Source organism: Streptomyces sp. NBC_01515 (genome assembly GCF_045040345.1).
In the GTDB taxonomy this organism is placed as follows: domain Bacteria; phylum Actinomycetota; class Actinomycetes; order Streptomycetales; family Streptomycetaceae; genus Streptomyces.
Map to the genome: position 1 here is coordinate 4,682,863 of NZ_CP109416.1, position 54,990 is coordinate 4,737,852.

62 protein-coding genes and 1 tRNA gene (2 of these 63 cut by a window edge) are annotated in these 54,990 nt (G+C 68.4%); 29 read left to right on the forward strand and 34 right to left on the reverse strand.

Annotated features, from left to right (window positions below; genetic code table 11):
• Positions 1-100: the 5' portion of an RDD family protein gene (locus OG407_RS20805; protein WP_405860093.1), read on the reverse strand. It extends 1,970 nt beyond the left edge of the window; the window shows 100 of its 2,070 coding nt (coding positions 1-100); it begins with the start codon at positions 98-100; its stop codon lies beyond the left edge, outside the window.
• A 266-nt stretch (positions 101-366) separates the two neighbouring features.
• Between OG407_RS20805 and OG407_RS20810 the strand changes: the two genes are divergently transcribed.
• Positions 367-840: an SsgA family sporulation/cell division regulator gene (locus OG407_RS20810; protein ID WP_328683000.1), complete on the forward strand. Its 474-nt coding sequence runs from the start codon at positions 367-369 to the stop codon at positions 838-840.
• A gap of 70 nt (positions 841-910) precedes the next feature.
• Here the strand turns inward: OG407_RS20810 and OG407_RS20815 are convergent, their stop codons facing one another.
• Positions 911-2,317, reverse strand: coding sequence for an FAD-binding oxidoreductase (locus OG407_RS20815; RefSeq protein ID WP_405860096.1), 1,407 nt, complete (start codon positions 2,315-2,317; stop codon positions 911-913).
• A gap of 92 nt (positions 2,318-2,409) precedes the next feature.
• On the opposite strand from OG407_RS20815, the gene OG407_RS20820 reads away from it, so the two are divergent.
• A complete protein-coding gene (locus tag OG407_RS20820) occupies positions 2,410-3,876 on the forward strand; it encodes a tetratricopeptide repeat protein (RefSeq protein WP_405860098.1) in 1,467 nt (488 codons plus the stop codon).
• 53 nt (positions 3,877-3,929) lie between these two features.
• Here OG407_RS20820 and OG407_RS20825 read toward each other — a convergent pair whose 3' ends face one another.
• Positions 3,930-4,796, reverse strand: coding sequence for a Teichoic acid biosynthesis protein C (Precursor) (locus OG407_RS20825; RefSeq protein ID WP_405860100.1), 867 nt, complete (start codon positions 4,794-4,796; stop codon positions 3,930-3,932).
• A gap of 32 nt (positions 4,797-4,828) precedes the next feature.
• Positions 4,829-5,974, reverse strand: a complete 1,146-nt coding sequence (gene hppD / locus OG407_RS20830) for a 4-hydroxyphenylpyruvate dioxygenase (protein ID WP_405860102.1) — start codon at positions 5,972-5,974, stop codon at positions 4,829-4,831.
• Positions 5,975-6,100: 126 nt separating this feature from the next.
• On the opposite strand from hppD, the gene OG407_RS20835 reads away from it, so the two are divergent.
• The 7 genes from OG407_RS20835 to OG407_RS20865 all read left to right on the forward strand — a co-directional run bounded on the left by OG407_RS20835 (position 6,101) and on the right by OG407_RS20865 (position 11,149).
• Positions 6,101-6,592: an Lrp/AsnC family transcriptional regulator gene (locus OG407_RS20835; protein WP_318016612.1), complete on the forward strand. Its 492-nt coding sequence runs from the start codon at positions 6,101-6,103 to the stop codon at positions 6,590-6,592.
• Positions 6,593-6,604: 12 nt separating this feature from the next.
• Positions 6,605-7,252, forward strand: coding sequence for an ABC transporter permease (locus tag OG407_RS20840; protein WP_318016613.1), 648 nt, complete (start codon positions 6,605-6,607; stop codon positions 7,250-7,252).
• The gene (locus OG407_RS20845) at positions 7,245-8,534 is read left to right on the forward strand and encodes a betaine/proline/choline family ABC transporter ATP-binding protein (protein ID WP_405860105.1); all 1,290 of its coding nucleotides are present in this window, start codon (positions 7,245-7,247) and stop codon (positions 8,532-8,534) included. Before OG407_RS20840 ends, OG407_RS20845 begins: the two co-directional genes overlap by 8 nt.
• Positions 8,531-9,334: an ABC transporter permease gene (locus tag OG407_RS20850; protein ID WP_405860107.1), complete on the forward strand. Its 804-nt coding sequence runs from the start codon at positions 8,531-8,533 to the stop codon at positions 9,332-9,334. The genes OG407_RS20845 and OG407_RS20850 overlap by 4 nt, the downstream gene beginning before the upstream one ends.
• Entirely contained in the window at positions 9,331-10,287 is a 957-nt protein-coding gene (locus OG407_RS20855) for a glycine betaine ABC transporter substrate-binding protein (protein WP_405860109.1), read from the forward strand. The genes OG407_RS20850 and OG407_RS20855 overlap by 4 nt, the downstream gene beginning before the upstream one ends.
• Before the next feature lie 81 nt (positions 10,288-10,368).
• The gene (locus OG407_RS20860) at positions 10,369-10,941 is read left to right on the forward strand and encodes an ArsR/SmtB family transcription factor (RefSeq protein WP_405860111.1); all 573 of its coding nucleotides are present in this window, start codon (positions 10,369-10,371) and stop codon (positions 10,939-10,941) included.
• A gap of 16 nt (positions 10,942-10,957) precedes the next feature.
• Positions 10,958-11,149 carry a hypothetical protein gene (locus OG407_RS20865; RefSeq protein ID WP_405860113.1) on the forward strand — a complete coding sequence of 64 codons (192 nt, stop codon included), beginning with the start codon at positions 10,958-10,960 and terminating at the stop codon, positions 11,147-11,149.
• On the opposite strand, the gene OG407_RS20870 is transcribed toward OG407_RS20865, so the two are convergent.
• The 6 genes from OG407_RS20870 to OG407_RS20895 form a co-directional block, all read right to left on the reverse strand.
• The gene (locus tag OG407_RS20870) at positions 11,146-11,940 is read right to left on the reverse strand and encodes a S16 family serine protease (protein ID WP_405860115.1); all 795 of its coding nucleotides are present in this window, start codon (positions 11,938-11,940) and stop codon (positions 11,146-11,148) included. The two genes, OG407_RS20865 and OG407_RS20870, sit on opposite strands and share 4 nt — an antisense overlap.
• Positions 11,941-12,071: 131 nt before the next feature.
• Positions 12,072-12,713, reverse strand: coding sequence for an IclR family transcriptional regulator (locus OG407_RS20875; RefSeq protein ID WP_033286087.1), 642 nt, complete (start codon positions 12,711-12,713; stop codon positions 12,072-12,074).
• A gap of 354 nt (positions 12,714-13,067) precedes the next feature.
• Complete coding sequence (locus OG407_RS20880) at positions 13,068-14,867, reverse strand: DEAD/DEAH box helicase (protein WP_405860117.1); 1,800 nt, start codon at positions 14,865-14,867, stop codon at positions 13,068-13,070.
• Between the two features lie 150 nt (positions 14,868-15,017).
• On the reverse strand, positions 15,018-15,431 hold the full coding sequence (locus OG407_RS20885) for a type II toxin-antitoxin system death-on-curing family toxin (protein ID WP_405860119.1): 414 nt from the start codon (positions 15,429-15,431) through the stop codon (positions 15,018-15,020).
• Complete coding sequence (locus tag OG407_RS20890; RefSeq protein WP_405860121.1) at positions 15,428-15,658, reverse strand: hypothetical protein; 231 nt, start codon at positions 15,656-15,658, stop codon at positions 15,428-15,430. The genes OG407_RS20885 and OG407_RS20890 overlap by 4 nt, the downstream gene beginning before the upstream one ends.
• A 145-nt stretch (positions 15,659-15,803) precedes the next feature.
• Positions 15,804-17,288 (reverse strand): MFS transporter, encoded by a 1,485-nt coding sequence (locus OG407_RS20895; RefSeq protein ID WP_405860123.1) that lies wholly within the window; start codon positions 17,286-17,288, stop codon positions 15,804-15,806.
• Positions 17,289-17,495: 207 nt separating this feature from the next.
• Here OG407_RS20895 and OG407_RS20900 point away from each other — a divergent pair.
• Positions 17,496-17,570: transfer RNA gene (locus OG407_RS20900), tRNA-Cys, on the forward strand.
• Between the two features lie 124 nt (positions 17,571-17,694).
• The gene (locus tag OG407_RS20905) at positions 17,695-18,825 is read left to right on the forward strand and encodes a tyrosine-type recombinase/integrase (RefSeq protein ID WP_405860125.1); all 1,131 of its coding nucleotides are present in this window, start codon (positions 17,695-17,697) and stop codon (positions 18,823-18,825) included.
• Between the two features lie 136 nt (positions 18,826-18,961).
• Here the strand turns inward: OG407_RS20905 and OG407_RS20910 are convergent, their stop codons facing one another.
• Together OG407_RS20910 and OG407_RS20915 are read right to left on the reverse strand one after the other, a co-directional pair.
• Positions 18,962-19,372: a hypothetical protein gene (locus OG407_RS20910; protein WP_405860127.1), complete on the reverse strand. Its 411-nt coding sequence runs from the start codon at positions 19,370-19,372 to the stop codon at positions 18,962-18,964.
• A 69-nt stretch (positions 19,373-19,441) separates the two neighbouring features.
• Complete coding sequence (locus tag OG407_RS20915; protein WP_405860129.1) at positions 19,442-20,668, reverse strand: helix-turn-helix domain-containing protein; 1,227 nt, start codon at positions 20,666-20,668, stop codon at positions 19,442-19,444.
• Positions 20,669-20,746: 78 nt separating this feature from the next.
• Here OG407_RS20915 and OG407_RS20920 point away from each other — a divergent pair, with 78 nt between their 5' ends.
• Positions 20,747-20,944 (forward strand): hypothetical protein, encoded by a 198-nt coding sequence (locus tag OG407_RS20920; RefSeq protein WP_405860131.1) that lies wholly within the window; start codon positions 20,747-20,749, stop codon positions 20,942-20,944.
• A 16-nt stretch (positions 20,945-20,960) separates the two neighbouring features.
• On the opposite strand, the gene OG407_RS20925 is transcribed toward OG407_RS20920, so the two are convergent.
• Positions 20,961-21,191: a GntR family transcriptional regulator gene (locus OG407_RS20925; RefSeq protein WP_405860133.1), complete on the reverse strand. Its 231-nt coding sequence runs from the start codon at positions 21,189-21,191 to the stop codon at positions 20,961-20,963.
• Between the two features lie 317 nt (positions 21,192-21,508).
• On the opposite strand from OG407_RS20925, the gene OG407_RS20930 reads away from it, so the two are divergent.
• The 3 genes from OG407_RS20930 (at position 21,509) to OG407_RS20940 (ending at position 22,553) form a co-directional block, all read left to right on the forward strand.
• A complete protein-coding gene (locus OG407_RS20930) occupies positions 21,509-21,691 on the forward strand; it encodes a hypothetical protein (protein WP_405860135.1) in 183 nt (60 codons plus the stop codon).
• Positions 21,688-21,915, forward strand: coding sequence for a hypothetical protein (locus OG407_RS20935; RefSeq protein ID WP_405860137.1), 228 nt, complete (start codon positions 21,688-21,690; stop codon positions 21,913-21,915). The genes OG407_RS20930 and OG407_RS20935 overlap by 4 nt, the downstream gene beginning before the upstream one ends.
• A 374-nt stretch (positions 21,916-22,289) precedes the next feature.
• Complete coding sequence (locus tag OG407_RS20940; protein ID WP_405860139.1) at positions 22,290-22,553, forward strand: hypothetical protein; 264 nt, start codon at positions 22,290-22,292, stop codon at positions 22,551-22,553.
• 234 nt (positions 22,554-22,787) lie between these two features.
• Here the strand turns inward: OG407_RS20940 and OG407_RS20945 are convergent, their stop codons facing one another.
• On the reverse strand, positions 22,788-23,144 hold the full coding sequence (locus tag OG407_RS20945) for a hypothetical protein (RefSeq protein ID WP_405860141.1): 357 nt from the start codon (positions 23,142-23,144) through the stop codon (positions 22,788-22,790).
• 136 nt (positions 23,145-23,280) lie between these two features.
• Here OG407_RS20945 and OG407_RS20950 point away from each other — a divergent pair, with 136 nt between their 5' ends.
• From OG407_RS20950 to OG407_RS20985, 8 genes are all read left to right on the forward strand, one after another.
• Positions 23,281-23,727: a hypothetical protein gene (locus OG407_RS20950; protein WP_405860142.1), complete on the forward strand. Its 447-nt coding sequence runs from the start codon at positions 23,281-23,283 to the stop codon at positions 23,725-23,727.
• 17 nt (positions 23,728-23,744) lie between these two features.
• Entirely contained in the window at positions 23,745-24,179 is a 435-nt protein-coding gene (locus tag OG407_RS20955; RefSeq protein ID WP_405860144.1) for a hypothetical protein, read from the forward strand.
• Complete coding sequence (locus tag OG407_RS20960; protein ID WP_405860146.1) at positions 24,176-24,670, forward strand: hypothetical protein; 495 nt, start codon at positions 24,176-24,178, stop codon at positions 24,668-24,670. Before OG407_RS20955 ends, OG407_RS20960 begins: the two co-directional genes overlap by 4 nt.
• Before the next feature lie 116 nt (positions 24,671-24,786).
• Entirely contained in the window at positions 24,787-25,020 is a 234-nt protein-coding gene (locus OG407_RS20965) for a hypothetical protein (protein ID WP_405860148.1), read from the forward strand.
• Positions 25,017-25,220, forward strand: a complete 204-nt coding sequence (locus OG407_RS20970; RefSeq protein ID WP_405860150.1) for a hypothetical protein — start codon at positions 25,017-25,019, stop codon at positions 25,218-25,220. Before OG407_RS20965 ends, OG407_RS20970 begins: the two co-directional genes overlap by 4 nt.
• Before the next feature lie 297 nt (positions 25,221-25,517).
• Complete coding sequence (locus OG407_RS20975) at positions 25,518-25,967, forward strand: hypothetical protein (protein WP_405860152.1); 450 nt, start codon at positions 25,518-25,520, stop codon at positions 25,965-25,967.
• Positions 25,968-26,074: 107 nt separating this feature from the next.
• A complete protein-coding gene (locus OG407_RS20980; protein ID WP_405860154.1) occupies positions 26,075-26,494 on the forward strand; it encodes a hypothetical protein in 420 nt (139 codons plus the stop codon).
• Positions 26,491-27,027 (forward strand): hypothetical protein, encoded by a 537-nt coding sequence (locus OG407_RS20985; RefSeq protein WP_405860156.1) that lies wholly within the window; start codon positions 26,491-26,493, stop codon positions 27,025-27,027. Before OG407_RS20980 ends, OG407_RS20985 begins: the two co-directional genes overlap by 4 nt.
• A 182-nt stretch (positions 27,028-27,209) precedes the next feature.
• Here OG407_RS20985 and OG407_RS20990 read toward each other — a convergent pair whose 3' ends face one another.
• Complete coding sequence (locus tag OG407_RS20990) at positions 27,210-27,389, reverse strand: hypothetical protein (RefSeq protein ID WP_405860158.1); 180 nt, start codon at positions 27,387-27,389, stop codon at positions 27,210-27,212.
• Positions 27,390-27,449: 60 nt separating this feature from the next.
• Positions 27,450-28,850: a hypothetical protein gene (locus OG407_RS20995; protein WP_405860160.1), complete on the reverse strand. Its 1,401-nt coding sequence runs from the start codon at positions 28,848-28,850 to the stop codon at positions 27,450-27,452.
• Between the two features lie 443 nt (positions 28,851-29,293).
• Here OG407_RS20995 and OG407_RS21000 point away from each other — a divergent pair, with 443 nt between their 5' ends.
• Positions 29,294-29,662, forward strand: coding sequence for a hypothetical protein (locus OG407_RS21000; protein ID WP_405860162.1), 369 nt, complete (start codon positions 29,294-29,296; stop codon positions 29,660-29,662).
• 598 nt (positions 29,663-30,260) lie between these two features.
• Entirely contained in the window at positions 30,261-30,521 is a 261-nt protein-coding gene (locus OG407_RS21005) for a hypothetical protein (RefSeq protein WP_405860164.1), read from the forward strand.
• A gap of 517 nt (positions 30,522-31,038) precedes the next feature.
• On the opposite strand, the gene OG407_RS21010 is transcribed toward OG407_RS21005, so the two are convergent.
• The 3 genes from OG407_RS21010 to OG407_RS21020 all read right to left on the reverse strand — a co-directional run bounded on the left by OG407_RS21010 (position 31,039) and on the right by OG407_RS21020 (position 33,274).
• Positions 31,039-31,608 (reverse strand): recombinase family protein, encoded by a 570-nt coding sequence (locus OG407_RS21010; protein WP_405860166.1) that lies wholly within the window; start codon positions 31,606-31,608, stop codon positions 31,039-31,041.
• 242 nt (positions 31,609-31,850) lie between these two features.
• Entirely contained in the window at positions 31,851-32,552 is a 702-nt protein-coding gene (locus OG407_RS21015; protein WP_405860168.1) for an NAD-dependent epimerase/dehydratase family protein, read from the reverse strand.
• A 47-nt stretch (positions 32,553-32,599) separates the two neighbouring features.
• Positions 32,600-33,274: a TetR family transcriptional regulator gene (locus OG407_RS21020; protein ID WP_405860170.1), complete on the reverse strand. Its 675-nt coding sequence runs from the start codon at positions 33,272-33,274 to the stop codon at positions 32,600-32,602.
• A gap of 210 nt (positions 33,275-33,484) precedes the next feature.
• Here OG407_RS21020 and OG407_RS21025 point away from each other — a divergent pair, with 210 nt between their 5' ends.
• The 3 genes from OG407_RS21025 to OG407_RS21035 all read left to right on the forward strand — a co-directional run bounded on the left by OG407_RS21025 (position 33,485) and on the right by OG407_RS21035 (position 35,863).
• Positions 33,485-34,348, forward strand: a complete 864-nt coding sequence (locus OG407_RS21025) for an SDR family NAD(P)-dependent oxidoreductase (protein WP_405860172.1) — start codon at positions 33,485-33,487, stop codon at positions 34,346-34,348.
• A 380-nt stretch (positions 34,349-34,728) separates the two neighbouring features.
• Complete coding sequence (locus OG407_RS21030) at positions 34,729-35,145, forward strand: antibiotic biosynthesis monooxygenase family protein (protein WP_405860174.1); 417 nt, start codon at positions 34,729-34,731, stop codon at positions 35,143-35,145.
• A 121-nt stretch (positions 35,146-35,266) separates the two neighbouring features.
• Positions 35,267-35,863, forward strand: a complete 597-nt coding sequence (locus OG407_RS21035; protein WP_405860176.1) for a DUF4328 domain-containing protein — start codon at positions 35,267-35,269, stop codon at positions 35,861-35,863.
• A 69-nt stretch (positions 35,864-35,932) separates the two neighbouring features.
• Here OG407_RS21035 and OG407_RS21040 read toward each other — a convergent pair whose 3' ends face one another.
• From OG407_RS21040 to OG407_RS21095, 12 genes are all read right to left on the reverse strand, one after another.
• Positions 35,933-36,655, reverse strand: a complete 723-nt coding sequence (locus OG407_RS21040; RefSeq protein WP_405860178.1) for a DinB family protein — start codon at positions 36,653-36,655, stop codon at positions 35,933-35,935.
• Positions 36,656-36,764: 109 nt separating this feature from the next.
• Positions 36,765-37,940, reverse strand: a complete 1,176-nt coding sequence (locus OG407_RS21045) for an SUKH-4 family immunity protein (RefSeq protein WP_405860180.1) — start codon at positions 37,938-37,940, stop codon at positions 36,765-36,767.
• A 167-nt stretch (positions 37,941-38,107) separates the two neighbouring features.
• Positions 38,108-38,638, reverse strand: coding sequence for an AAA family ATPase (locus OG407_RS21050; protein ID WP_405860182.1), 531 nt, complete (start codon positions 38,636-38,638; stop codon positions 38,108-38,110).
• Between the two features lie 7 nt (positions 38,639-38,645).
• The gene (locus OG407_RS21055; protein ID WP_405860184.1) at positions 38,646-40,964 is read right to left on the reverse strand and encodes a xanthine dehydrogenase family protein molybdopterin-binding subunit; all 2,319 of its coding nucleotides are present in this window, start codon (positions 40,962-40,964) and stop codon (positions 38,646-38,648) included.
• On the reverse strand, positions 40,961-42,610 hold the full coding sequence (locus tag OG407_RS21060; RefSeq protein ID WP_405860186.1) for a 2Fe-2S iron-sulfur cluster-binding protein: 1,650 nt from the start codon (positions 42,608-42,610) through the stop codon (positions 40,961-40,963). Before OG407_RS21060 ends, OG407_RS21055 begins: the two co-directional genes overlap by 4 nt.
• Complete coding sequence (locus OG407_RS21065) at positions 42,607-43,500, reverse strand: xanthine dehydrogenase family protein subunit M (RefSeq protein ID WP_019056386.1); 894 nt, start codon at positions 43,498-43,500, stop codon at positions 42,607-42,609. The genes OG407_RS21060 and OG407_RS21065 overlap by 4 nt, the downstream gene beginning before the upstream one ends.
• A gap of 234 nt (positions 43,501-43,734) precedes the next feature.
• Positions 43,735-45,390 carry a beta-N-acetylhexosaminidase gene (locus tag OG407_RS21070; RefSeq protein WP_405860188.1) on the reverse strand — a complete coding sequence of 552 codons (1,656 nt, stop codon included), beginning with the start codon at positions 45,388-45,390 and terminating at the stop codon, positions 43,735-43,737.
• Between the two features lies 1 nt (position 45,391).
• A complete protein-coding gene (locus OG407_RS21075) occupies positions 45,392-46,237 on the reverse strand; it encodes a carbohydrate ABC transporter permease (protein WP_043679376.1) in 846 nt (281 codons plus the stop codon).
• Positions 46,234-47,190, reverse strand: a complete 957-nt coding sequence (locus OG407_RS21080) for a carbohydrate ABC transporter permease (protein WP_405860190.1) — start codon at positions 47,188-47,190, stop codon at positions 46,234-46,236. The genes OG407_RS21075 and OG407_RS21080 overlap by 4 nt, the downstream gene beginning before the upstream one ends.
• A 4-nt stretch (positions 47,191-47,194) precedes the next feature.
• Entirely contained in the window at positions 47,195-48,499 is a 1,305-nt protein-coding gene (locus tag OG407_RS21085; protein WP_405860192.1) for an extracellular solute-binding protein, read from the reverse strand.
• A 195-nt stretch (positions 48,500-48,694) separates the two neighbouring features.
• The gene (locus OG407_RS21090; RefSeq protein WP_026178118.1) at positions 48,695-48,982 is read right to left on the reverse strand and encodes a DUF3039 domain-containing protein; all 288 of its coding nucleotides are present in this window, start codon (positions 48,980-48,982) and stop codon (positions 48,695-48,697) included.
• Between the two features lie 61 nt (positions 48,983-49,043).
• Positions 49,044-49,616, reverse strand: a complete 573-nt coding sequence (locus OG407_RS21095; protein ID WP_318016633.1) for a YqgE/AlgH family protein — start codon at positions 49,614-49,616, stop codon at positions 49,044-49,046.
• 251 nt (positions 49,617-49,867) lie between these two features.
• Here OG407_RS21095 and murA point away from each other — a divergent pair, with 251 nt between their 5' ends.
• Positions 49,868-51,214: a UDP-N-acetylglucosamine 1-carboxyvinyltransferase gene (gene murA / locus OG407_RS21100; protein ID WP_033286008.1), complete on the forward strand. Its 1,347-nt coding sequence runs from the start codon at positions 49,868-49,870 to the stop codon at positions 51,212-51,214.
• A 98-nt stretch (positions 51,215-51,312) separates the two neighbouring features.
• Here murA and OG407_RS21105 read toward each other — a convergent pair whose 3' ends face one another.
• From OG407_RS21105 to OG407_RS21115, 3 genes are all read right to left on the reverse strand, one after another.
• Positions 51,313-51,594 (reverse strand): HU family DNA-binding protein, encoded by a 282-nt coding sequence (locus OG407_RS21105; RefSeq protein WP_019056394.1) that lies wholly within the window; start codon positions 51,592-51,594, stop codon positions 51,313-51,315.
• 407 nt (positions 51,595-52,001) lie between these two features.
• Positions 52,002-53,441: an NAD-dependent malic enzyme gene (locus tag OG407_RS21110; protein WP_365308217.1), complete on the reverse strand. Its 1,440-nt coding sequence runs from the start codon at positions 53,439-53,441 to the stop codon at positions 52,002-52,004.
• 334 nt (positions 53,442-53,775) lie between these two features.
• Positions 53,776-54,990, reverse strand: the 3' portion of a protein-coding gene (locus OG407_RS21115; protein ID WP_405860195.1) for a HelD family protein. 1,098 nt of this gene lie beyond the right edge of the window; 1,215 of the gene's 2,313 nt are visible here — the last part of the coding sequence; its start codon lies beyond the right edge, outside the window; its stop codon occupies positions 53,776-53,778.

The window sequence follows — 54,990 nt, forward strand, 5'->3', positions numbered from 1 at the left end:
CCGCGCCGTTCCAGTACCGGACATAGCCAGGAATGGACGGGTCCGGGTAGTACCCCTCGCGGGGCCTGTCGTCACCGGGTGCCGGCGTTGGGGCGCTCATGTCCGTCGTCCCGTATCTGCTCGGAGGTCAAATGGGGGTGTCCACATCTACCAGACCCGTGCGACCACCACTGCCCGTCCCGCCGGACCCACCCCTTTCCGGGCAACCTCGTGCACGGAGTCCACACGCCCCGAAGCCCCGCGAAGCCTTCGTGACGCACCACGGAAAAAAAAGATGCCCGAACTCGCGTAATGCTTCCGCCCGCACGCCCTCTCCACTCGTACGGGCCCACCGCGGGGCCCAGTCAGCGAGAGGAGACACACGTCATGCACACAGTCGTAGAGCGGGAGTTGGAGCTCAAACTCATCCTGTCGCCGGAGCGCAGCATTCCGGTCCCGGCCCGGCTGAGCTACCGCACCGACGACCCGTACGCCGTCCACATCTCCTTCCACATCAACTCCGAGCACCCCGTGCACTGGACGTTCGCCCGCGAACTCCTCGTCGAGGGCGTGTTCCGGCCATGTGGGCACGGGGACGTGCGGGTGTGGCCGACGAAGGTGGAGCGGCGCAGTGTCGTCCTGATGGCGCTGAGTTCACCCGACGGGGACGCCCTGCTGGAGGCCCCGTCGGCGCAGGTGTCGGCGTGGCTGGAGCGCACCCTCCGGGTGGTCCCTCCGGGCTCTGAGGCCGAGCAGCTCGGCATCGACGCCGGCCTGGCCGAGCTGCTCGCACCGACCCCGGCCGACGATCTGTGGCTGCGCGACCCGTGGCCGTCGGACGAGTCGCGGGACGGGGAGTGAGTTCAGGAAATGTGACACTCGACCCCCCAAGTGTCACATTCTGTCGGGAAGGGGTGCCCGGCGCCCGCCGTCAGAACAGCTTGCCGGGGTTGAGGATCCCCAGCGGGTCGAAGGTCGCCTTGACCGCCCGCTGCATCTCGACGCCCACCGGGCCGATCTCGCGGGCCAGCCACTCCTTCTTCAGGACGCCGACGCCGTGTTCGCCGGTGATGGTGCCGCCGAGCTCCAGGCCGAGGGCCATGATCTCGTCGAAGGACTCGCGGGCGCGCCGGGACTCGTCGGCGTCCTGCGCGTCGAAGCAGACGGTGGGGTGCGTGTTGCCGTCACCGGCGTGCGCGCAGACGCCGATCGTCAACCGGTACTTCTCACCGATCCGTTCCACCCCTTCGAGCATCTCGCCGAGCCGGGACCGGGGCACGCACACGTCGTCGATCATCGTCGTGCCCTTGACCGCCTCCAGCGCCGTGAGCGACAACCGCCGCGCCTGGAGCAGCAGTTCGGACTCGGCCGCGTCCTCGGCGGGCACCACCTGCGTGGCTCCGGCCGCCTCGCACAGGGCTCCTACGGCGGCCAGGTCGGCGGCCGGGTCCAGCGTGTCGAAGGCGGCGAGCAGCAGCGCCTCGGTGCTCTCCGGCAGTCCCATGTGGGCCAGGTCGTTGACGGCCTTGACGGTCGTACGGTCCATCAGTTCGAGGAGGGACGGCACGTGCCCGCCCGCCATGATCCGGCACACGGCGTCGCACGCGGCCGCCGCGGACCCGAACTCGGCGGCCAGCACGAGCTGTTGGGGCGGCTGTGGCTTCAGCGCCAGGGTCGCCTTGACGACGATCCCGAGCGAGCCCTCCGAGCCGACGAACAGCCGGGTCAGGTCGTACCCAGCGACGCCCTTGGCCGTACGCCGGCCGGTGCTCATCAGCCGCCCGTCGGCGAGGACGACGTCCAGGCCGAGGACGTACTCGGCCGTCACCCCGTACTTCACGCAGCACAGCCCGCCGGACGCGGTGCCGATGTTGCCGCCGATCGTGCACATCTCCCAACTGGAGGGATCCGGCGGGTAGTAGAGGCCGTGCTCGTTGACCGCGCGGGAGAGGGTCGCGTTGATGACGCCGGGCTCGACGACCGCGATGCGGTCGACCGGGCTGATCTCCAGGATGCGGTCCATCTTGACGAGGGACAGCACGATGCAGCCCTCGGAGGCGTTGGCCGCGCCGGACAGGCCCGTGCGGGCGCCCTGCGGGACGACCGGGAGACGCAGTTCGGTGGCGACGCGCATGACGTGCTGGACCTGTTCGACCATGCGCGGCAGCACGACGACGGCGGGGGTGCCGGACGGGCAGAAGCTCGCCATGTCGTTGGCGTACGAGGCCGTGACGTCCGGGTCGGTCAGGACGGCCTCGGCGGGCAGCCCGGCCAGCAGCCGGTCGACGAGGGTCCCGGTGTCCTGGTCGCGAGGCGCTTCGATACGGCTCATGATCACAGCGTCGCACTCGCGGCCATCGGTGTGAACCCCGTCCGCGCGCGGCTTTGGGTGCCGGGAGGTGGTCGTCGTACTGACGCACAGTGAGCGCCATGGAGAACGAACAGCGGGGCCCCGGTACGTCCCTGGTGGCGGAGGCGCCCAGGCGCCGCTCCCCCGTTCCGCGCCGGCTGCTGATCGCCGCGGTCGCCGGGTGTGCCGTGGTCGGCGGGCTGCTGTGGCTGCTGCCCGAGGAGCCGCGTCCGGCGCCGCCGCCCGCGCCGGGACCCAAGGCGCAGGCGCTGAGCGCGGTCACCGCGGGGGTACCGGCCGCGCTGCCCGACCTGGCCGCGCTGATCGGCGACCGCGAGACGCGGGTACGGGTCCATCCGAGGGACGCTCGATCGTGGGCGGTGCTCGGCTCGGCCTATGTGGAGCAGGGGCGGCGGACCGGGGACACCCTGTACTACCCGAAGGCCGAGGAGGCTCTCCGTACCTCGCTGAAGGTGCGCGCGAAGGGCAACGACGCGAGCGCCGTCGCGATGGACGGCCTGGCCGCCCTCGCCAACGAACGGCGGGACTTCCGCGCGGCGCGCACCTGGGGCGAGGCCGCGGTGAAGGCGGCGCCGAGGCGGTGGACGACGTATCCGCTGCTGATCGACGCGTACACCGGCCTCGGCGACTACAAGGCGACTCAGCGCACCCTCGAAAAGCTGCTGGAGCTGCACACCGGCCCGGCCGTGATGGCGCGGGCCGCCGCCGTCTACCGCGACCGGGGCTGGCGCGAGGACGCCGCCGCCCAGCTCGCCGACGCGGCGGCGAAGGCCACCGCCCCGGCGGAGCAGGCCGCCTGGCTGCAGCGCGCCGGCGAGCTGGCCTGGGAACGCGGGGACCGTGAGGTCGCGCTACGGCACTTCGAGGCGGCCGTACGGCTCGACCCGGACCAGCGGGAGGCGCTCGCGGGTGAGGGGCGCGCGCTGGCGGCGCTGGGCCGCACCTCGGAGGCCCTGAACGCGTACCAGGTCGCCCTCGCCAAGCAGCCGACCCCCCAATACGCCCTGGAACTGGGCGAGTTGTACGAGTCGCTCGGACTCACGCAGGCCGCCCGCGTCCAGTACGACACCCTGCGCGCCCTCGCCGCCAAGGACGCGGCGGCGGGGGTCGACGACGAGCTGGTCCTCGGCGTGTTCGAGGCGGACCACGGCGACGCCCAGGACGCCGTACGGCGGCTGCGGGCCGAGTGGACGCGGCAGCCGGGCATCCCGGTGGCCGACGCGCTGGGGTGGGCGCTGCACCGGGCCGGGCAGGACGAGGAGGCGCTGAAGTTCGCGTCGGCGGCGACGGACAAGGTGCACGGGGGCGGGGTGCGGGACGCGCTGTACGCGTTCCACCGGGGCATGATCGAGAAGGAGTTGGAGAAGTTCGCGTCCGCGCGACGGCATCTCCAGGAGGCGTTGCAGATCAACCCGTACTTCTCACCGCTGCGGGTGCCGCTGGCGCAGGCGGCGCTGGCGACGCTGGGCGAGCCGCCCAACGAGCCCCTGCCGACGGACAAGGAGCCGCAGGAGAAGACGAGTTGAGCGCGTCGCGGATGACCGGTGCGGCCGACTTCGCCACCGGACCCGCCTGGCCGCTACGGCTTGTGGCAGAGGGAGAACTTCCGTGCCCCCGCCTCCCCGGACGCGAAGCCGACGCACAGGCGGGTGCGGGGCTTGGTGCGGACGGCGAGGCCCTCAGGTTCGCGGTAGGTGAGGGTGTAGGCGGCCTCCGTGCGGGACTGCTGGACGAGTTCGCCGGTGCGGATGTCGAGGCAGGAGACGTAGGCGTTGCCGTGTTTCGCGGGCGGGTTGGTGGTGGAGTCGTAGGCGGTTCCGGCGAGTTGGTAGAGGTAGTCGCCGTCGAGGGCGTAGCCCTGGAACGGGATCGCCGGGTTCGGGTGGGCGCCGGTCTGGGCTATGTCGGCCAGCGGAGTGGCGTAGTCGCGGGCTACGAAGGCGTCCAAGTCCCAGACCCTGTAACGGGGTTGGTTGGCGATGCGGTAGCGGATCGCCAGGCGCTTCGACGTCATGCAGACCGTGGGCTGGTTGTTGGTGGAGTTCGCGATCGGCTTGCGGACGGCGACGTCGGCGGAGGTGCGGGTGGCGCCGTCGGCGAAGTGGAAGCGGGTGACGGCCTGGCCGTAGGCACCGCCCGAACCGGTCTTCGCGGCGGCCTCGGTCCAGATCCAGACGTCGCCGTCGGCGGTGTTCTGCACGCCCATGCTGACGCCGTGCCCGAAGCCCTGGAGGTGCATGTGGCCGAGCGCCCTGCCCGTGTAGTCGAGCTGGTTGAGGCAGAGGTTGCCGGTGTCGGCGCCGCCGGTTCTCAACTGGAGGACGTACAGGCGCTGGTGGACCTCGTCGAGGGCGAACGACTGGAGGACCGTGGGCTCGTGCAAGGTGCCCTTCTGCCACAGCCAGCGCAGCGCCGGTGCGGACAGGTCGATCGGCGCGACGGCCACGGTCCTCCCAAGTCCCTTGCGGGACCCGTGCGTTACAGGTTGCCCCGCTTCTCCTGCTCCCGCTCGATCGCCTCGAACAGCGCCTTGAAGTTGCCCTTGCCGAAGCCCATCGAGCCGTGTCGCTCGATGAGTTCGAAGAACACCGTAGGCCGGTCCTGGACCGGCTTGGTGAAGATCTGGAGAAGGTATCCGTCCTCGTCGCGGTCGGCGAGGATCTTCAGCTCGCGCAGGGTGTCGACGGGGACGCGGGTGTCGCCGACCCACTCGCCGAGGGTGTCGTAGTAGGAGTCGGGGGTGTCGAGGAACTTCACTCCGGCCGCGCGCATCGTCCGTACGGTCTGCACGATGTCGTTGGTGTTGAGCGCGATGTGCTGGACGCCCGCGCCGCCGTAGAACTCCAGGTACTCGTCGATCTGCGACTTCTTCTTCGCGACGGCGGGCTCGTTGATCGGGAACTTGACCTTCAGCGTGCCGTCGGCGACGACCTTCGACATCAGCGCGCTGTACTCGGTCGCGATGTCGTCGCCCACGAACTCCTTCATGTTCGTGAAGCCCATGACCTTGTTGTAGAAGCCGACCCACTCGTTCATGTGGCCGAGCTCGACGTTGCCGACGCAGTGGTCGATCGCCTGGAAGGTGCGGTGGGCGGGGGCCGCGACGAGCGGTTCGGCGGGGGCGAAGCCGGGGAGGTACGGGCCGTCGTAGCCCGTGCGCTCGACGAGCGTGTGGCGGGTCTCGCCGTAGGTGGCGATGGCGGCGAGGACGACCGAGCCGTTCTCGTCCTTCAGCTCGTACGGCTCGGCGAGGGAGCGGGCGCCGTGCTCGACGGCGTAGGCGTACGCGGCGCGCGCGTCCGGCACCTCGATGGCGAGGTCGACGACGCCGTCGCCGTGCTCGGCGACGTGCCGGGTGAGGAACTCGCCCCAGGGGGTGGCGGGCTTGATGACGGAGGTGAGGACGAAGCGGGCGGAGCCGTTGGTGAGCACGTACGAGGCGGTCTCGCGGCTGCCGTTCTCCGGCCCGGAGTAGGCGACCAGCGTCATGCCGAAGGCCGTGGAGTAGTAGTGCGCCGCCTGCTTGGCGTTGCCCACGGCGAAGACGACCGCGTCCATTCCCTTCACCGGGAAGGGGTCGGCCTGCCGGGCGGTGTCGGGGGTGTGGTGAGTGGTCTGGGTCATGGGCGAAGGCTCCCGCTCCTCCGCAAGGTGCGCAATAGTTCGCGTATTCGCTGGGCATCTTGTTCAGTGGTACGACCGTTTCGGCGGGCTTTCTGTACAGGATGACCATCCTCGGAGGCGGACACCATGGGCATCGATCGTCTCGACGGCCGGATCATCGTGCTGCTGGCGGAGGAACCGCGGATCGGGGTGCTGGAGATGTCCCGGCGGCTGGGGGTGGCCCGCGGGACGGTGCAGGCGCGGCTGGACCGGCTTCAGTCGAATGGCGTCATCCGGGGATTCGGCCCGCAGGTCGATCCGGCGGCGCTCGGCTACCCGGTCACGGCGTTCGCGACGCTGGAGATCCGGCAGGGGCAAGGCCCGGACGTCCGGGCGCACTTGGCGACCGTCCCCGAGGTACTCGAACTGCACACCACCACCGGCAGCGGGGACATGCTGTGCCGGCTCGTGGCCCGGTCGAACGCCGATCTCCAGCGGGTCATCGACCGGGTTGTCGGTTTTGATGGCATTGTCCGGGCCGCCACCGCCATCGTCATGGAGAACCCCGTTCCGCTGCGGATCATCCCGCTGGTGAAACAGGCGGCGGAAGACCCGGAAGGGACGACCTGGCCGACGTAGGGGTGTGGGCATGTGAGCTTCTGGGAGTACGTGGGCAACCGGCACCAGCAGCTGCTCACCGACGCCTACCAGCACGCCAGCGCGGTCTTCCAGTGCATGGTCGTGGCCACGCTGATCGGTGTGGTGATCGGGGTCGTCACATATCGGAGCGAGTGGGCGGGCAACCTCGCCACCACGGCCACGTCGACCATTTTGACCATTCCGTCGCTCGCCATGATCGGTCTGCTCATTCCGATCGTCGGGCTGGGCGTTCCGCCCACGGTGATCGCTCTGACCCTGTACGGCCTGCTGCCGATCGTCCGGAACTCGATCGTGGGCCTGCGCGGGGTCGACCCGTCCCTCGTGGACGCGGCGAAGGGCATCGGGATGTCCCGGCTCGCGCGGCTCCTGCGGGTCGAACTGCCGTTGGCCTGGCCGCCGATCCTGACCGGAATCCGGGTCTCCACCCAGATGCTGATGGGCATCGCGGCCATCGCGGCGTACGCCTCCGGGCCCGGCCTCGGCAACGAGATCTTCCGCGGGATCGGGTCGCTGGGCAGCAAGAACGCCCTCAACCAGGTGCTCGCGGGCACGCTCGGGATCATCGTCCTGGCGCTGCTGTTCGACGCCGCGTACGTCCTTCTCGGACGGCTGACCATTCCCAGGGGGATCCGTGCCTGAGCCATCCGCGTCCGAGCGGTCCGCATCCGAACGGTCCGCGTCCGAGCCGGCGACCGCGACCTCCGGTGCCTCCATCGAGCTGGAGAACCTGACCAAGCGGTATCCGGGCAGCGCCGACCCGGCCGTCGAGAGCGTCAACATGGAGATCAAGGCGGGTGAACTCGTCGTCTTCGTGGGGCCGTCCGGCTGCGGGAAGTCCACGACGCTCAAGATGATCAACCGGCTGATCGAACCGACCGGCGGCCGGATCCGCATCGGTGGCGAGGACGTCACCGACATCGACCCGGTGAAGCTGCGCCGCAAGGTCGGCTACGCGATCCAGTCGAGCGGTCTCTTCCCGCACATGACCGTCGCCCAGAACATCGCGCTCGTGCCGAAGATGATCGGCTGGTCCAAGTCCCGGATCAGGAACCGGGTGGAGGAGATGCTCGACCTGGTCGGTCTTGACGCCGGCGAGTTCCAGGGCCGCTATCCGCGCCAGCTCTCCGGCGGTCAGCAGCAACGCGTTGGCGTGGCGCGGGCGTTGGCGGCGGATCCGCCGGTGCTGCTGATGGACGAACCGTTCGGCGCGGTCGACCCGATCACCCGCGATCACCTCCAGGACGAGTTGATCAGGCTCCAGCACGAACTGCACAAGACGATCGTCTTCGTCACCCACGACTTCGACGAGGCGATCAAACTGGGCGACCGGATCGCGGTGTTGCGCGAACGCTCGCACATCGCGCAGTTCGACACCCCGGAGGCGATCCTCACCAACCCGGCGGACGACTTCGTGTCCGGGTTCGTGGGCGCCGGGGCGGCCCTGAAGCGGCTGAACCTGACCCGCGTACGGGACGTGGAGATCACCGACTACCCGACGGTCACCGTCGACGACCCGCTCCAGACCATCTTCGACAAGCTCCGGGACAGCGGCACCAACGAGATCCTCCTCCTCGACAAGCGGGGCCGGCCCTACAAGTGGCTGCGGCGCGGCGACATGATGCGCGCCAAGGGGTCGCTCGCCCGGGCGGGCACGCTGGTCAGCGACACGGTGACGCGGGACGCGACGCTCCGGGACGCGCTGGAGGCGGTGCTCACGGACAACGCGGGGCGGGTCGCGGTCACCGGGCGGCGCGGCGAGTACACCGGCGTCGTCGACATGGAGACGCTGATGAACTCCGTGCACGAACTCCTGGAGGCCGACCGGCTGGAGGCGATGGAGGGCCGGCACGAGCTGGAGGAGGCCCGGGCCCTCCAGACGCACGCCGAGCAGGAAGGCGCCGGCGGGGAGGAGAAGGCGTGACCACTCCCGAGCTGGAAGAGGAGACGGAAGTCGAGGCCCCGCCGCCCGCGACCCCGGCCAAACGCCGGATCACCTGGCAGAAGCTGACGTTCCTGCCCGCCGCGCTGGTGGCGATCCTGCTGGCGACCTGGCTGTGGTTCAACCAGGCCCACCTGGACGCCATTTCGGAGAACGCGATCTCCAACGGCCAGGTGTCCAAGGCTCTTTGGCAGCACGTCCAACTGACCGTGATCTCCACGTTCTTCGTGCTGATCATCGCGATCCCGCTGGGCATCCTGCTGACCCGGAGGGCGTTCCGCAAGGCCGCCCCGGTGGCGATGACCTTCGCCAACATGGGCCAGGCCACCCCGGCGATCGGCCTGTTGGCCCTCCTGGTGATCTGGCTCGGCACCGGCGAGAAGGCGGCCCTGATCGGCATCATCATCTACGCCGTCCTGCCGGTCCTGTCCAACACCATCGCGGGCCTGAAGGCCAACGACCCCACCCTCCTCGAAGCGGCCCGAGGCATCGGCATGTCCCAACTCGGCGTCCTGGCAAAGGTGGAGCTGCCGCTCGCCGTCCCGCTGATCCTGGCCGGTGTCCGAACCGCCCTGGTCCTCAACGTCGGTACGGCCACCCTGGCGACCTTCGGCGGGGGCGGCGGCCTGGGCGTCCTGATCACCACCGGCATCACCACCCAGCGCATGCCGGTCCTGGTCCTCGGCTCGATCCTCACGGTCAGTCTCGCCCTGCTCGTGGACTGGCTGGCCTCCCTGGCCGAACTCCTGCTGCGGCCAAGGGGATTGGAGGCGGGCTCATGAGGCGCACCTGTCTGCTGCTGGCCGGGACGCTGGTCGTCGTCTCCGGCTGCGGACTGACCAGCGGTTCCCCGATGGTCGACGACGTCAGCCCCGGCACGGTCGGCAGGGGCGAGCCCCTCAAGGGCGCCCATCTCACCGTCACGTCAAAGGAGTTCACCGAGCAGCTCATCCTCGGCGCGATGATGGGCATCGCCTTCGAGGCGGCCGGCGCGGACGTCCTCGACCGGACCGGCATCCAGGGTTCGATCGGAGCGCGGGAGGCCGTCAAGTCCGGTGACGCGGACGGGATGTACGAGTACACCGGCACCGCGTGGATCACCTACCTCGGCAACAGCAAGCCGATCACCGACCCGATGAAGCAGTGGCAGGCGGTACGGGACGCGGACCTGAAGAACGGCATCACCTGGCTGCCTCCCTCCGCCCTGAACAACACCTACGCGCTCGCGATGAACCAGGCCAACTTCAAGAAGTACGGCACGAAGACGCTCTCCGAGGTGGCCGCGCTGGCGAAGAAGGACCCGGGCGCGGTGACGGTGTGCGTGGAGAGCGAGTTCGCCAACCGCGCGGACGGGATGCCGGGCATGGAGAAGGCGTACGGCATGAACCTCCCCGCGAAGAACATCACGCAGATGGACACCGGGATCATCTACACCCAGGTGAAGAAGGGGAGTTGCACGTACGGCGAGGTCTTCACCACCGACGGCCGCATCAAGTCCATGAACCTCGCGGTGATGGCCGACGACAAGAAGTTCTTCCCCAACTACAACGCGGCGCCCGAGATCAACACGAAGGCGTTGAAGAAGTGGCCGGCGATCGCGAGGGTCCTGGACCCCGTGACGAAGAAGCTGAACAACACGGTGGCGCGGACGCTGAACGCGAAGGTGGATGTCGACGGGGAGGATCCGCATCAGGTGGCGTTGGACTGGATGAAGGCGGAGGGGTTGGTCAAGTAGGGCCGCCGGGGGGCGAGTTCCAAAGGATCGGTTGCAAAGAACCCGTTGCAACTGGTCCTTTGCAACGCTATCTTTGTACTCATGTACGAGCCCGAACCGTCCAAGTACCGCAATCTCGACGCCCGTTCGCTGCGCGGGATCGCCCATCCGCTGCGGATGCAGTTGCTGAACGCGCTGCGACGGTCCGGACCGGCCACCGCGTCGATGCTCGCCGAGCGGCTGGGCGAGTCCAGCGGGGCGACCAGCTACCACCTCCGCCAGCTGGCCACGCACGGGTTCGTCGAAGACGCCCCGGAGCGCGGCAAGGGGCGCGAGCGCTGGTGGCAGGCGGTCGAGCAGGGCATCGGATTCGACGAGAACCTGCTCATCGACGCCGACCCGGCGGTGCGTGGCGCGGCCGACACCTTCCTGCACGAGGTGGCGACCACCCACGCCCGTGAACTGTCGACCTGGGTCGGCACCCGCGAGGACTGGCTGCCCAAGTGGTCCCACTCGACCGACATGAGCGACTGGACCGTGCGGCTGACACCCGAGCGCACCCGTGAACTCGTCGGAAAAATGCACGAGTTGCTCGAAAGCTATGAGGACGAGAACGCGCCCGAAGCAGAACAGGTGCGCTTCCACCTGCACGCCTTCCCGACCGAATCAGAGTGAGACGAGGCAGACCCCGATGCACCCGGAAACCCACCTCCAGTTGCACCACGCCCGCGCCGCCGAACTCCAGGCCGAGGCCGCGGCCCATCGCCTCGCCGCCCGGGCCAGGCACCCCCGCGAACTCCGCACCCGCCTCGGCTGGACCCTCGTAGAACTGGGTCTGCGACTGGCCGCCACCCCCGGCGGTACGAAGCCGGCGCTCGCCTAACAGCCAGGCACGGACCCCTTACCCGTCTCCAGCGCCTCCAGCGCAGACACCGCGCCCTTCAGCGAGGTCACCGCGACGAGTCGTAGCCCCTTGGGCAGTTCGGACTTGGCGTCCGAGCACTCGGCCTTCGGGACCAGGAACACCGTCGCGCCGTCACGTCGCGCGGCCTGGGTCTTGAGGGCCACTCCCCCGACCGCGCCGACCGTGCCGTCGGTGCCGATCGTCCCCGTACCGGCGATGGTGCGACCGCCGGTCAGGTCGCCGCCGCTGCCGTCGCCGTTCAGCTTGTCGATGATGCCCAGGGTGAACAGCAGGCCCGCGCTGGGGCCGCCGACGTCCGCCAGCGTGAGGGTGACCTTGACCTTCTTGTCGCTGAGGTTCAGGTAGTTGAGCGCGGCGGTGGTCGCGTCGTCCTGCGACTCCTGCATCTGCTCCGTGTTGTGCCGCTCGATCTCCTTGACGCTGTTGCCGCTCGGGTAGACCGAGTCACGCGGCATGACCGCTCGATCGGTACGGAACCAGCTGTCGATCACATCGCTCAACGACACACGTTGATCGGGCCCGGTCGCCTCGATCGTCGTCATGCGCAACTGACCGCTCGTCGTGCGCACCGGCGCCCCGGAGATCGTGATCACCGGGGTGCCCTTGTTCGCGCCGAGCACGTTCGCGGTCAGACCGGGCTGCGCCAGCGAGAACGGCAGCGGCGCGAAGCCCGCCGTGGCGAGCAGTGCCACGACGGGCAGGGCGCAGACGGCTACGGCCTGGGGGCGCGTGAGGCGAGAGAGGAGCACGGGATCAATCTAACGCGACGGCCACTTTCGGCCGGGCGCCGGTCACCCCATGCCTGTAAACGACCCCATGCCCGTGAACGACCTCAGGCCTCATACGCCTCAGGCCCCATGCACCTCAAGCCTCACGCGCCTCAGCGCAACGCTTCCGCGACCTCGCGCGCCGCGTCGACGACCCGTGGTCCGACCCGCTCGGGCACCGCGTCGGCCAGCATCACGACGCCGACGCTGCCCTCGACCCCCGTGACGCCCAGCAGCGGAGCCGCGGCACCGCTCGCGCCGGCCTCCAACTCGCCGTGCGTCAGGGTGTATCCGGGTTCGTCCGCGGCCTGGTGCCGGGCGGCGAGGATCGCGCGGCCCGCGGCTCCCCTGTCCAGGGGATGGCGGAAGCCGGCGCGGTAGGCCACGTGGTAGTCGGTCCAGGTCGGCTCGACCACCGCGACGGCGAGGGCGTCCGCCCCGTCGACCAGGGTGAGGTGAGCGGTCGCCCCGATGTCCTCGGCCAGCGAACGCAGCGCGGGGAGCGCTGCCTCCCGTACGAGGGGATGCACCTGGCGGCCGAGCCGCAGCACCCCGAGCCCGACGCGGGCCCGGCCGCCGAGATCACGGCGTACGAGTGCGTGCTGTTCGAGGGTGGCCAGCAACCGGTACACGACGGTCCGGTTGACGCCCAGTTTGTTGGACAGTTCGGTGACGGTCAGCCCGTGGTCCGTATCGGCCAGCAGTTTGAGGACGCGCAGTCCCCGGTCGAGCGTCTGGGAGGTCTCCGCGGTCACGACGCCCACTCCTTAAGTGGTGAGGTCGGCGGCCCCCTAGCGGCGGATGCGTCACCGAGTCCCGTCAGTGACGCGCTTCAGAGGCCGCCGATCGGCGAGGCGGCCCGGCGTGTCCGGGCCCAGTCGCTTCACGGCTGCGCTCCGCGGCGGCGCTGCCACGGGGCGTGTGCGTAGCGGGACACTAGCGAAGGCGGTTCGCTGAGCGGAAGTCTCCGTCCAGAATCCGGTCACCGACTGGTACGGACCGGTTCCCTTCATGTCGATATGTCATGACTTGCGAGCCACCCCTGCGCAGATTCCGCACAGATGTGCGGGTCGGACGGGGGCACGAGCGGGGTCGGTCGGTGCAGTCGGTCAGTGCATGCGCGTGGCCCACTCCTGAACCTTCGCGATGCGCTGCCGCAGCTGCCCGGCCGTGGCCTCGGCGCTCGGCGGACCGCCGCAGGTGCGGCGCAGCTCGGTGTGGATGACGCCGTGCGGCTTGCCGGTCTGGTGGACGTACGCGGAGACCATGGTGTTGAGCGACTTCCGCAGCTCCATCATCTCCTTGTGGGAGACGACGGGCCGCCGCTCGGCGGGCAGTTCGAGCAGGTCGGCTTCCCCGTCCGGCTTCTTGCGGCTGTGCGCGATCTGCCGGGCCTGCCGCTTCTGGAGCAGCATCTGCACCTGGTCGGGTTCGAGGAGTCCGGGGATGCCGAGGTAGTCCTGCTCCTCCTCGCTCCCCGGGTGCGCCTGCATGCCGAACTCGGCGCCGTCGTAGAGCACCCGGTCGAAGACGGCCTCGGACTCCAGGGCCTCGAAGGCGAACTGCTCCTGCTCGCCGGTGTCCTCGTCCTGCTCCTTGTTCGCCTCCTCCATCTCCTTCTCGGACTCGGCGTACGGGTCCTCCTCGCCCTCCTTCTTCGGCTTGTCGAGGGCGTGGTCGCGCTCGACCTCCATCTCGTTGGCGAAGGTGAGGAGGTCCGGGACGGTCGGCAGGAAGACGGAGGCGGTCTCGCCGCGCCGCCGGGACCGCACGAAGCGCCCGACGGCCTGGGCGAAGAAGAGGGGCGTGGAGATGGTGGTGGCGTACACCCCGACGGCGAGCCGCGGCACGTCGACGCCCTCCGACACCATCCGCACCGCGACCATCCACCGGTCGTTGCTCGCCGCGAAGTCGTCGATGCGCTTGGAGGCACCGGTGTCGTCCGACAACACGACGGTCGCCTTGCTGCCGGTGATCTCGCGGATCAGCTTGGCGTAGGCACGCGCGGAGTCCTGGTCGGTGGCGATGACGAGGGCACCGGCGTCCGGGATGCCCTTCCTGACCTCGGTCAGCCGCTGGTCGGCGGCGCGCAGCACGCTCGGCATCCACTCACCGCGCGCGTCCAGCGCCGTACGCCAGGCCTGGCTGATCGCGTCCTTCGTCATCGGCTCGCCGAGCCGCGCGGCGATCTCGTCACCGGCCTTGGTCCGCCAGCGCATGTTGCCGCTGTAGGAGAGGAAGATGACGGGCCGCACGACACCGTCGCTGAGCGCGGAGCCGTAGCCGTAGGTGTAGTCGGCGGAGGACCGCCGAATCCCGTCATTCCCTTCCTCATACGTGACGAAGGGAATGGGATTGGTGTCGGACCGGAACGGCGTACCGGTGAGTGCCAGGCGGCGCGTGGCCGGCTCGAAGGCTTCGAGGCACGCCTCGCCCCAGGACTTGGAGTCACCGGCGTGGTGGATCTCGTCGAGGATGACGAGGGTCTTGCGCTGCTCGACACGGTTGCGGTGCAGCATCGGCCTTACGCCGACGCCGGCGTACGTGATCGCGACACCGTCGTAGTCCTTGCCGAGCGGCCCCGCGCTGTACTCCGGGTCGAGTTTGATCCCTATCCGCGCGGCGGCTTCCGCCCACTGCTTCTTCAGGTGCTCGGTCGGCGCGACCACGGTCACCTGCTGCACGACATGGTGGTGCAGCAGCCAGGAGGCAAGGGTGAGCGCGAAGGTCGTCTTGCCGGCACCGGGGGTCGCGACCGCGAGGAAGTCCCGCGGCTGCTCCTGGACATACCTGTCCATCGCGCCCTGCTGCCAGGCACGCAGCTTGCCGGCGGTGCCCCAGGGGGCGCGGCCGGGAAAGGCGGGAGAGAGGTGGTGGGAGCTGGCGGAGGAGGCGGCGGTGGTAGTCACGGTCTCCGGTTCGGGAGTAGGGCGGCTCGGCTGCGTAGGGCATCGGCTACGTCGGCGACGTCGGCTACGTATGACAACCGGGCCACCCTACCGGCGGGGTGGCGGTGTCACCGTGCGGACTGCGCCGGGGTGGCGGGGGTGGGACTGAGGTCACATCGGCTGTCCGGCGAGGCCTCGTAGCACCTCCGCGATCACCTCCACGTCCCCCTCCGCCCCCGAGGCCACGTCGATGACCAGGTCGTATGCCCTGTCCTGGTCCACGTCGGCGAGATCGACCCCGTTGACGGCGAGGAAGGCCGCGGCGGCGAGCCATGCGGTGCGCTTGTTGCCGTCGACGAGGGGGTGGTTCGTGGCGAGGGCGTGGAGAAGAGCGGCGGCCTGCTCGTACAGATCCGCGTAGGCCGCCGTACCGAACATACGAGCGCGCGGCCGATGAACCGCCGAGGCGAGCAGTCCCGGCTCACGCACCTCGGGCGCCCGACCGCCGAAGGCGATCCGCGCGACGTCGGTCACCTCGCCGACGGTGAGGTGACGACGGCTGGAGGCGCTGGAGTCGTACGTCATTCGCCGAGTCTCCTCAACAACTCGGCATGCTCGACGGCAAGCCGCCCGGCCGCCGCCCGCACCGGCGCACCCTCCTCATCCAGATATCTGCCTACGGCGTCCCGCACGAGGTCCTCCGGCGGCCGGCCGGTGGCGTCGGCGAGGTCGTCGAGGGCCTGCCGGAGGGCGGGGTCGAGATCGAGATCGAGGTGGGGTTGGAGTCGAGGTCGGGAGGTCGGCTGGTGCATGGGGCGAGGGTAGAGGCGGCGATCACCGGCAGGCGACGGAATATCACCGGGATCCCGCTTCCCGCTCTACGGCTCACCGCTCCTTAGCTGTTCCCCCGGACCCAGGTCGTCACCCACGCCCCCCACCGAACGGCACCACGCGACGTCACCGCGATTCCGTCCGCACCCGCGTAGTCACTTCCGTCCGCACCCGCGTGGTCACCCAGGCCCCCGCCAACGCCACCCCCGCCATCGGCAGGAACACGGCCGCGAACGCCCCCGGATGCCCCCCACCACCCGCCGAACCGACGACATGCCCCACCGTGCCCCCGCCCAACGCCCCGAAGGCCGCCCCGCCGACGGAGAGCAGCACGACATTCGACAGCCCATCGGAGATCTGCAACGCGGCGGAGTTGGACCCGGCCTCCGCCGGAGCGGACAGCTGGAGCAGCAGCACGCTGGTGGAGGAGATCACCAGCCCCATCCCGAAACACCCGAACGCCCAGGCGACGGCGACGATCCACACGGGCACGGCATGGATGAGGACACTCGGCGCCCCGGCGATGGCGGCAGCCACCAGCACCATCCCGACGGTCATCAGCCGTTCCCGATACGGCTCGACCCGCGCCCGGGACTGCACCCACGACCCGAGCGCCCACGTCCCGCCGCCCGCCGCGAGCGAGAACCCGGCCAAGGTCGGCGACAGCCCCCGCTGCGTGACGAGCATCAACGGCACGAAGGACTCCGCCGAGATGAACGACCCCGCGGCCACCCCGCGCAACAACACGACCGAGGGCAGCCCCCGCGCCGCCCGATACGTCCCCCGCGGCAACAGCCCGAGCACGGCGGGCACGAGCAGCGCGACACCGGCGGCAGCGGGGAGAAGCGAGAACCACGTCACATCCTGAGCGGCGTACTGAAAGAGCCCGGCGCCGACCGAGATCCCGAGGGCAAGCCGAATACGCCGCCGGTCGAAGGACCCGGACGACCGCTGATCCTGTTCCGATACGGGCCCGGCCGCCCGTCGCCGTATCTGAGGAAGGGCAAGCGCGAGCGGAAAGACGACAAGCACGGGAATCCCGAGGAACACCCACCGCCACCCGAGATGCTCCGTCACGGCCCCGGAGGCGAGCGGCCCGACAACGGACGGCACCACCCAACTCGCCGCGAACGCGGCCATGATGGCGGGCCGCAACCGCTCCGGATAAGCCCGCCCGACGACGACATACAGAGCGACGATGACCAGCCCGCCCCCCAGCCCCTGCACGGCCCGCCCCAGAATGAACACCCACATGACCTGAGCGGTCCCGGCCACCACCAGCCCGACGGCGAAGGCCCCGATCCCACTGGTCAACGCCCCGAGCGGCCCCCGCCGATCCGACCACTGCCCGGCGAACACCATCCCGAACAGACTGGTCGTGAAGTACCCGGAGAACGCGAACGCGTACAACGACACCCCACCCAGCTCCCGAGCGGCGACCGGCATAGCCGTTCCAACTGCCGTCGCCTCAAAGGCGATCAGCAGCACAACGGACACGATCCCGACACTGAGCGCCCGATGCGACCGCCCCAACACGGAGTCACGACACTCGTCGGCCAGGTCAGAGGCGCTGTCGGTGACGCCGGCGTCACGAGGTTCAAGGACGGTCATGCCCGCCAGCGTAAGGTCCACAGGCCGGGTTGACCCCTGTCGGAGGATGGTCGAGGGCTGAGACCTTGGTCGTACGACCAGAGGTACCGGGGGCGACTCCCCAGGGCGCTCCCTCATTCATGAACGGCGTATGGCAGTCCCGTTGCACCACCCCCGGCCCCCTTGTCCGGGCCCACCCCTCGGCCCTACGGTCAACTCACCAAACACGGCCGTGTGCCCGAGTGGTTCAGGGACTCGCCTGCAAAGCGAGTTACGCGGGTTCGATTCCCGCCACGGCCTCCACTAGTAGCTTGATCTGCGTAAACGCGGAACAGTCAGTGCCATCCGGCTCTGTGACTCCTAGTCGTCATGGAGCCGGGTAAGTCGCTTGACGCTCTGGCTCCTCGAACCGAGGGAGCCATAGACCATGGCTGAGGCAGTACAGAGGGGTGCGCGCAAGAGCGCGCTACGCGCTCCTAGGCGAGTCGCCGAGAGCGCGACAGACACAGACACTCGTGCGCACTCTGCCGCGTCCGTACGTGCGCTCACGTCGCCCGAGGACGTCAGGGCAGCGCTCATCGGCGAACTCGACTTGCATCTGTCGACCACGACGAACAAGCACGGTCGCCCATTCCAGCGGAAGACGATCAACGCCTACGTCAACGCGGGCAAGGCACTCTCCTCGTGGATCGGCGCATCGCAGCACGTCAACGCGGTGGGTGTGGAAGTCACCTCGTTCACCGACGTGGATGTCTCGACAGCCAACGCGTTCTTCCGCTGGTGGTACCAGACCAAGGACGTGCCTAAGTCGCAGGACGGGAAAGGCGGATACACGGGCGGAGTCAACACAACGCAGCGGAACCTACGTGCGCTGTTCCTCTACCTCTCCGAGGAGTACGACCACCCGAACCCGTACGACGACCCGAAGTTCCACCGGTACGCGGCTCCGCAGCTCGGCAAGCCCAGGACGCTGTCCGAGGAGTTCATCCAGGACACGTTGGACATCACCGCGTGGGGACCAGGGCGAAAGGACTTCGAGACCACGCGGGACCACGCACTTCTCCGTGTGCTGACCGAGGGCCTACGCGCAGAGGAGATCCTGAACATCCGGGTCCAAGACCTGGATCTCCAGGGCGCTGTGCTCGTGGTCGTGCCGCTCAAGATGGACCGCAACTCTCTGGACGGCCGGGTCATTCCGCTACAGCCGTCCACGGTCAAGGCGCTCCAGCGGTACCTACGTCTCCGCCCCATGAACAAACGCCACACTGAACCGTGGCTCTGGCTCGGCCTCAACAACCGCCCACGGCTCGGTTACTCGGGTCTGTGGAACATGACCAAGCGGGTGGCAGAGCGAGCCGGGTACGACTCGGCCGAGGTGTCTCCGCACTGCTGGTGCCACTCCTGGGCTGACGACCTGAAGGCACGCGGCGTATCCGGCGAGCACATCATGGCCATCCGAGGGTGGAAGTCCCCCGCGATGCTGCGCAGGTACGGAGCCGACATGGCCAGTCAGCGCGCGGTCAACACCATGCACAACCTTGGCGACCGCTACGCCTGACCAGCCGTCCAACCGTCACCCACGGTAGATCGCCGGCTGAGCACTGAGTGACGACGTGGCACCCCCTCACGGAGCAGGGTGGGTGTGGAACGTTCATCACCTACGTTCCACACCCTCCTGCCGTGCTCCCCAGGGGCTACTCCGCCTGGGCCTTCCGACACTCCTGGTCGAGCACCTGGACTACTCGCTGTGGGCCGACTCGGTCGACTTTTGCCTGGGCGGCGTCGCGGTCAGCTTGAGGCAATGTCTCGTCGTGGACGATAGCCAACTGTTCGGCCCCGGCCTGGAAATCGGTGACAGCGTTGGACAAGCGGTTCCAGCGGCCGTCATCTCTCGCGGCTCGGGCTACTTGGTTCGCAGTCTTGTTGAGGTCGACCGCAAGTTTGGTCCAATCCTCGGAGGACCATTCGGCATCGTCGGATTCGTCAGCCCCGGTATACGTGCCGTCCGTGTACCCCATGTCACTGCACGCCTGCCGCACACTGGCCAGCGCGTCGTAGCCTTTGCCCCCGCAGGCAGCCAAGGCCAAGCCAACCGCGAGAGCCACGCTGAGTCTTCGCACCCTCACCAAAATCACCCCACCCCTTGGAGCGTGCTCCCCAGCACGCACGCGGCTCTACGCCGCGTTGTCGGCAAGGAGCGTAGCGACCTCTGGCACGTCGCCGTACTCCTGGAGCCGAGACAGCACGACGCGGACCCGTTCGGCTGTGCGCTCCGAGGCCACGTCTGCCGCTATGCGGATCACGCGCTCGGCTACGGCTGCCGCCTCTTCCGGCTCGTTCGCGTCAGCCAGCGCTATGGCGAGCCACGACAGGTACAGCGCCATCTCTCGCGTGTGCGTGGCGTCGTAACCAGAGAGCACGTCGCGGAGTAGCGGCACCGCTCGCAGGGGCCTGTGAAGCTCCGTATAGACCCGCGACTCCATGACCTGTAGTTCGCCCGCGTCCACCCAGTACAGATAGGACGGCGGCTCGTCCTCATCTCCGTCACCCTGCGCCAGTGCCGCCGACGCCTCGCCCAGTGCGCGCATGGCAGCACGAGCGTTTTCCGTACCGCCCGCTTGCGTGTGCGCCCACGCGACGCGGTCCCAGTACAGGGCACGAGCCTTACCCGGCGCGTCCTCTCCCGCGTCGTGGAGCGCAGCCTGAGCCAGCGTCAGGCCCTCGGCGATCTGCGCGGAGGAGCCGCTGTTGCTCATCTGGTAGGCGAGCGAGCCGCCCAGGTTCCCCGCGAGCGTGAGATCTCCGGCCTGCCTGGCTGCGCTGAGACCGAGACGGTAGATCCGCTCGGCTTCCTCGTGCTGCCCAGCGTCTGACGCGATCCATCCGGCGATCTGTGCAAGCTCTCCGATCTGGGCCAGGAGAGCGCGGCCGACCTCTTCCGTGTGCGTGTTCTCGCGGTACAGACGGACGGCCGAGCGCAGCTCTCGCAGAGCCGGGCCGATCAGGTCACCGCCCGCTAAAACGTCGTCAGCGAGGCGTAGCCCGTGGACGCGCTTCTGTAGGTCCGTCACCTCTCCCACACCCACCCGCCGAGGCGAGCGCACCGTGAGCAGGCTTAGCGGATCACCCTCAGGCAGGAAGTCATCCAGCGTCGGAACAGACGGTTGGGTGTGGGACTCGCCGTCTCCGTCCAACAGACGGGCGGCCAGCGCGACCACTTCGCCGCCCGTATCAAGTAAACGGTCCAGGCTCTCGGCCAGCTCTATGGACGGCATTTGCTTACCCGCGAGGACACGCGACAGGAACGCGTGGTCGTAGTTCATCAGCCGCGACGCAGCGCGGATCGACATGCGCCGTTCCCGTAACGCGGCTCTCACGCGCTGGCCGAACTCCCCGCTCATGCTGCCAGCGTAGACAGTCACCAGTCAGTCAACACCCAGTCACCAGAAGTGAGTGCTCCGAGCTTTCAGACTCGGACCATGAGCGAGCCGAAGCGATACCCGAGCGCGCCAGTGGTTCTGCCAGACCGCACGGCACAACTGGAGCCCACGCCAGTCGAGGGCTGCACGGAATGCCTGGAGTTGACGGAGGCACGGAGCCGAGCGAAGGCCACGGGTGACGGCACCACCGTGACCGACTGCAACGTCCTCATGGCCAGGCACCGCGACGGGCACTGAGTGATGACCGCCCCGCCTACTCGTCATCCTTCACGAACGAGCCTTGCCCGAGCACGGTGTAGAGCCGTCCCTCTTCACGCAGAGCGGCCACGGCTTTCTGCACCGTTGACGGCGCTACCTCCATCTCGGCGGCCAGCTCGTTCACGGCGGGGAACCGAGAGCCTTTCTCGTACTGGCCAGCGTCGAGACGGCGGCGCAGTTCGGCCGCGACCTGAGGCCATACCGGCTTGCTGCGGTCAAGATCCATGCCCACAAGCGTCCGCGAATGCGCGAGATCACGCGACCGCGTATACGCGAATGCGCGTATGCTCGAAAGCGCAGGAGCTTGACAGCACGACCAGCACCGCCAAAACGGAAGACCCCCGCGACTGCTCGAACAGTCCGGGGGCGTGGCCGATCACCCAAGGAGTGACCGACGTGCGAAGCCTACTGGCAGTCCTTCTCTCGTGGCTCATGCCATCGACCGGCAAGCGCCGTGCACAAGCTGTGCCGACCCAGCACCCCCTCACAGACGAACCGACCGCAACTCTCCGCGTGGCAGGCGATCACGGATCTGCCTTGGGTGTGGCACGTCCCGCTACTCGCTCCCCTCGTCCGCCCACGTATCTGCGAGGCGAGGACACGCCTCTCGTCCGGCCGTACCTCGTCGCCTACGAGCGAGAGCAGGAGCGGCTACGACAGCGGGACAGGCGCACCGCTCTCACCCTGGCAACTCTCGGCATCGACTTCCTCGGAGCGACGGTATGACCGACGCCGAACTCCCCCAGTCGGGCGCCCTGTTGCGAGACACAGACAGAGGACGCGTCGGCGAGTTCATGGGCAAGGCTGGCCCCTACTACATGCTGCGCCCGGTCGGCGGTGGCCGTGAGTGGGAGGCGTCTCCGGAAGTGGTCGAGCCGCTGACTCCGGAAGAGGTGCTGTCCGAGAAGGTCAAGCGGGCGAACGCGCAGAGTACGGGAGCCGTGCTTTGACGACCGCCCGTGCTGAGTCGTCGCGGCATACGAAGCCACGAGCCGGACGAACGGGCGGAGAGATCCCCTGGTCCTTGTGGCAGTGGGGCGACCTCTGTGGTTACTGCACCGGGAACCGCTCTGTCTGGTGTCCAGACTGCGGCGGATTCGACGGCTGCCTGACCTGCCGTCACACGCTCAAGGTCCCGTGCCCGTCATGCGCATGGGGACGACTGGAGAAGTGGACGCCCTGACACAGGGGGTCATCGACAAGGCGAGGAGCCATGAGCCCGGATAACAGTTCTCCACGGAGTCCGTCCGAGACCCTACGGACGGCACTCGTCAGTTTCCTAGCGTCGGACGTGTCAGAACGACACGACGACGAGGGAGACAAGATGACCCGCCAGCACTTCGACCACAGCAACTGCGAGCACGCCAGCACGAAGGCCGGGCGCGCAGCGTGCAGGAAGACCATGCGAGCCGAGGCACTGGGCGAGAGCGCCGCGAAGGCACCGACCACAGGCACCGCGAAGAAGGCACCCGCCAAGCCCGCTACCGCTCCGGCCGCGAAGAAGAGCCCGACCCGCGCGACCACCGCGACGAAGGCAACTGCCGCTCCAGTGAAGGCTGTCGAGCCGAAGGCCGACGACGCGAAGTAGTCCAGCCCCATCAGAGAAGCCCTTGACTCACCCACGAGTCAGGGGCTTCTCGGCGTGCGCGCCGGCATACGCTGACCAGCGCGGATGCGTCACGAGAGCGGAAATCTCTCAGTCGCTCTCTGACGAGATCGGTACGAGTCTGTGTGTCTTCTGTCGCGCTCGCTCTGCTGGGAGCCGAGAGACGCGATTCTGTCGCCCTAACGCGCAAGAGAGCGCGTGACGTTCGCTCTCAACTCACGCAGCACGCGCGAGACTTCCCGTGTATTGGTTGCCGTGCCAGCCGCCGGGGTGCCTACCCTTCGCTGCCCTGTCGCGGTTGTTGTCGAGGGCGTCGCCGATGAAGAAGTGGCCCGGATTGCAGCACGGCGGGAAGTCGCAGGTGTGGCACACGAAGATGTCCGGGTCCAGCTTATAGCCGAGCGCGCGCTCCACGAGCCAACGATGGGCCCGCTTCTTCTTACCTCCCACCTGGAACTCGCCATAGCCCTTCTTCGTGCGGTGGCCTTTCCAGGGCCAGCACGCATTACGTCCGCGCGAGATATCGACGTTATCCACGAAGCGGGTATAGGCATCCACATATCGGTTCGTCATAAAGCCACGCTATCCGCGATATTGCGGTTTCCCCACGTCGCGCGCCATATACATTACCTTGACGAATTCGTCAAGAGCGTGCGATTCTGATATTGCCGATGAATGGTTCAACTTCGAGGTATGCGAGGGAGGTGTAATGGCTAGCAAGAAGCCGCGTAACCCGGAAGCGCCTTTGGGCGCTGGAACGCTGACCGTTGCTGAGCTGGACAAGGAAGCCGATAAGGTTTACCGCCTGTTCAAGCGAGGCAACAGCAAGGTCTCCATTTGCCGTGCTCTCGGAATGTCCATGGATGTGGTCGAGCGGCGCCTGGCCCGGGCTCGGAAGAACTTGGGCGAGGAGGCGCTAGCCGACATGCGTACGGATACGGAATCCAGCTTGGACGATCTGATCCGCGACGCTAACCGTAACCTCAATTCGGCTGAGACAGTCTCAGAGCGGAACGCCTGCATTCGTACGGTGGCCGACCTCAAGATGAAGAAAGCCAAACTCCTCGGCCTGGAGATCCCCTCCAAGATCACACTTGAGATGGAAGACGCGGTAACCCTCTTCCACACCAAGCCTGATCCTGTCTGGGGTGACTGACCATGCCTCTCCGCTCAATGCAGGAACTCAGACGACGCGCTGAGGCTGGTGTGGTTGTTTGCCGAACCCACGGCGCGAACTGCAAGAAGTACCCGGATCATCCAGTGGTGCGAGAGCGGAACAAGCCGGATTCGTGGGATCAGGAATTTGCGGAGATGGTCCGGGCGGGGCGAGCCCAGCTAGGCATCCCGGCTCCTGAATACCCACGGGAATGCAAGACGCGGAAACTCTCGGATGAGGAGATCCGCCAGCGTCGCGAATACGCGGTAACGGTTCGCGAGGCGCGCAAGAAGAACCAACTCCCGCCAAGACCGCCGTGGGAGAAGAAGCTCGATCCTGAGCTAGAGCGGATGGTCCGCGAAGGCCGAGCGCGACAGGCACGGGAGCGCCACACCCAAGACGTACGCGAGGGCTACGGCAACGCCGTCCCGGATTTCGAGGAGATGGAATGACCGACACCAGGGCGGCACAGATCATGGCCACGATGCGCGGCGGGCAGCAGGACGAGGCAGCCGACGATTCGAAGGTCGACCCGACCACGCTGGTGATCCAGCGTCAGATGCGCGGCGAGCCCAGGGGCTACGACGGCATCCACGCGGCCAACGCCCAGGGCGAGAAGGAGTACCAAGCGGCGCTCCAGAAGCGCACTCGGGAGCTTCGCGAACAGGGCGTGCAGTATCCCGAGTTCGCCGCCCGCACCCAGCTCCAGCGGGAGTCTCGGGCCCGTAAGGAAGCGGAGCTTCGCCGCACTGTTCACGAGCACGCGGCAGCCGTCAGCCGTGACCTCTCGCAGGCAGAGATGTGGGAGGAGCGGGCCAATCAGCCCGTCGTGTCTCGTCGCGAGATCCAGCCCGGCACTTCGGTCAACGAGGTCGCCCAGATCCAGACCCGAGACCGCGTCTCGGAGAAGCTCATGGCCCAGCGCTACCGAGCGGGCAACTAGCGCCCACCAGCAGGAACGAGCGGCCAGCGCTCAGCCGGCCGTTTGCACCACACACCTATCCGACCGCGTAGAACGCGGCACTTCCCCGTGCCGTCAGTAGAAAGGCAGGCCCAGAAATGGCCACTGTTTCCATCGACCTCCAGGACCTCAACTCGCTTCTGGGCCTCGGCCTCCAGCGTCGGCGGGCCCTGTTCCAGGACCTCTACAACACCGGCCGCGCGAAGGCGGGTCAGCCTGCCGTCAACGACGTCGGCAGCGTGATCCTTACGCCGACCAGCCCGAGCGCGACCCTGCCCCTGGAGAACCAGGTCGTGGCTCGCGTGAAGACCGCCATCGCCGCCGCGTCGTGAGCACGACGACCACGATCCTCAACGACGTGTTCAACGCCCTCCGCGAGAAGCCGGGGGGCATGACCCGAGACGAGGTTCAGGAGCGGTTCCCGACGCTCGCGTCGGAAGTCTTGGACAGCGTTCTCTGGTTCCTGTACGGCCGTGACCAGATCCGATTCGATCCGGTGACCAACCCTGACCAACCGCGCTGGATCGCGTAGGCGCACAGACCGGCTGGGTGTGGGTGAGGGCCCCGGAGTTTCCTACCCTCGGCGCCGTGGGCTTTGTCCCCTCTCCCACACCCAGCCTCGCAACTGGCTGGTGTGGGAGCTGTCCACGGAGTTGATGCCATGGCTCTCGCGTGGTGTATCCACTCCTCCCGCACCAGCCGCTGAACTCCCGGAGTCGTGCCCGGGAATCCCGGAAGTAATGGGCCGGGAATCGAGGCTGGGTGTGGCAGTTCCCTCGACTGCCGCGCTCAGCCTCTTCACGTATCCGAATCCGCGGGAGGTGTTGAGGTGACAGACCGGATTAACTGGGGAACGTATGCCAACGGTGACATCCACACCTTCACGGCAGACGAGGTGCAGGACTGGTTCGGGAATAACGTCTACCAGTTCCGCAACCGGCTTACCGTTCATTGCCGCCGGAAGGGCTGGACATACATGTCTCGCTTGGAGGGGGGCGTCTTCCGCTTCTCCATCTCACCGGATAACAACCCGCCAGACCTTGGCCGCTCTGTCTCTAACCACAGCAACTGCGCGCATCCGTCAACCAATTACGCCCGGAAGCTGTGCCGTGACAGCCGAGAGCCTGACGCCGGGCAGGAAAAGCGGCGTCTCAAGGCCGAGCGCGCGACGTTGCGCAGGGCCGAAGCCAGGGCGAAGAAGAAGCTGGCTGACGAGACGTGGCACGCACTGTTGAACGAGGTGGTGACCCATGGCCAAGAAGAAGAACAAGGCCCGTAAGCGGCTCAGCGCCCAGCGGAGGCCGACTGAGCAGAGGACCAAGGAACAGCAGCCGTACGCCGTCGCGGATGCGATGTGGCACGCCCTGATGAATGCGCTGGTGCGAGATGGATGCCACTGAAATTGACCCCGAACTCAAGGACTGGGTCTTGGAGTTCATCCAGCGCGAGGGTAACGCCACCCGGGACGATATCACTCGGAATTTTTTCCCTGGGGACATCTCGCGGCCGTATCTCTACCTGGACCGACTCACGTTGGAAGGGCGCCTCTACACTCGTATCCCACCCACAAGCGCGATGCTCTGGCTGCCAGTCAAGAGCGTGGACAATCCAGTGCCGTGGTCAGACAGGAAGCACGCCGCGCGTGTCACCCACGCCTACTGTGCTCACCCGCTTACCAGTATGGATTCAAAGCGCTGCCTTGCGGCGATAGGCAAGGCCAAGCTACTGAGGTTCGTTACCGCCGAGCGAGCCAAGCGGGCGGCCAACGATCCCATCCACACAGTGCAGGACCAGAGTCAGCCATGACCCTGGCTCCCCCCTTCCGCGCCCCTGGCGCCAGGCTTGACGACGCCATCACGGAGCTGGAGGCAGACGGCTACGTGCCACACCAGCCCGATGTGCAATCGCCCTCCTGGGACAACCCTCCATGGAATCCAACCGTGGTAACCGTTCGAGTCCGGGACTACGTGACGCAGGAGTTCAACGAGGGCCAGGCCGGTAACCGACAGCGTCTGCCGAGCACTTACGACGTAGCCAAGGCTTGCATCCGTGGAGCAGGCACCAACAAGTCGATTCGGCTGGCCGACCGGCATCTCCGCCTCCTGAAATTGGTGGGCGAGATCACCCGGATCCACGACCCTGAGTCGGATACGCCTCTCAGGCACTGCACCTTCTGGGCCCTACCGAACTCTGGTCGTCAGGCCAGCGATGCCGAGCCCGAAACTCCGGCGCTCAATGGGTTCCGCTTCACTGACGAGGAGTGGAACGCCATGAAGCCGTGGCAGCGGAACCTTATCCGCGAAATCGAACTAGCAGAGACGGCACCATCCTCTTGGTAAGTCCACACCTGATTCCTTTGGAGCGTGGCTTTACCGTCTGAGAGAATTACCTCTGCTTCTCTTCCTTGGAGTGGCGGTTGTGGTAAAGGTACTCACCACCATTAGGCCCCGGAGCCTCATGCCCTCCGGGGCTTTTTGGCGGAACTAAGGAAGGTGCCGATCCAGCCCCAGTTCGATCCGGGTTAGCACGTCGGCGAGGCTGACGGGACGCCGGAGAAGTCGAGGTATTTCGGAGACTCAGGGGGAAGTCCCCATCCCTTGCGCTCCTCCTGCATCAGCCGCCGGTACAGCTCGATGTATTCCGGCCCGTATTCCATCGTGAGGAGCTTCTTCCCCTCCTCGCGAATTTCCTTCCACGTCACTTGACACTCCTTGGGGTCGAGTCGACTTACTGAACACGCTATAGCCACCTTTGCGGTTCATCAATCGGCGGAAACCATCGAGACCACATCATCCTCGATGGAGATGAGATTGTCCCTCTTGAGGGCGCTCACCTGGGTACGCACATTCCCGAGGCTGTATCCGGCAGCCACCATCTTCGCGTTGAAATCGTCGCGGTCAATAACGCCCGCCTCACGAATGATGCGCAGGGCTTCACTGCGCGCGCTCTTGCGCTGCGTCTGCTCGGTGACGCTCTCGTTCGCCTTTAGGGGCGCGTGAGCGCTGATTAGGACGTCGATACGCTCAGCGTCGCGCGTACTGTCGAGAACGAAGTAGGCGACGTCCTCAGCGTCATCGAACGGCACTTCGCCGTTGTTGTCCTTGCTGAGAATCAGAGCCGAGTAACCCTTCGTGCCCTTCCGCGACTTGGTCCGCGAGGCCACCAGGTATTTCACGCCCTGGGTGTAGTGCTGCTTCCGACGTGAACCGGCTTCCCGCGTTTTCTCGTTGTTGCCGATGTGGTCGATGGTCAGGCCGGTGACCTTCGGGTTCGTCTCCTGGTACGGGTAGAAATACCGCTTGGCCATCTTGTCGATAGCGGAGCTGTCGTTGGTGGTGTTCCAGTCGTTGTGCCCGAGGCACGGGTCCACCGCGTCGATGACCACGAGACCGACTCGGAGGGTGTGGGACGGAGCCTCGTCCGGGCGGTCGTAGACGTGGAAGTACGCGGCGACCTTTGCCTGTTCCACACCCATCGCAGCCAGGCGAGCGCGGAGGCTGGAGCCCAGCATGGCTTCGAAGTTGAGCCAGACCACGTGTTCGCCGCGCTCGATGAACTCTCGGGCGAGAGCAAGAGCCAACCAGGTCTTACCGGCCGAGCGGTCGCCGAACACGGAGTTGACCACGCTGTCGTAGAACAGATGGGCAATCCTCCCGCCACCCTGCACCACGCCGACAGCGAGGGAACAGCCTGCGCTCTCCTTGCTCTGGTCGTCACCGAACATCTCGGCTGACCGCTGAGCCAGAGCCTTGCGAATCCGCCACCCGGGAGGCAGCGTCGGTCGCACCTCGTACTCCCGAACACCGAGACCAAGCGCCGCCGGGTTGATCGGGCACTCCAGCTTGATGTCGTCCAGGTAGCCCGCTGCATAGAGCCCCTGGGCAAGGTCCTGTTCGGCCTGGGTGGGCGGGTCCTCCTCGTACGACACCTCCCAGTTGGCGCGCTCCTCCTCATAGTCCGCCAGAGCTTCGCTGTACCACTCGCGGTCGGCGTTCACCTGTTCGGTCACCCGCTCGTCCTCGGGCATCTCGAAGTCCTCCAGGACCTCGTCAACCGTGAGGTACGCCGTTCCGTTCAGCACGAGAGGCAGGCGGTACCAAGCTTCGCAGAGCCAGTCACGCTGGTTCAGAGAGAGGTCGTCGACGGGGATGGTGTGGGACATGTTCAGCCCTCCCTGACCTTGGCTCGGGTGGCGTTCTCGCAGGCCCGCCACTGAGAGACGTTCTGCTTGTGGTCGCAGCCGGCGTGTCGCCTCTGGGCGCGGCACTTCCAACGGTTGAACTGCGTATTCGGGTGCTCGCAAGCCTTATGGCTGGCGTACTCGGACATCCTCGTTTCCTCTCAATCGGAATTTCCTTGCACTCAATGTATTGCACGGAAATTCCATGCTGAAAGGCAAGCGCGGGCGCGTGAGCGATCACGGATCCGATGCTTTGCGAAGTCTTTACGATGACCCCTGACCTGCATATTCCTTGATCGTTAGACCCCCCGTGACACATCACGCAACTACGGAAAGTAACCGATCCTGGTTGCTCGGCGAGATGGCGCCATGGCAGATTCAGCACACCAGCCGGGAAGCGCTGGCGACTGAAAGGGAGGGAACCAATGCGACCTGTTGACCCCAGCATGTGGGACCGGACCAATCTCGATGAGCGCGATTGGCAGATGATCCTCAAGGGCGGCACATGGCGGCTGGAACAGTTCTCTGACTTCCATTGCGAGGCTGCGGAGTTCGCCGTCGAGGTGGAGAGGTGGGCACAGGAGCGAGCCACCGAGGTTGCCACGCACGTTGAGGGGAGGGTGGTCTACGTCTGCCTCGGAGAAGAAGCCGAGGAAGCCGTAGCGGCTCAAGTAGGTGGGCTGGACGACGAGGCCAAAGAGCTCCGGTCAAAGCGGTGGGTGAGGCTCAAGTCGGCTTGGGAACATGAGGAGTTCATGGAGGACTTTCGCGCTGCTCTGCACAATAAGCGCTGAGTGCGCCTCTAGGCGCCCACAAGTCGTCACCTGTCGAGTTCATCGCACGTGCTCTATCGGGCGCCTAGAACGTCGCTCATGCTCGCCTAACCCCTATCGAGAGCACACGAGACTTACGCGCGTCGTACGTGTGCGTCGGCAATTCCGTATCTGGAATCAATCCCTCGCGCGACAGGGGATGGATGTCCTACTCGTGCGCGTGAGCGCGTATTCCGCATGCGCGCGTCACGTGAACTCCTCTTTGATCATGTGCTGTCGATGCCGAGTGTGCTCACTACGTGAGCACTCGATCGAGCACCGTCACAAACACACTGTGACGGTCCTGATCTGCGGAAATGACCGTCACAGACGCTTGTGACGCTGTGACGGTGTGACGGTTGGCGGGCGTCACTGTGACGTCACAGACGGCGTTTGTGACGGTCACTGTGACGGTGTCACTCGGAACGTCTGTGACGGTGCTCTGTGACGGTGCATGATCTTGAGGTGGGAGAGGCTGACTACCCCTGTCGCGTACGCGAGTAGGAAGCCGCAGAATCGCTGAGAGAGTGAGCGGAGATGAGCGCATGAAGGTGCGCAGAACGAAGGGCTGGTGTGGAACATGGCGAACCCTGACTCCGCGAAGTACGGACAGTTCTACTGGCGGATCGACCTGACCAGTGGCGAGGTGGTGCACGCCCATGCCGACGAGGTGGAGATCCTGACCAGTGGGGCTCTCGTACTCAGGAAGGCTGACGAGGAAGCCCCGTTGGTTCTGTTGGCGTTTGCAGTGGGTGAGTGGAAGAACGTACAGGCTGCGAGCGTCATGGATGGACACGCTGTCTGCGTGGACCACTGGGACAAGCCGGGTGAGGAATCGTGAGCGTGCGTCGCTGGGTGTGGAACAGAGATCAGGGATAGACCCGGTTAGCCGTCTCGCGGGTGAGTGCGAGTGGGTGAGGCTAGATCCCCCCGAACGGCTGTGATGAGTGCCCGCCAGGCCAGGAACCCGCTCTACGAGACGACCGATTCTCCGGCCAGGCCAGAGCGTCCCACCCACCCCGCACAGCGAGCCGCGCGAGTTGCTAGCGAACCGTGATCGCCTTGACCCAAGACGTTTCCCCAGCTCAGACTAGGTGTAGTCACGGAGCGTGGACGTACTGACTGCAAAGCGAGTTACGCGGGTTCGATTCCCGCCACGGCCTCCAGTAGTAGCTTGATCAGTTGCTTGGTCCACTGCCGAGTGACCTGGCTCCACAGAGCGCCGCATGGCGCAAAGGGAGCCCGCAGTGCCATCACGTACACCTCTCCGGAACGCGCTCAGGAAGCCTCGGAGGGACGCTCAGCCACGGATGCGCGGTCTTGGGCCGGCCCTACCGTATTTCCGCGTTCGGGTGGGGCTACGACTGGAGCCGCTCACGCAGGTCGATCTCCTCAGCGGTGACCGGGCCCATGGGCCGGCAGACACGTGCGGGCTTGGGGTGCGGCGGTAGTCCGTCGTCCGCTGTGACGGCGTCGGCATCGACATCGGCATCGGCTTTCGCGAGCGCTCGGTGGAGCGAGGCGACCGAGAGGCCCTTGGACGCGGCGGCGACCTGGCCTTCAAGGGGCTTCTCCCGGATGTAGTCGCCCTCGGTCTGCCCGGCAACGGCGAGTACGGCGAAGAACATGGCGCCCATGCCGTTGGGGTCGTAGACGTCGGTGAGCGGGCCGGTGAGGAGTTCGAGCTGGATGTCGCCGACCCGGAGTTCGGCGGACAGCGTCATCGGCTCTGCGGCGTTGCGCGCGAGCCGCTTGAGGGGGAGCCGGTCGTCGGGGACCGGGATCTCCAGTTCCTCACGGAGCGCGGAGCACGGAGCACGGAGCGCGGGGACAAGGACGAAGCGCGGGGTGTGGTACTTCGCGGCGGGTTTCCCGCCACGGGTGCGGCAGGCCACGGGTGCGGCAGGCGCCGTCGGCGGGCGCGTCACAGTTCGGGGCAATCATGACGTTCCACCCCCGACGCGGCCTGATCGGGCGTGAGATCCGTAGCGGCAGCCTCTCAGAAGCACCTCGCACAACACGCCGGTTTCGAGGGGACTTTGGCGAACGGCGACCTGCGGAAACGGGATCGCCCAGGGGCTCTCGCAGAACTCTCACAGACGGTCATTGATGAGAACCCCGGAGCGTCACACCCGTGGCCGGAGGTCACCGGGCGCGGGCTCCAGGACAGTCAGGAGTGCGGAGGCTTGGGCGCTTGCCCAGGCTCGACTGCGACGAGGCGGTTGATGTCGGGGTTGTGCAGCACCGTGGGGCCGGCGCCGTTCAGCCGGGCGACGGCGAGCATGGCGGATCCGACGGCGTCGGTGGTGGTGACATGGCGGGGGAAGGCTCGCCGCAGGAGGGGATACAGGCTCGCGGTGATGCGGTACAGGACGCGGTAGAGCGGGGTGCGGGAGGTGGCGCCGCCGACGGGCTGGATGTAGCCGGGGCGGAACATGTACGCGTGCATCGGCATCGCGAGCAGGTCGTTCTCGGTGCGGCCCTTGACGCGGGCCCACATCTGGCGGCTCTTGCCGGTGCTGTCCGTGCCCTCGCCGGAGACGTAGACGAAGGTCAGCGAGGGGTTCGCGGCGTGCAGGGCGCGAGCGGCGGCGAGGGCGTAGTCGTAGGTGACGCGGGTGTACTCCTCCTCACCGCGCCCGACGGCGGAGACGCCGAGGCAGAAGAAACAGGCGTCCAGGTCCTTCAACTGGTCCTGGACGGCGGTGTAGTCGGTGAAGTCGGTGTGGATGATCTGCCGCAGCTTTGGATGGTCCAGCGGAAGAGGGCTGCGGACGACGACGAGGACCTCGGTGACGGCCGCGTCGAGGAGACAGGCGCGCACCGCGCCGTGGCCGACCATTCCGGACGCACCGAAGACGATGACGCGCACGGCTACTCCTAGGTATGAGGGGGGTGGCTTTGGGCTGAGAGTGGGATTCAGGGAGAAGTGCGGGCGAGCGTGCCGACGGTGAGGGTGCCCAGCGCTTCTTGCAGGGCGACGGCGAAGTCCATCTTCAGAACGGCGAGCGAGGGGTCGGCCTCGTAGGCGGCGAGCATCGCCTGCGACGGGCGGGCGTGGGTCCACACCGCACCGATCACCATGATCATGGACGCGGCCAGCCGCTGAGCACGATCTCCCAGCTCGGGCAGGTGAACGCGGGCGAGGGCCGTGAGCGCGTCGACGTTGGCGACGGCGGCCCTCTTGTAGCGGGCGGCGACCTCCGGGGAGATGTTGTGTTCCAGCACGCCGGCCTGTGCGCTGAGCAGGTCGCACAGCATGCGGCGTTCGGCGAGGGAGTCACTGATCACCGCGGCGAACTGCTCGCCGCGCTCTTCCACCGCGGCCTCCGCGTCGATGCCGGCGGTCAGCAGGTCGGGCAGGTCGGCCGTCCACTGCTTCCAGGCGTGGTCCAGCAGCTCCAGCAGGACCGCCTCGCGGGACTCGAAATAGCGCAGCACGTTCGACTTGGCCAGCCCGACGCGGCGGCTCAGTTCATTGAGGCTGACCGCGCTCACCGGCATCTCGTCGAGCATGGCGGCGGCGGTGTCGAGGATCGCCCGCCGCCGGATCTCCCGCTGCTCCTCGCTGCGCGCACGCTGGAAAGTAGTCATGCCCACATATTACAGACTCCCGGTCTTTTGACATCAGACCGACGGTGCTTTAAGTTGGGCGCATCGCAACAGACCGGCGGTCTGAAATTACGGGATCCGTGATCACGTAAGAGACCGCCACCGCCGGAGAGACCGCCACCGCCGGCCGGGCAATCCGGCGGCGTGCGCCCCGGCGGATCGACGCCACCAAGATCACGAAGGAGTCCCCTCATGGACCGCACCGTTGTCATCACCGGCACCACCTCCGGCTTCGGCCGCGACAGCGTCCGCCTGTTCGCGTCCCAGGGCTGGAACGTCGTGGCGACCGTCCGCAAGGAGACGGACCTCGCCATCCACGACGACCTGCCGAACGTGAAGACCCTCCTGCTCGACGTCGACGACGAGGGCGCCGACACCGCCTTCGCCGAACGGGCCGCCGCCCAGTTCGGAGGCATCGACGCGCTGGTGAACAACGCCGGCTACTACCACATGGGCCCCGTCGAGGCCTCCTCGATGGAGCAGATCCACGACCAGTTCCAGACCAACGTCTTCGGCCTGATGGCCCTGACCAAGGCCTTCCTGCCGTACTTCCGCGAGCAGCGTTCCGGCGTGATCGTCAACATCTCCTCGATCAGCGCCGACCAGGGCTACCCCTACACGGCCGTCTACGCCGCCTCCAAGGCCGCGGTCGCCGCCTTCTCCGAGGGCCTCAACATCGAGATGGCGGCCTTCGGCGTCTCGGTCAAGGCGGTCTTCCCGGGCGCCCACGCCACACGCATCTTCACCAAGATCGACCAGGCGGGCGACATCCCCGACGACTACCAGTCCGGTATGCAGCGCTTCTTCGGCAGCCAGGGCACCGGCTCCAGCCCGGCCGTGACCGCGCAGGCCATCTACCAGGCGGTCACGGACGGCAGGATCGAGCAGGTCCGCTACTACACCGGCCCCGACGGAGTCGCCGTACCCCGCGTCAAGCAGCTCCTGGGCGCCGACTGGTACTGGGAGGAGTTCCGCAACGCCGCCACCGGCAACCCCAGCGACCTGTGGAAGAGCCTCGTCACGCAGGGCAAGGAACCCGTCGAGTTCGCCCTCTGACCCACCGCCCGGTCAGTCCCGCCCACCGCCCACCGTCCTCGTCCTCGTCCTCGTCGAGCCCGGCCGCTCGCGGATCGCGCAACGGCCGCAGGCTCCCGCCGACGGGGACGGAGGGCTTTGAAGCCGTAGCGGTCCAGGACGTTGAGGTCGCGGTGCTTGAGCGGGGGCGACGACCTTGACCGGGGTACGGCCGCGACTCCCCCGCGGACGGCACAACAGGCAAGCCCGCAGGGCGAGTTACGCGGGTTCGATTCCCGCCACGGCCTCCAGCGGTACGTCCGACAAGCATGCAGCTTGGTCCGCCCGACCGCGCGGCGGTGCCACGTGCCGGTTCGCCTCTCGGCCTCAACACCGGGTGCGCCCTGCCCTACCGTGGCGCCATGAGCGATCACCCCGGAGCACCCGTCGCGCCCGCGACGCCTGCCACACCCGTCGAGGCCTATCAACCCCCGTACTACGTAGCCGTGTTCACCACCGTGCGAACCCAGGAGCAGGGCGGCTACAGCGACACCAACGCGCGTATGGAGGAGCTGGTGAAGGGCATCCCCGGGTACCTGGGGATGGACCACGCGCAGACTCCGGGCGGGCTCGGGATCACCGTCGGGTACTTCCGTGACGCCGACGCGCTCACGGAGTGGCGGACCAACGCGGAGCACCGTGCGGCGCAGAAGCGCGGGCAGGACCAGTGGTACGAGAGCTACACGCTGCATGTGGCGAAGGTGGAGCGGAGTCACGGGTTCGTGCGGGCGCAGGTGCCGCAGGACCCACAGGACCCGCAGAGCCCTGCGGCGGGCTGACCGGCCGAAGTCCTGGAGCGAGGACGCGGAAATCGTACGCGCGTGCGGCGATCAGACCCTATGATCACTCAGCCCCGGCGTCCGCCGCGGCCGCACCCGCCTCCGAGACAGGCCGAAGTCGATGACGAGTACCGCCCGCAGAGTTCCCCGGATCCTGGTCCGTTCCGCGCAGGTGGCGATAGCCGCGTCCGCTGTGGCGGACGTGTTCCGTACGACGGCGGTCCGGGATCAATACGTGGACCACTCGGACGCGTCCGAGTCGGGCCTCATCTCCATGGTCTTCGTCTATCTGATGACTCTCACGATCGTGGTGTTCCTCGTGTGGCTCACCCGATCCCGGCGCAACGCACAGGAGTTGACGCCCGGGGCCGCGGTGCCGAGCCGGGGCCGGACGATCGGCATGTGGTTCGTCCCGTTGGTCAATCTCGTCGTCCCTCGCGGGATCGTCCTCGCCATCGGGCGCGCGAGCTCCGCGTCCTGGGAGGAGAAGCGGGACACGACCCTGGTGAACGCGTGGTGGGCCGCCTGGGTCGGGCACGGGCTGGTGCTCACGGTCGCGAGCCGGGTGGCCCCGGGCTCGATGGCCTTCGTGGTGGTGGAGGAGGCACTCATGATCGCGGCTGCCGTACTGGCGTGGCTCGTGATCGAGCGCATCACGGCACTGCAGGACGCCGCACTCGGTGCCGCCGTTCCCGCCGAGCCCCTCGCCCAGGCCTGAGGTGCTTCCCTTCCCTGCCCTCGGCTGAACTCCCCCAAGGCGCCTGAACTCCCCGAAGGCGCCTCGGACTCAGCCCTCGCTCGCACCCCGCGCCCGCCACAGATCCCGCAGCAACGCGATCTCCGCCATGTGGTGGATGAACTCCAGGTTCGCCCCCGCCAGGACGGAGACATACGGGTCGTCCGGGTCGGAGCCGTACGGGTACCGGGAGAAGCCGACCACGTCCAACTGGTCCTCCGTGACCGTGGCCACGGCTGCTCGCCAGCGGTCGATCACCGGCCAGAACCGGTCCAGGGTCAGAGCCGCGGAGGGGCTGAAGTCGACCATCTGCTTCGGGTCCCGGCGCCGCTCGCCGAACGCCCACTCCCACGCCCCCGCGAACTGGAAGTGCAGGTGTCCCAGGCGCCAGGCGATGGTCGTGATCGGTGTCGAGTCGGGCTCCGGCTCGCCCTCGTGGGCGAGGATCTCCTCGACCCGTTCGACGCTCACGCTCCAGTCGTCGGCGATCTTCGCGACCGTCATGCCCTCGGCGGCCTGACGGGCGACCTCCGCGTACTCGCTCGCCGGGATGTCCGCCGCGCCCAGGTCGAGGACCCACTCCCCCGGTCCGAACGCCCTCGGTGTCACCGCCTCGCTCCGGCGCCGGAGCGACCAGCAGTCGGGGGCCGGCTCCCAGAGGTACTCCTCGTCGCCGAGGCCCTTCAGCCGGACCTGGGCCATCTCCCGGGCCTTGTCGAACTGCTCCAGGAGCAGGCCCAGTCGGTCGGTCCGTACGCCGCCCTCGGTCTCCATGTCCAGTTCCCCTCGCCCGTGCGCCGTCTCGCGCCCCACCCCAGCCAGGCGGACGCTAACGGCTCGGCCCACCCGGCGCGAACGAATTCCTCGGCCGCCTGCGCGCGCGTCACAGCACCCCGCCCGCCTCGTCCTGGAACGCCTCCGTCCAGTAGTGCGGGTGATCGCGGCCGGCCTCCCGGCGCCCCGCCACCGTCGGGTCCACCGCCGACAGCGTCTGGAGCATCGTCGTCGCCAACTGGTCGTACGCCTCTGCCGTCAGCTCGCCCGACAGGTCCGCGTCGATCGCCTTCTCGCGGTGGAGCAGCCAGAGGGTGAAGGCCAGGGTCGAGACGTCCGTGTTGAGGGGAGCCAGTGTCGCCTCCGGCTCGCTCCACGTCAGGATCTCGCCCGTCGCGCCGTCCACCACCAGGCTGTTGTCCTCCAAGAGGTAGCCGAGGCGGATCAACTGGTCGGCGCGGGGCGGGAGTTCCTCGGCGGGCTCGTCCTCGTGGAACTCGGTGAGAGTCGGGAGCTGAACGTCCGTGTCCAGCTGGAAGAGGAACGCGTCCTCGGGCAGGCCGGTCTCGCGCAGGAAGCGGCGGGTCGGTTCGTGGGTGAGGGTGGCGGGAAAGTCGACCTCCTCGAAGCGGGCGACCGCGCCCTGGCCGAACTCCTGGTCCAGCAGGCGGGCCGGGATGTCGAGGGTCAGGCCCGACGTCGTGCCCGGGCCCGCGACCAGCGCCAGCGGGCGGATCAGGGCCGCCGCCTTCCAGAACGGGGGGACCTCGCCGTCCGTCTCCGACTCGAAGACCGCGAGGAGCTGGCGTGATGCCTCCGCCGCCGTCTTCGTGCCGTGCCGGCCCTCGTAGGACGCGAACTGGCCGCGCAGGTCCGTCAGTTCGTCCGTCGTCGTCGTGAAGCGGGTCAGCGTCTCGATCGACGGGGCCAGCGGGCCGGTCTCCATCAGGTCCGGGCGGTCGTGGAAGAAGTACGTCGTCGCGATCTCACCCGTCTCGCCGTCCAGCAGGATCGACTCCGCCTCACCGCCGTCGGGTCCCCAGAGCGCGCCTATCACCAGCTGGTCCCGGAGCTCCTCCGCCAGCGGGGCGGGGTCGCCCAGCGAGTCCGCCACCGTCCGCAGGCCCGCCCTGCGCAGCTCCTCGAACGTCAACAGGCCGCTGTCGCCCGGCAGTCCGGGACCCGTCAGCCAGCGGCGCGTCGACGCGTGCGTGATGTACGGATCGAGGTCGTCCTCGGTCAAGGTGATCATGGTCGCCGTAGCACCGGCGTCGGTCCTGCTCATTGTTCCCCCGTGCGTGAATCTTCCCCGTGTGGCACCGGTGTTCCGCTGTCGTCCCCACTGCCCAGAACACTACGCGGCACCACTGACAACGGCCCTGACCAGCGAAAACACCTCACAGAGCCCCGGAGGACGCGAAACGTCCGAAACGTCCTCACCTCATCAGACGCTCAGACCACCCGCGAACGTTCCCGTCCCTCGACGATCGCGTCCACCGTCTCCCCCACCGTCAGCCCGGAGGTGTCCAGCCACAGGCCGATGCGCGGGGTCTCCGTCCGCAGCGCGCGGTCCAACTCCTCGACGGTCCACGCGCCGTAGCCGCTCTTCGCCCGGCCCGCCTCCCGTGCCGTCACGGTCGCCGGGGCCGGTGCGAGGACGATCACGTGCAGCGGGCGGGTGCGGATCAGGTCGACGTACGCCGGCAACTCCGCGCCCAGCACCACGTCCTGGACGACCGCCGTGAACCCGGCCTCCGCGTACGCGTCCGCCGTCGCCGCCGACAGCCGGTACCGCAACCGGAGTTGGGACTCCCCCGCGCCGCCCGCACCGGGGACGTACTCCTCGCGCCCCGAGACGACCATCCGCCGGAAGACGTCACCCCGGACATGCGCCGCCCTCGGCAGCCGCTCCGCCAACGCCTGCGCGACCGTCGACTTGCCGGAGGCCATCACGCCGGTGATGAGGACGACCCCTTCAAGCACCCGGCACCTACTGCCCGTAGGGACCGCTGTTCGTCACCACCGCCGCCTGCGGGCGGATCGGCAGTCGGTTCACCGGACGGCCCGTCGCCGCGCGCACCGCGGACGCGATCGCCGCCGGGGACGTGACCACCGGTACCGCGCTGACCGCCTTCGCCCCGAAGGGAGCGACCACGTCACGTTCCTCGACGAGTTTCACGATCCGGATGTCGGGGGCGTCCAGGGCGGTGGGCAGGGCGTACCCCGTGAGGTCGGGGTGGCGGATCAACCCGCGCGCGGTGCGCAGGTTCTCCGTCAGCGCGATGCCGACGCCCTGGGTGACGCCGCCCTCGATACGGGCGACCAGCTGGGTCGGGTTCAGGATGCGGCCGACGTCCTGGGCGAGGGCCAGCTCGACGACCCGGACCGAGCCCAACTCGATGTCCACGTCGACGACCGCGCGGATCGCGCAGAAGGCGAGCCCTACGAAGGCGTCGCCCTGGCCCGCCTCGTCCAGGGGCTCGGTCGGGTGCGGGCGGCACTGGGCGGTGGCCCAGAGTTCCTTGCCGTCCAGGGCCTCGGTGACGGTCGTCGAGAGGACGCCGTCGTAGGAGGTGATCTTGCCGTCGGTGATCTGGAGCAGCTCGGTCGACATCCCGAACTTGTGCGCCAGGGGCTGGAGAAGCTGGGTGCGGACCATTTTCGCGGCCCGTTCGACAGCGCCGCCTGATACCCAGGTATGACGTCCTCGGCAACCAGGGCCGGCGGGCGGCTGATCGGTGTCGACAGGAGCGACGTGCACCTCGTCGATGCCGAGGGTCTCCTGGACGATCTGCCGGGCCAGCGTGGTGAAGCCCTGGCCGGTCTCCACGGCCGCGCAGAGCACGGTCGCGATGCCGTCGTGGACCTTCACGGTGGCCGTGGAGACCTCGTCCGCGCCCTCGGCGCCGAGCATGTGCACCATGCCTAGGGCGTAGCCGACGCCCCGGCGCACCGCGCCCGGTTCGCCCGCGCCCTCGGGGCCGCCGGGCAGCAGCCACTCGTCCTCGGGGGTGTCCTTGGGGAGCTGCGGCAGCGGGAAGTCCCGTACGGCCTGGAGGAGTTCGGCGACCGGCGCCGGGCAGGTCACCGTCTGGCCGGTGGGGAGGACGTCCCCGGTGGCCATGGCGTTGCGAAGGCGCAGCTCGGCCGGGTCCATGGCGAGCTTCTTGGCGAGCTTGTCCATCTGCGCCTCGTAGGCGGCGCAGACCTGCATGGCGCCCTCGCCCCGGACGTGCCCCGAGGGCGGGTTGTTGGTGCGCACGGCCCAGCCCTCGATGAAGGCGTTCGGGACCACGTACGGGCCGCAGGCGAAGGAGACGGCGGCGGCCAGGGCCTCCGAGGAGGTGTCGGCGTAGGCGCCCGCGTCGAGCAGCACCTGGGCCTCGACCTTGACGAGCCGGCCGTCCTCGTCGGCGTGGTGGCGGTAGCGCAGGAGCGTGGGGTGGCGGTGGGTGTGGCCGAGGAAGGACTCCTCGCGCGTGGCGGTGAGTTTGACCGGGCAGCCGGTCTTCAACGCCAGCAGTCCGAGCGGGAGTTGGAAGCCCTGGTCCTCGCGGTCGGCGGTGGCCCCGGGGACGCCGGTGACGACGACCTTCACGCGGTCGGACTCCAGGCCGAAGCAGGCGGCGGCCGTGTCGCGGTCGTTGTGCGGGTCCGTGGAGGCGATGTACAGCTCGACGCCGCCGTCGGGACGGGGCACGGCGAGACCGGCCTCGGCGCCGATGGGGGCGGGGTCCTGGCGGCCGATGCGGTACAGGCCCTCCACGACGATGTCGGCGGTCGCGTCCGGGTCGCCGTGGCGCAGCGGGATGTGCCGGATCAGGTTGCCGTCGGGGTGCAGCGGTTCGGCCTCGAAGGCCTGCTCGGGGTCGGTCACCGGGTCGAGTACTTCGTACTCGACCATGATGGCCGCGGCGGCCATCCGCGCGGTGTCGGGGTGGTCGGCGGCGACCGCGGCGATGGGCTCCCCGTGGTGGCGCACGACCTCGGAGGCGAACACCGGGCGGTCGGCGGTGCCCCGGCCGTAGCGGTCCCGGCCCGGGACGTCCTCGTGGGTGATGACGGCCCGGACGCCGGGCATGTCCCGCGCGTGGGACGTGTCGACGGACACGATGCGCGCGTGCGGGTGCGGCGAGCGCAGGACGGCCGCCCAGAGCAGGCCCTCGGCCCACAGGTCGGCCGCGTACGGGAAGGTGCCCTCGGTCTTCGCGCGGGCGTCGGCGGCCGGGAGCGAGGCGCCCAGGCCGTGGCCCGGCAGCTCCGGGGCGGGCGCGGCCTCCGTGGTCGCGGTGGCGGCTTCGTTGCTCACGCCTGACCTCCGTCCTGGCCGTAGACCTGGTCCTGCGTACGCGGGGACTCGAACGCCGACTGGTGGACGCCACCGCCCCCGGGACCCGCCTGGTGGGGAATACGCGCCTCGTCGCCGTCCGACTCAGGTTCGGCGGCAGCGGCGTGCGCCTCGCGTTCGGCGACGACTTCCTGTACGGCGTCCAGGACACCCCGGTAGCCGGAGCAGCGGCACAGGTTGCCGCACAGGGCCTGGCGCGCCTCCAGTTCGGTGGGCGCGGGGTTGCCCTCCAGGAGGTCGTGCACGGTCATCGCCATGCCGGGCACGCAGAAACCGCACTGCACGGCACCGCACTTGGCGAGCGCCCGCTGCACGTCCGAGGGCTGACCCTCGACGGCGAGACCCTCGACCGTACGGACCTCGGAGCCGGCGGCGGTGACCGCGGGCACCAGGCAGGAGGCGACGAGCCGTCCGTCGACCTGGACGTTGCAGGCGCCGCACTCGCCCTGCGAGCAGCCGTCCTTGGCGCCCGCGAGGCCGAGGCGTTCGCGCAGCACGTAGAGCAGGGACTCGCCGATCCAGGCGTCGGTGACGGGCCGGTCGGCGCCGTTGACGCGCAACACGTAGGAGGCGAGCGGGTGTTCCTCGCCGGGGATCTTCGGGGCCGGTTCGGCGGCCTCGTCCGGCGCGTCGGGTTCGACGGCCGTCACGGGCGTCTCAGCGACCTCCGGTGCGTCGTCGGCACCCTCGGCCGCGTCGACCGCCGCGGACGCTCCAGCGGGCCCCTCAGCGCCCTCCGCGGACCCTTCGCCGTCGTCGCCCGCCCCACCGCTCCCATGAGCCGGCTGTGCGTCGTCCACGGCGAGTTCGGCGGCGGTGTCGTCGTGACGGTCGGCGCGCGCGTCGCCGTAGGGGTCGCCGGGTGCTTCGGACCGGGTGTGCGCGTACGGGTCGCCGGGTTCGCCGTACGGCTGCCGGGTCGCCTCGGCGGGCGGCCGGGTGGCGGCCCGTGCCGACACCTCGCCGGTGGTGTGCGTACCGGACCGGTCGGCCGGGTGCTCCAGGCCGCGTCCGTCGGTGTGCTCGCCGGGCCGCTCCACCACTCCGGTGTCCGACGCCTGCTGCGCCCAGTTCTGGCCCGCGCCGTCCGTCGCCCAGGGCGCGGGGGCGCCGCCGGGCAGGGTGGCCGGCGGGGTGCCGCCCCACTGCTCGACCAGGGCCGAGGTGGTGAACTCGCCCGATTCGTCCGGGAGATCACCGCCGGCGACGGGGATCGACCACTCCCCGGTCACGTCGCGACCGGGAGCGGCGCCCGCGTCCGGCGCGTTGGTGTCCTGGAAGGTCCACTGGCCGGTGGACCCGGGGCGGTACGAGAACTGGTCTCCCCCGGCCGTCCCCTGCTGCCCTGCGGCGTTCGGGTCGGGCCACTGGACGCCCTCGGCGGGAATCGCCCAGGAGCCGGTGCCCGAGGGGTCGGCGTCCGGGGCGGGGGTGGCCGTGATGGGCGGCGGCACATAGCCGTGCCCCGGGGCGGCCAGGAGGGCGTCGATGCCCCCTTCGGGGAGTTTCACGAAGGCCGTGGCGCCGTCGTCGTAGTCGCCCTGGGGCAGCGGGTCCCAGCGTCCGCCGCCCTGAGGGGCGCCCTCTCCGTGCTGGTCGTCGGTCACGACAGCGCCCTCCCGAGTGCTCGTCGGGCCAGTGCGGCGACGGTGCGCCGCAGGTGCAGTACCGCGGGCGGAAGCTGTTCCACGGAGCCGTCCTCGGCCGGTACCGGGTCGGGGATGCAGGCCGCGGCGACGTACTCCCCGAAGGCGCTCAGGGCCTCGGGGACGATCGTGCGGCTGTTGTCCCAGTCGATCAGCCGGGCCACCCACTGTTCGGCGTCCAGCGGTCTGAGCGGCATCGGCGCTATGGCTCCGACGGCGCACCTGACCCCGCGCCGGGCGGGGTCGAGGACGACCGCGACGGACGCGACCGAGCGCCCGGGGCCGGTCCTGCCGGTGGCCTTCAGGAAGACCTGCGGGGCGTGCAGCAGCGGCACGCGCACGAAGCCGATGAGTTCGCCGCCGCGCAGCATCTCCACGCCGGCCAAGAGGTGCGACACCGGGATCTCCCGGCGGGCTCCGTCCTGGCCCGCGATGATCAGCGTCGCCTCCAGGGCGGCCAGTACGGGCAGCGCGTCCCCGGTGGGCGCGGCCGAGGCGATGTTGCCGCCCAGGGTGCCCGCGTTGCGGATCTGCGGCGGGCCCGCGGCACGCGCGGAGGCGGCGAGCGCCGGGATGAGGGCGGCGAAGTCGGGGCGCCCCATCCGGGCATGCGTGAGCCCCGCGCCGAGCAGCGCGTGCCCGTCCTGGTACTGCCAGCCGCGGATCTCGCTGATCCGCCCGAGACCGACCAGCGCGCTGGGCCTCAGCTGGCCCGAGTTGACGGCCGCCATGAGGTCGGTGCCACCGGCCACCGGGACGGCCGTGGGCAGGGCCGTGAGCGCCGCCACGGCCTCGTCCAGCGTCGTGGGCAGCGTGACGGACTGCCCCGCCTGCGGTGCGTGCGTGGTCAAACCGGCTGCCCCTTCCCGCTGCCCCACCTGGTCCCACCTGTTGCTGCCGTACGGTACGTGCTGACAGGGCGGACGTGGCAACTCTGGCACATCTTCGCAAGACCCGAGCGCGGGGGTCCGCTAGGAGGCATTCGCCCGTCTCATCAGGGAGATGGTCCGTTTTCGCACGGCATCACCGGTACGCGCGGATTGCCACTCAACGGTGACTCGTGGGGCCTTTTTCCCTTACGGGTTCTACGCGTTCGGGGGCGGGCCGTCCTTGGGTCGGCCGAGCACTCCGGGGCGTCGCTGCCACGGCAGTGGTCCGGTGGGCGGACGGTAGGCGACCCCCAGGGCGTCGAGGCGCGGGTAGTGGGCGGCCATGCGGCGCTCGAAGTCGGCGAAGTCCCGTTCCGCGGGCGCCGGAAGAGCGCTCCAGGCGACCTCGGCGAAGGCCGCGAGCCGGGGGAACGTCTGGTAGTCCACGCGTGCGTGATCCTCCATCACCTCGGTCCACACGTTGGCCTGCGCACCCAGCACATGACGGGCCTCGGCCTCGCTGAGCTGCTCCGGAACCGGCTCGAAGCGGTAGACGTCCTCCAGGGTGCGCACATGGGCGATCGGCACGGGCTCGTCCTCGCCGGGGGCCTGCCGCCAGTCCAAGTACACGTGCTGTTCGGGGCACATGACGACGTCGTGCCCCGCGCGGGCGGCGGTGATCCCGCCCTCGTACCCACGCCAGGACGACACCACGGCCCCGTCCGCGAGCCCGCCCTCCAGGATCTCGTCCCACCCGACGAGCCTTCTCCCGCGCGCGGAGAGCCACTTGTCGAAGTGTCCGATGAACCACGACTGCAACTCGTCCTCGTCCGCGAGCCCGAGTTCCTCGATGCGCGCCTGCGCGGTCGGCGACTGCTTCCACTGGTCCTTGAGGCATTCGTCGCCGCCGACGTGAATGAACTCCGAGGGGAACAGCTCCAGGAGTTCCTCGAACACCCCCTCGTAGAAGCGCAGGGTGTTGTCAGTGGGGGCGAGTACGTTCGGGTTGATGCCCCAGGTGTCCCAGACGGAGAGGGAGTTGCCCCCCTTGATCGATGCAGTGATGACGTCGGTGTTGCCGAGTTCCGGATACGCGGCGATGGCGGCCTGCGAGTGTCCCGGTACGTCGATTTCGGGGACCACGGTGATATGCCGCTCGGCGGCGTAGGCGACGATCTCGCGGATGTCGTCCTGCGTGTAGTAGCCGCCGTGGGGCTTGTCGTCCCACAGCGGTGAGGCACGGTGGCCGAATTTCGTGCGCGCCCGCCAGGAGCCGATCTCGGTCAGCTTCGGGTACCGCTTGATCTGTACGCGCCAGCCCTGATCGTCCGTCAGGTGGAAGTGGAAGACGTTGAGTTTGTGCGCCGCCATCAGATCCAGGTAGCGCAGGACGCCTTCCTTGGGCATGAAGTGCCGGGCGACGTCGAGCATGAGGCCGCGCCAGGGGAAACGGGGCGCGTCGCGGATGCTGACCGCGGGTACTTCCCAGCGCCGCTTGGCGGTGACTGGGGCGCGGCGGAAGGCTTCGGGGCCGAGGAGTTGACGGAGGGTCTGGGCGGCGTAGAACAGCCCGGGTTCATCGGCCCCCCAGAGGTGGACCAGGTACCCGTCGACGATCAGGGTGTACGCCTCCGGGTCGTCGGACTCCCCCGGGCCGACGCGCAGCATGATGCGGTTTCCGCTGTCCCGGTGAGGTGGCAGGGGCAGTCCGGTCGCCGCGCCGACGGTGGCCCGCAGCCACTGCGCCACCCGCTCGGTGCCGGGGCCCGCGTCGATCTCGGTCCCCGCGTCGAGGACGTAGCCCACGCCCCCGCCGGGCAGTGCGTGCGCGACGCTGCTCGGCGCCGGAATCAGTTCCGTCTGTGAAGTCACGTCAGTCCTTAACCGCTCCGCCCAGCCCCGAGACCAGACGTCGCTGTACGAGTACGAAGAACACCAGCACCGGAATCGTCATCACCGTGGAGGCCGCCATGACCCCGCCCCAGTCAGGATCGTCCGGCTTGTAGAAGACAAGGAGGGCCATCGGCAGGGTCGACTGGGAAGTGTCGCTGATGATGAAGGACTTGGCGAAGAGGAAGTCGTTCCAGGCCGAGATGAAGGAAAACACGCTCGTGGCGACCAGCCCCGGGAAGACGAGCGGGAAAAGGATCTGCCACAGGAATCGCGTCCGGCTCGCCCCGTCGATGTACGCGGCCTCCTCCAGCGCGTCCGGTACGGCTTTCACGAACCCCCGCAGCATCCAGATCGCGAACGGCAGCGAGAACGCGATCTGGGGCAGGATCAGCGACCCCAGCGTGTTCAGCAGCCCGAGCCCCCGCATGGTGAAGAACAGGGGGATCGTCAGCGCTTCCACGGGCACCATCTGGGCCACCAGGAACATGATCAGGAGGGTGGTCCGGAAGCGGAACCGGAATCGCGTCACCGCCGTCGCGGCGAGAAAGGCGATCAGCGCCGAGACGATGACCACCGAGCCCGCCACGACAAGGCTGTTGACGAAGTAACGGCCGAATTCCTGCTGCCCGAACACCCGCCGGAACGAGTCCAGAGAGGGCGCGAGCGTCCACGGCCGGGGCTCGCTCGACTCGATCTCCCCGGCCGGTTTGAAGGCGCTGAGCACCATCCAATAGAGGGGGAAGGCAACGACGACCGCGATCAGCAGCGCCGAGGCCTCGGCGGCGAGCCGCCAGGGCCGTCGTACCAGACCGCGAAGCAGACTCACAGCTCCTCCCCCTGCCTGCGCAGCAGGCGCAGATAGACCAGCGTGACGGCGAGCAGCATCAGCAGCATGAGGACCCCGATCGCCGAGCCGAGGCTGTACTTCGAGGACGCGAACGCCTGTTGGTAGGCGTACACGTTCAGTACGAGGTTCTGGCCCGCGATGCCGCCGCCGTTGGTCATGACGTAGATCTGGGTGAAGACCTTGAAGTCCCAGATGACGGACTGAATGGTGACGACGGTCAGAATCGGCCGCAGCATCGGCGTGAGGACGGACCGCCAGATCCGCCACTGCGAGGCCCCGTCCAGCGCGGCGGCCTCCAGCACCTCGGAGGGCACGGCGCGGATCCCGGCGTAGACCGTCACCATCACGAACGGGAAGGAGCACCACACCACTTCGAGCAGGACGAGGAAGAACGCGCTGAACCGTCCGTACGTCCAGGAGTGGTCCCCGAGGCCGAGGATCCGGTTCACCGGCCCGAAGTCCGGGTCGAAGAGCAGCAGCCAGACCGTCGAACCCGTCACCGCCGGTGTCGCCCACGCCCCCAACGCGGCCAGCATCAGCACGAGTCGGGGCACGGCCCGCACCCGCGTGAGCAACACCGCGAGCGCACACCCGACGGCGAGCGTCGAGACCACGCAGGCCCCCGCGAACAACACGGTCGACAACAGCACCTGCCAGAACTGACTGTCCGAGAACAACTCCGAGTAGTTCCCGAACCCCTTGAAGGTCGTCGGTTCCCCACCACTGACCTGGGCCTGCGTGTACTGGAAGAACGAGATCAGCCCGAGCTGGTAAATCGGGTAGACCAGCAACCCACCAAGGACGACCAGAGCGGGGGCGAGATACAACCAAGGCACACCCCAACCCCCTTGGGGGCGCGGGGAACTGCGCGATCGGCCACGGCGAACCCGCACTCGCGAACGGTCCGCAGTCAACGAGCTATTAGGCGCCATCCGCTCAACCCGCGGAGCTGAACGCGGAGTTCATCTTCTTCGCCGCATCCCCCGAAGCCGCAGCCACACTCTTCTTCCCGCTGATGACCTCCTGCAGCATCGTCGGCAGCACCAGCGAGGAGTCGATCTCGGACCAACCCGGCGACGCGGGAACGAACTTCGTGCCGGCGGCCAGGGTCTGCACGAACGGCTTCTCGAACGGCACCTTCGCCGCAGCCGCGTCCCGGACGTCGGTGAACGTCGGCAGGAACCCCATCGCGTCGAACATGGACGCCTGGGTCGTCTTCGAGGTGAGCTGCTCCATCAGGTCCACCGCGAGCGTGCGGTGCGAAGTGCTCTTCAGGACACCGATGTTGTTACCTCCGGCGAACGCGGGAGCGACAGACCCGGACGCGACTCCGGGCAACGGCACGACCGCGTACTTGCCCTTGACCTTGCCCGCCTCGACAGCCGTGTGGCTGAAGTCGCCCCCGATCGCCATGCCCGCCTTGCCGGCCGCGAACGCGGTGATCGTGTCGTTGCCGCCCATCACCGCGCACTTGGCGGCGGGACAGTTGTCGCTGGTGAACAGCGAGGTGTAGGCCTTGATGCCCTTCTGGGCGGCGGCACTGTCGATCGCGGAGGTGTACGAACCCCCCGAACCCCCCTTGGCCGTGGCGAGTTCGCCGCCGTTGGCCCAGACGAAGGGCATCGCGCCGTACGTGTAGGCGCCGCCGACGACAAGGCCGTAGAGGTCGGACTTCGCCTTGTGGATCTTCCGGGCGGTGGTGGCCAACTCGGCCATGGTCTTGGGGGGTTGGAGGCCCAGGTCCTTGAAGACGTCGGTGCGGTAGTAAAGGGCGCGGACGCCGACGTAGAACGGGGAGCCGTACAGCTTGCCGTCGACCGTGACGGACTGCTTCGCGGTCGGGTCGGTGTCCTTGGCCTCGCTCCACGCGCCGAAGTCCTTGGTGACGTCGAGGAGTCCGCCGTCCTTCACATAGCCGGCCGTGTCGGTGTTGCCGTACTCCATGACGTCGGGCGCGGACTTCGGGTCGTTGAAGGCGGCCTTGACGCGCTGGGCGCGGGTGTCGATCGGGATGTACTCGACGTCGACCTCGGTGTCCTTGTGCGCCTTCTCGAAGGCGGCGACCACGGAGTCGACGACCTTCGCCTTCGGATCGTTGCCGACCTCCTGGAAGAGCCACACCCGCAGGGTGCCGCTCTGGTCGTCCTTGTCGGAGGACGAGTTGTCGGAGGTCTGGGGCGCGCAGCCGGCGACGACAGCGGCGGCCGCCACGAGTACGGCGAATCGGGGGGCGAGCTTCATGGAGCGTTCCTCCGGGAATCCGGGCGTGCGTTGCAACATATGCAATGGGCGTTTCGCTCTGCACAACACCACGGAGATTAAGGAGTAGATGAACGCGGCCACAAGAGGTCTCAACCACTTCGTGACACGCAAAAGGCCCTCAGAGCACACCGAAGTGCGCCCTGAGGGCCTTGAGAAGTCAGACCGGCCGAACGGCTACTTGTCGCCGCCCTTGCCCTTGTCGCCGTCCCCGCCCGAGCCCATGGACTCGTAGATCTCCTTGCACATGGGACACACCGGGTACTTCTTCGGGTCGCGCCCCGGTACCCAGACCTTGCCGCACAACGCCACCACGGGAGTGCCGTCGAGGGCGCTCGCCATGATCTTGTCCTTCTGGACGTAATGGGCGAAGCGCTCATGGTCCCCGTCGCCGTGCGACACCTGGGGCGTCGGCTCTACGAGGGTCCCCGTACCAGTCCCGCGCTCGGGCTCAAGAGTGCTCATAGTGCCAAGGGTACTGAAGCTCACGGGCATCAGTTCCGCGAAGGGTCGTTCAGTTCGGGGATCAGTTCAGGGACGGGTCGTCCGGATACGTCGCCACCATCGCCAGCTCGCTGCGCTGGCGGCGCAGCACCTCGCGCCAGAGTCTCTCCGGGGACGGCGAGGACACGTCACCGGGCTCCGACTCGACGACGTACCAGGCGCCCTCCACCAGTTCGTTCTCCAGCTGCCCCGGCCCCCAGCCGGCGTACCCGGCGAAGATCCGCAGCGAGCCGAGCGCCGAGGCGAGCAGCTCCGGCGGCGCCTCCAGGTCGACGAGTCCGATCGCGCCGTGCACGCGCCGCCAGCCGAGCGGGGTGCTCTCGCCGGTCGCGCCGCCCGGGATGACGGCGACGCCGAGGGCCGAGTCCAGCTGGACCGGGCCGCCCTGGAAGACGACTCCCGGCTCGCCGGCGAGATCCGCCCAGCCCTCCAGGATGTCGCCGACGTCCACCGGGGTCGGGCGGTTGAGGACGACACCGAGGGAGCCCTCCTCGTCGTGGTCGAGAAGGAGCACCACCGCGCGGTCGAAGTTCGGGTCCGCCAGGGCGGGTGTTGCCACGAGCAACCGCCCTGTGAGCGAGGACACCTCGGTCATGCCTGACATGATCCCGCATCTTCCCCGTGATGGGGGAGGCAATGCGGGTACCAGAGTGCATGCAGCTCAGGGCGCACCGAAGCGTCCGAAGCGCACACCCCCGCCCCGTGACCCCATGTGCCCGATTGAGAACGGTTCGTGTTGTGACACAGCTATGACGTGGCTGGGTGCTCCTTGGGCTTACAGGAGGGGGGTGGGCGGCGATTACTCTGTCCCTTCGGCCCTGCCCAACTCCACGGAACGCGAGATTCATGACCGTCAACGGCTCAGACGACGTACTGCTTGTCCACGGCGGAACCCCGCTGGAGGGCGAGATCCGTGTCCGCGGTGCGAAGAACCTCGTACCCAAGGCCATGGTCGCCGCCCTGCTGGGCAGTGAGCCAAGTCGACTGCGCAACGTTCCGGACATCCGTGACGTTCGTGTCGTACGCGGACTCCTGCAACTGCACGGGGTGACGGTCCGTCCGGGTGAGGAGCCGGGCGAGCTGGTGCTCGATCCGTCGCACGTGGAGAGCGCCAACGTCGCCGACATCGATGCCCACGCGGGCTCGTCGCGCATCCCGATCCTGTTCTGCGGTCCGCTGCTGCACCGGCTCGGGCACGCGTTCATCCCGGGGCTGGGCGGCTGCGACATCGGCGGCCGGCCGATCGACTTCCACTTCGAGGTGCTGAGGCAGTTCGGCGCGAAGATCGAGAAGCGGGCGGACGGCCAGTACCTGGAGGCCCCGCAGCGGCTGCGCGGCACGAAGATCCAGCTGCCGTACCCGTCCGTCGGCGCGACCGAACAGGTGCTGCTGACGGCGGTGTTGGCGGAGGGCGTCACCGAACTCGCCAACGCGGCCGTGGAACCGGAGATCGAGGACCTCATCTGCGTACTGCAGAAGATGGGCGCGATCATCGCCATGGACACCGACCGCACGATCCGCATCACCGGTGTGGACTCGCTCGGCGGCTACACCCACGCGGCCCTCCCGGACCGCCTGGAGGCCGCGTCCTGGGCGTCGGCGGCGCTGGCGACCGAGGGCAACATCTACGTCAAGGGCGCGCAGCAGCGCTCGATGATGACGTTCCTCAACACCTACCGGAAGGTGGGCGGTGCCTTCGCGATCGACGACGAGGGCATCCGCTTCTGGCACCCCGGCGGCCAGTTGAAGTCCATCGCGCTCGAAACGGACGTGCACCCCGGCTTCCAGACGGACTGGCAGCAGCCGCTGGTCGTCGCCCTCACGCAGGCGACGGGCCTGTCCATCGTGCACGAGACGGTCTACGAGTCCCGGCTGGGCTTCACCTCCGCGCTCAACCAGATGGGCGCGCACATCCAGCTCTACCGCGAGTGCCTGGGCGGCTCGCACTGCCGCTTCGGCCAGCGCAACTTCCTGCACTCGGCGGTCGTCTCGGGCCCGACCCGCCTCCAGGGCGCCGACCTGGTCATCCCCGACCTCCGCGGCGGCTTCTCGTACCTCATCGCGGCGCTGGCGGCCCAGGGCACGTCCCGCGTCCACGGCATCGACCTCATCAACCGCGGCTACGAGAACTTCATGGAGAAGCTCGTGGAGCTGGGCGCGAAGGTGGAGTTGCCGGGCAAGGCGCTCGGCTAGGAGCCGGTTGTACGACGATGGGGCGGCCACCCTGACCGGGTGGCCGCCCCATTCGCGTTACTGAGCCTCGTACGCAATCCCGTCGCGTACGCGAAGGACTACTTGCCCTTGGCGGCTTCCTTGAGCTTCGAGCCCGCGGACACCTTGACGCTGTAACCGGCGGGGATGTTGATCGGGTCGCCGGTCTGCGGGTTGCGCGCGGTGCGAGCGGCACGGTGGGTGCGCTCGAAGGTCAGGAAGCCGGGGATGGTGACCTTCTCGTCGCCCTTGGAGACGATCTCACCGACGGTCTCGGCGAACGCGGCCAGAACGGCGTCGGCGTCCTTGCGAGTCACCTCGGCACGGTCGGCCAGCGCGGCCACCAGCTCACTGCGGTTCATGTTGTTACTCCCGTGTTCTTCTTGCCGTTTGAGGCGTGCCACGCGGCGGAGCCGCATATCGGGCACGGTGAAGCCGATGCTGCCAGGGTCCTCGGTGAGTCCCCGGACCCGGGTCCGTCGTCCAGACCCTCGCGCCCGAAGACGCATCCTGCCCCTACCTGCGGCGGGAAAGCCAATCCGGCACCCGTAGGAGTCGCGAGAACACCCGTGGGAGTCACACGGAGAGCGCCACGCCCTCTGCGTGATGACGCTCCGTCGGCTCCCGGCAGCGAGGGCCGGGCCTGGAAGGCCCGAAACCTGGCCGCCACGATAAACGGCCGCCGAAGGCCCCGGGTTCCGCGACGCGCCGGTGGGTGAGCGGCCGTGGCGATCCTCACAACCGCCGCACACCCGCCGTTCGAGGGGTTCTACGACGCGGAGGTCGCCGTCGAGGCCGCCGCCGCTCCCGCCGCCTTCGCCGCGTCACGCACCGCGCCCGCGACCGCGCCGGCCACCTTGTCGTTGAAGACGCTGGGGATGATGTAGTTCGCGTTCAGCTCGTCCTCGGTCACCACGTTCGCGAGTGCGGTCGCCGCGGCGAGCATCATCTCGGTGTTGACGGTGCGGGACTGCGCGTCCAGCAGACCGCGGAAGACACCCGGGAAGACCAGCACGTTGTTGATCTGGTTCGGGAAGTCCGAGCGGCCCGTGGCCACAACCGCCGCCGTCTGGCGGGCGATCGTCGGGTCGACCTCGGGGTCGGGGTTCGCGAGCGCGAACACGATCGCGCCCTCGGCCATCGCGGCCACGTCGTCGCCGTCGAGGACGTTCGGGGCGGAGACACCGACGAAGACGTCGGCGCCGCGCACGGCCTCCTTCAGGGTGCCCGTGAGGCCCTCGACGTTGGTGTTGTCGGCGATCCAGCGCAGCGGCGAGTCGGGCTTGGCGTCGACCAGGTCCTCGCGGTCTGCGTGCACGACCCCGTGGATGTCGGCGACGACCGCGTTCTTGACGCCGGCGGCGAGCAGCAGCTTGAGGATGGCCGTACCGGCCGCGCCCGCGCCGGACATGACGACCCGGATGTCACCGATGCCCTTGCCGGCGACCCGCAGCGCGTTCGTCAGCGCGGCGAGGACGACGATCGCGGTGCCGTGCTGGTCGTCGTGGAAGACGGGGATGTCGAGGGCCTCGCGCAGCCGGGCCTCGATCTCGAAGCAGCGCGGCGCGGAGATGTCCTCCAGGTTGATGCCGGCGAAGCCCGGGGCGATCGCCTTGACGATCGCGACGATCTCGTCGGTGTCCTGGGTGTCCAGGCACAGCGGCCAGGCGTCGATGCCGGCGAACCGCTTGAACAGGGCCGCCTTGCCCTCCATGACCGGCAGCGCGGCCATCGGGCCGATGTTGCCGAGGCCGAGCACGGCCGAGCCGTCGGTGACGACCGCGACGGAATTGCGCTTGATGGTGAGGCGGCGCGCGTCCTCGGGGTTCTCCGCGATCGCCATGCACACGCGGGCGACACCCGGGGTGTAGATCATGGAGAGGTCGTCACGGTTGCGGATCGGGTGCTTGGACTGCATCTCGATCTTGCCGCCGAGGTGCATGAGGAACGTACGGTCCGAGACCTTGCCCAGGGTGACGCCCTCGATGCCGCGCAGCTGCTGGACGATCTCGTCGGCGTGGGCCGTCGAGGACGCCGCGATGGTGACGTCGATGCGGAGCTTCTCGTGGCCGGAGGCGGTCACGTCGAGGCCGGTCACCGAGCCTCCGTGGGACTCCACGGCCGTGGTGATCTGGGATACCGCCGTTCCGCTGGCGGGCACCTCCAGACGGACCGTGATCGAGTAGGAGACGCTGGGCGCCGTAGCCATGGCCGACTTCCTCTGCTTTCACCGTTGAGCTGAGTACGCGCTCCGATGGTCGCACCTACTACCGGGTAGGCGTTAGCCGCCCCCGATTGCGAACGTTTTGTTCGCGAGAAAAAGAGGCCCCCGTCACTTTTCCCGTGACGGGGACCTCTCTGACAAGCAATGACACCGACCCGCCATGCTCGCCTCGCGGCAAGTGGTCGCTCTGAGCGACGAAGGTTGGGCCCGGGGGCTTGGATCGGGCCGGTGTCACATACCAGGCTAACAAACAGATCCCGTAAGACCATTCCCATCCCGAGAGTTCATATAAAGCACCCCTCGATCGGACCCGGTCCGCTCAGTCCCTCAGCAGATCCGGCACCCCGTTCGCGTCCGGTTCGTCCCGCTCGGCCGAGACGACCGTGAGCTGCTGGGTCGCGCGGGTGAGGGCGACGTAGAGGACCCTGAGGCCGGCGGGCGACTCGTCGGCGATCTCCGCCGGCGAGACGACGACGGTCGCGTCGTATTCGAGTCCCTTGGCCTCCAGGCTGCCGAGGGCCACGACCCGGTCCCCGAGGCCGGTGAGCCAACGGCGGGCCTCCTCGCGGCGGTTCATGGCGACGACCACGCCGACCGTGCCGTCGACCCGGTCGAGCAGGCTGGCGGCCTCCGCGCGGACCGACTCCGACAACGAGTTCCGTACGACGGCGAAGTGGGGCTTCACTCCCGTCGAGCGGACCGCGGACGGGGACTCGGAGCCGGGCATCGCCAGGGCCAGGACCTTCGCCGCCAGCTCCGCGATCTCGGCGGGGTTGCGGTAGTTGACCGTGAGGGTGAAGCGGCGGCGGGGGCGGGAGCCGAGGGCCTCGTCGCGGGCCTCGGCGGCCTCGTCGGGGTCGGACCAGGAGGACTGGGCCGGGTCCCCTACGACCGTCCAGGTGGCGTGCCGGCCGCGGCGGCCGACCATGCGCCACTGCATCGGGGTGAGGTCCTGGGCCTCGTCGACGATGACGTGCGCGTACTCGACGCGCTCCTGGGCGAGCCGCTCGGCCCGTTCGCGCTGCGACTCCTCGCGCGTCGGCATCAGCTCTTCGAGGCCGGTGAGCTGGTCCAGCGGGTCCAGGTCGCGCCGCTTGCGGGGGCGGGCCGGGGTGCCGAGGATCGCCTGGAGTTCGTCGAGGATGGCCACGTCGTGGACCGAGAGGCCGTCCCGCTTCAGCGCGCGGGCGACCCTGCGGACCTCGCCGGGGTTGAGGATGCGCCGGGCCCAGCGGCCGAGCTTGCGCTCGTCGGACATCGACGCCAGGACGGAGCGCGGGGTGAGTTCGGGCCACCAGGCGTCGAGGAACGCGATGAAGTCGTCCTCGCTCGCGATGTCCTCGTCGAAGGACGAGCGCAGTTCCGCGGCGAGTTCGGGGTCCGTGTGCCGGCCCGCCGAACCGGAGCGCTCCCACAGGGCGTCCAGGAGCAGCTTGCGGGCGCGCGGCCGCAGCATGTTGACCGGGGCCGTACCGCTGAGCGCGCTCTGCCGGACGCGCTCCAGGTCGGCGGCCTCCAGTTCGAGGCGGCGCCC

What these genes read in the sequence shown, in the direction of transcription:
- OG407_RS20965 (WP_405860148.1), top strand. Translation starts at nt 24,787, where the DNA reads ATGGCCACTGTTTCCATCGACCTCCAGGACCTCAACTCGCTTCTGGGC.
- OG407_RS20895 (WP_405860123.1), bottom strand. Translation starts at nt 17,288, where the DNA reads ATGACCGTCCTTGAACCTCGTGACGCCGGCGTCACCGACAGCGCCTCT.
- hppD (WP_405860102.1), bottom strand. Translation starts at nt 5,974, where the DNA reads ATGACCCAGACCACTCACCACACCCCCGACACCGCCCGGCAGGCCGAC.
- OG407_RS20925 (WP_405860133.1), bottom strand. Translation starts at nt 21,191, where the DNA reads ATGGATCTTGACCGCAGCAAGCCGGTATGGCCTCAGGTCGCGGCCGAA.
- OG407_RS21085 (WP_405860192.1), bottom strand. Translation starts at nt 48,499, where the DNA reads ATGAAGCTCGCCCCCCGATTCGCCGTACTCGTGGCGGCCGCCGCTGTC.
- OG407_RS20890 (WP_405860121.1), bottom strand. Translation starts at nt 15,658, where the DNA reads ATGCACCAGCCGACCTCCCGACCTCGACTCCAACCCCACCTCGATCTC.
- OG407_RS21035 (WP_405860176.1), top strand. Translation starts at nt 35,267, where the DNA reads ATGACGAGTACCGCCCGCAGAGTTCCCCGGATCCTGGTCCGTTCCGCG.
- OG407_RS21040 (WP_405860178.1), bottom strand. Translation starts at nt 36,655, where the DNA reads ATGGAGACCGAGGGCGGCGTACGGACCGACCGACTGGGCCTGCTCCTG.
- OG407_RS20810 (WP_328683000.1), top strand. Translation starts at nt 367, where the DNA reads ATGCACACAGTCGTAGAGCGGGAGTTGGAGCTCAAACTCATCCTGTCG.
- OG407_RS20980 (WP_405860154.1), top strand. Translation starts at nt 26,075, where the DNA reads ATGGATGCCACTGAAATTGACCCCGAACTCAAGGACTGGGTCTTGGAG.
- OG407_RS21025 (WP_405860172.1), top strand. Translation starts at nt 33,485, where the DNA reads ATGGACCGCACCGTTGTCATCACCGGCACCACCTCCGGCTTCGGCCGC.
- OG407_RS20935 (WP_405860137.1), top strand. Translation starts at nt 21,688, where the DNA reads ATGACCGACGCCGAACTCCCCCAGTCGGGCGCCCTGTTGCGAGACACA.
- OG407_RS20960 (WP_405860146.1), top strand. Translation starts at nt 24,176, where the DNA reads ATGACCGACACCAGGGCGGCACAGATCATGGCCACGATGCGCGGCGGG.
- OG407_RS20995 (WP_405860160.1), bottom strand. Translation starts at nt 28,850, where the DNA reads ATGTCCCACACCATCCCCGTCGACGACCTCTCTCTGAACCAGCGTGAC.
- OG407_RS20855 (WP_405860109.1), top strand. Translation starts at nt 9,331, where the DNA reads ATGAGGCGCACCTGTCTGCTGCTGGCCGGGACGCTGGTCGTCGTCTCC.
- OG407_RS20985 (WP_405860156.1), top strand. Translation starts at nt 26,491, where the DNA reads ATGACCCTGGCTCCCCCCTTCCGCGCCCCTGGCGCCAGGCTTGACGAC.
- OG407_RS20905 (WP_405860125.1), top strand. Translation starts at nt 17,695, where the DNA reads ATGGCTGAGGCAGTACAGAGGGGTGCGCGCAAGAGCGCGCTACGCGCT.
- OG407_RS21095 (WP_318016633.1), bottom strand. Translation starts at nt 49,616, where the DNA reads ATGACCGAGGTGTCCTCGCTCACAGGGCGGTTGCTCGTGGCAACACCC.
- OG407_RS21090 (WP_026178118.1), bottom strand. Translation starts at nt 48,982, where the DNA reads ATGAGCACTCTTGAGCCCGAGCGCGGGACTGGTACGGGGACCCTCGTA.
- OG407_RS21000 (WP_405860162.1), top strand. Translation starts at nt 29,294, where the DNA reads ATGCGACCTGTTGACCCCAGCATGTGGGACCGGACCAATCTCGATGAG.
- OG407_RS21110 (WP_365308217.1), bottom strand. Translation starts at nt 53,441, where the DNA reads ATGGCTACGGCGCCCAGCGTCTCCTACTCGATCACGGTCCGTCTGGAG.
- OG407_RS20955 (WP_405860144.1), top strand. Translation starts at nt 23,745, where the DNA reads ATGCAGGAACTCAGACGACGCGCTGAGGCTGGTGTGGTTGTTTGCCGA.
- OG407_RS20940 (WP_405860139.1), top strand. Translation starts at nt 22,290, where the DNA reads ATGACCCGCCAGCACTTCGACCACAGCAACTGCGAGCACGCCAGCACG.
- OG407_RS21045 (WP_405860180.1), bottom strand. Translation starts at nt 37,940, where the DNA reads ATGAGCAGGACCGACGCCGGTGCTACGGCGACCATGATCACCTTGACC.
- OG407_RS20945 (WP_405860141.1), bottom strand. Translation starts at nt 23,144, where the DNA reads ATGACGAACCGATATGTGGATGCCTATACCCGCTTCGTGGATAACGTC.
- OG407_RS20835 (WP_318016612.1), top strand. Translation starts at nt 6,101, where the DNA reads ATGGGCATCGATCGTCTCGACGGCCGGATCATCGTGCTGCTGGCGGAG.
- OG407_RS20950 (WP_405860142.1), top strand. Translation starts at nt 23,281, where the DNA reads ATGGCTAGCAAGAAGCCGCGTAACCCGGAAGCGCCTTTGGGCGCTGGA.
- murA (WP_033286008.1), top strand. Translation starts at nt 49,868, where the DNA reads ATGACCGTCAACGGCTCAGACGACGTACTGCTTGTCCACGGCGGAACC.
- OG407_RS20860 (WP_405860111.1), top strand. Translation starts at nt 10,369, where the DNA reads ATGTACGAGCCCGAACCGTCCAAGTACCGCAATCTCGACGCCCGTTCG.
- OG407_RS21030 (WP_405860174.1), top strand. Translation starts at nt 34,729, where the DNA reads ATGAGCGATCACCCCGGAGCACCCGTCGCGCCCGCGACGCCTGCCACA.
- OG407_RS21005 (WP_405860164.1), top strand. Translation starts at nt 30,261, where the DNA reads ATGGCGAACCCTGACTCCGCGAAGTACGGACAGTTCTACTGGCGGATC.
- OG407_RS20820 (WP_405860098.1), top strand. Translation starts at nt 2,410, where the DNA reads ATGGAGAACGAACAGCGGGGCCCCGGTACGTCCCTGGTGGCGGAGGCG.
- OG407_RS20915 (WP_405860129.1), bottom strand. Translation starts at nt 20,668, where the DNA reads ATGAGCGGGGAGTTCGGCCAGCGCGTGAGAGCCGCGTTACGGGAACGG.
- OG407_RS20865 (WP_405860113.1), top strand. Translation starts at nt 10,958, where the DNA reads ATGCACCCGGAAACCCACCTCCAGTTGCACCACGCCCGCGCCGCCGAA.
- OG407_RS21020 (WP_405860170.1), bottom strand. Translation starts at nt 33,274, where the DNA reads ATGACTACTTTCCAGCGTGCGCGCAGCGAGGAGCAGCGGGAGATCCGG.
- OG407_RS20920 (WP_405860131.1), top strand. Translation starts at nt 20,747, where the DNA reads ATGAGCGAGCCGAAGCGATACCCGAGCGCGCCAGTGGTTCTGCCAGAC.
- OG407_RS21080 (WP_405860190.1), bottom strand. Translation starts at nt 47,190, where the DNA reads ATGGCGCCTAATAGCTCGTTGACTGCGGACCGTTCGCGAGTGCGGGTT.
- OG407_RS20885 (WP_405860119.1), bottom strand. Translation starts at nt 15,431, where the DNA reads ATGACGTACGACTCCAGCGCCTCCAGCCGTCGTCACCTCACCGTCGGC.
- OG407_RS21105 (WP_019056394.1), bottom strand. Translation starts at nt 51,594, where the DNA reads ATGAACCGCAGTGAGCTGGTGGCCGCGCTGGCCGACCGTGCCGAGGTG.